This is a genomic window from Stenotrophomonas sp. 10N36, assembly GCF_056395005.1.
Genome location: NZ_JBFTIS010000010.1, coordinates 57,672 through 113,872, shown reverse-complemented (window position 1 = coordinate 113,872; position 56,201 = coordinate 57,672). Strand labels below are relative to the sequence as shown.

Annotated in this window: 52 protein-coding genes and 1 pseudogene (2 of these 53 cut by a window edge); 25 read left to right on the top strand and 28 right to left on the bottom strand. The window is 66.4% G+C overall.

From position 1 onward, the window contains the following. Together AC1DCJ_RS11835 and AC1DCJ_RS11830 are read right to left on the bottom strand one after the other, a co-directional pair. Positions 1 to 321, bottom strand: the 5' portion of a protein-coding gene (locus AC1DCJ_RS11835; protein ID WP_313245617.1) for a rhomboid family intramembrane serine protease. The gene continues 303 nt to the left of window position 1, outside the view; the window shows 321 of its 624 coding nt (coding positions 1–321); the start codon lies at positions 319 to 321; the stop codon falls past the left edge of the window. An 8-nt stretch (positions 322 to 329) separates the two neighbouring features. Further along, positions 330 to 1,892, bottom strand: coding sequence for a POT-type proton-dependent oligopeptide transporter (locus tag AC1DCJ_RS11830; RefSeq protein ID WP_137189900.1), 1,563 nt, complete (start codon positions 1,890 to 1,892; stop codon positions 330 to 332). A 173-nt stretch (positions 1,893 to 2,065) separates the two neighbouring features. Here AC1DCJ_RS11830 and AC1DCJ_RS11825 point away from each other — a divergent pair, with 173 nt between their 5' ends. Continuing rightward, entirely contained in the window at positions 2,066 to 2,917 is an 852-nt protein-coding gene (locus AC1DCJ_RS11825; protein WP_392731743.1) for an endonuclease/exonuclease/phosphatase family protein, read from the top strand. Positions 2,918 to 2,996: 79 nt separating this feature from the next. Here the strand turns inward: AC1DCJ_RS11825 and AC1DCJ_RS11820 are convergent, their stop codons facing one another. Beyond that, entirely contained in the window at positions 2,997 to 3,608 is a 612-nt protein-coding gene (locus AC1DCJ_RS11820) for a superoxide dismutase (protein ID WP_141056836.1), read from the bottom strand. A gap of 247 nt (positions 3,609 to 3,855) precedes the next feature. On the opposite strand from AC1DCJ_RS11820, the gene AC1DCJ_RS11815 reads away from it, so the two are divergent. Further along, complete coding sequence (locus AC1DCJ_RS11815) at positions 3,856 to 4,314, top strand: guanyl-specific ribonuclease (RefSeq protein WP_141056835.1); 459 nt, start codon at positions 3,856 to 3,858, stop codon at positions 4,312 to 4,314. Continuing rightward, entirely contained in the window at positions 4,311 to 4,757 is a 447-nt protein-coding gene (locus AC1DCJ_RS11810; protein ID WP_478071022.1) for a barstar family protein, read from the top strand. Before AC1DCJ_RS11815 ends, AC1DCJ_RS11810 begins: the two co-directional genes overlap by 4 nt. A gap of 109 nt (positions 4,758 to 4,866) precedes the next feature. On the opposite strand, the gene AC1DCJ_RS11805 is transcribed toward AC1DCJ_RS11810, so the two are convergent. Then, positions 4,867 to 6,615: a hypothetical protein gene (locus AC1DCJ_RS11805; protein ID WP_478071021.1), complete on the bottom strand. Its 1,749-nt coding sequence runs from the start codon at positions 6,613 to 6,615 to the stop codon at positions 4,867 to 4,869. A gap of 9 nt (positions 6,616 to 6,624) precedes the next feature. Continuing rightward, the gene (locus tag AC1DCJ_RS11800; protein WP_038687513.1) at positions 6,625 to 7,224 is read right to left on the bottom strand and encodes an NfuA family Fe-S biogenesis protein; all 600 of its coding nucleotides are present in this window, start codon (positions 7,222 to 7,224) and stop codon (positions 6,625 to 6,627) included. Between the two features lie 102 nt (positions 7,225 to 7,326). On the opposite strand from AC1DCJ_RS11800, the gene AC1DCJ_RS11795 reads away from it, so the two are divergent. From AC1DCJ_RS11795 to zupT, 3 genes are all read left to right on the top strand, one after another. Then, positions 7,327 to 7,668, top strand: a complete 342-nt coding sequence (locus AC1DCJ_RS11795; RefSeq protein WP_137189905.1) for a 4a-hydroxytetrahydrobiopterin dehydratase — start codon at positions 7,327 to 7,329, stop codon at positions 7,666 to 7,668. 4 nt (positions 7,669 to 7,672) lie between these two features. Next, entirely contained in the window at positions 7,673 to 8,089 is a 417-nt protein-coding gene (locus AC1DCJ_RS11790; RefSeq protein ID WP_038687508.1) for an energy transducer TonB, read from the top strand. A gap of 100 nt (positions 8,090 to 8,189) precedes the next feature. Next, entirely contained in the window at positions 8,190 to 8,999 is an 810-nt protein-coding gene (gene zupT, locus AC1DCJ_RS11785; RefSeq protein ID WP_038687506.1) for a zinc transporter ZupT, read from the top strand. A gap of 332 nt (positions 9,000 to 9,331) precedes the next feature. On the opposite strand, the gene AC1DCJ_RS11780 is transcribed toward zupT, so the two are convergent. After that, a complete protein-coding gene (locus tag AC1DCJ_RS11780) occupies positions 9,332 to 10,309 on the bottom strand; it encodes an RluA family pseudouridine synthase (protein WP_038687505.1) in 978 nt (325 codons plus the stop codon). 405 nt (positions 10,310 to 10,714) lie between these two features. On the opposite strand from AC1DCJ_RS11780, the gene AC1DCJ_RS11775 reads away from it, so the two are divergent. Together AC1DCJ_RS11775 and AC1DCJ_RS11770 are read left to right on the top strand one after the other, a co-directional pair. Then, entirely contained in the window at positions 10,715 to 14,365 is a 3,651-nt protein-coding gene (locus tag AC1DCJ_RS11775) for an Rne/Rng family ribonuclease (RefSeq protein ID WP_478071020.1), read from the top strand. Positions 14,366 to 14,456: 91 nt separating this feature from the next. Beyond that, positions 14,457 to 14,876 carry a hypothetical protein gene (locus AC1DCJ_RS11770; RefSeq protein WP_478071019.1) on the top strand — a complete coding sequence of 140 codons (420 nt, stop codon included), beginning with the start codon at positions 14,457 to 14,459 and terminating at the stop codon, positions 14,874 to 14,876. Positions 14,877 to 14,953: 77 nt separating this feature from the next. Here the strand turns inward: AC1DCJ_RS11770 and AC1DCJ_RS11765 are convergent, their stop codons facing one another. The 10 genes from AC1DCJ_RS11765 to AC1DCJ_RS11720 all read right to left on the bottom strand — a co-directional run bounded on the left by AC1DCJ_RS11765 (position 14,954) and on the right by AC1DCJ_RS11720 (position 28,901). Further along, positions 14,954 to 15,871 (bottom strand): endonuclease/exonuclease/phosphatase family protein, encoded by a 918-nt coding sequence (locus AC1DCJ_RS11765; protein ID WP_478071058.1) that lies wholly within the window; start codon positions 15,869 to 15,871, stop codon positions 14,954 to 14,956. A gap of 5 nt (positions 15,872 to 15,876) precedes the next feature. After that, positions 15,877 to 19,011, bottom strand: a complete 3,135-nt coding sequence (locus AC1DCJ_RS11760) for a discoidin domain-containing protein (RefSeq protein WP_478071057.1) — start codon at positions 19,009 to 19,011, stop codon at positions 15,877 to 15,879. 47 nt (positions 19,012 to 19,058) lie between these two features. Further along, positions 19,059 to 19,895 (bottom strand): carbohydrate ABC transporter permease, encoded by an 837-nt coding sequence (locus AC1DCJ_RS11755; RefSeq protein WP_038687499.1) that lies wholly within the window; start codon positions 19,893 to 19,895, stop codon positions 19,059 to 19,061. After that, entirely contained in the window at positions 19,892 to 20,773 is an 882-nt protein-coding gene (locus AC1DCJ_RS11750) for a carbohydrate ABC transporter permease (protein ID WP_038687498.1), read from the bottom strand. Before AC1DCJ_RS11750 ends, AC1DCJ_RS11755 begins: the two co-directional genes overlap by 4 nt. After that, complete coding sequence (locus AC1DCJ_RS11745; protein ID WP_241658956.1) at positions 20,770 to 22,083, bottom strand: sugar ABC transporter substrate-binding protein; 1,314 nt, start codon at positions 22,081 to 22,083, stop codon at positions 20,770 to 20,772. The genes AC1DCJ_RS11750 and AC1DCJ_RS11745 overlap by 4 nt, the downstream gene beginning before the upstream one ends. A gap of 34 nt (positions 22,084 to 22,117) precedes the next feature. Continuing rightward, complete coding sequence (locus AC1DCJ_RS11740) at positions 22,118 to 23,731, bottom strand: glucoamylase family protein (RefSeq protein WP_141059228.1); 1,614 nt, start codon at positions 23,729 to 23,731, stop codon at positions 22,118 to 22,120. A gap of 252 nt (positions 23,732 to 23,983) precedes the next feature. Further along, positions 23,984 to 27,043, bottom strand: a complete 3,060-nt coding sequence (locus AC1DCJ_RS11735; protein WP_038687494.1) for a TonB-dependent receptor domain-containing protein — start codon at positions 27,041 to 27,043, stop codon at positions 23,984 to 23,986. Between the two features lie 90 nt (positions 27,044 to 27,133). Further along, entirely contained in the window at positions 27,134 to 28,186 is a 1,053-nt protein-coding gene (locus AC1DCJ_RS11730) for a LacI family DNA-binding transcriptional regulator (protein ID WP_137189912.1), read from the bottom strand. A gap of 149 nt (positions 28,187 to 28,335) precedes the next feature. Next, positions 28,336 to 28,605, bottom strand: a complete 270-nt coding sequence (locus AC1DCJ_RS11725) for a BolA family protein (protein WP_038687490.1) — start codon at positions 28,603 to 28,605, stop codon at positions 28,336 to 28,338. Then, positions 28,602 to 28,901 carry a YciI family protein gene (locus AC1DCJ_RS11720; RefSeq protein ID WP_137190094.1) on the bottom strand — a complete coding sequence of 100 codons (300 nt, stop codon included), beginning with the start codon at positions 28,899 to 28,901 and terminating at the stop codon, positions 28,602 to 28,604. Before AC1DCJ_RS11720 ends, AC1DCJ_RS11725 begins: the two co-directional genes overlap by 4 nt. Positions 28,902 to 29,246: 345 nt before the next feature. Between AC1DCJ_RS11720 and AC1DCJ_RS11715 the strand changes: the two genes are divergently transcribed. Genes AC1DCJ_RS11715 through AC1DCJ_RS11705 form a run of 3 tightly spaced genes read left to right on the top strand, consistent with a single transcriptional unit; the run spans position 29,247 to position 32,919 of the window. Continuing rightward, positions 29,247 to 30,152, top strand: a complete 906-nt coding sequence (locus AC1DCJ_RS11715) for a segregation and condensation protein A (RefSeq protein ID WP_137189913.1) — start codon at positions 29,247 to 29,249, stop codon at positions 30,150 to 30,152. A 15-nt stretch (positions 30,153 to 30,167) separates the two neighbouring features. After that, positions 30,168 to 31,103, top strand: coding sequence for an SMC-Scp complex subunit ScpB (scpB, locus tag AC1DCJ_RS11710; RefSeq protein ID WP_038687483.1), 936 nt, complete (start codon positions 30,168 to 30,170; stop codon positions 31,101 to 31,103). Continuing rightward, positions 31,096 to 32,919 carry a pseudouridine synthase gene (locus AC1DCJ_RS11705; RefSeq protein WP_478071018.1) on the top strand — a complete coding sequence of 608 codons (1,824 nt, stop codon included), beginning with the start codon at positions 31,096 to 31,098 and terminating at the stop codon, positions 32,917 to 32,919. Before scpB ends, AC1DCJ_RS11705 begins: the two co-directional genes overlap by 8 nt. A gap of 462 nt (positions 32,920 to 33,381) precedes the next feature. Here the strand turns inward: AC1DCJ_RS11705 and AC1DCJ_RS11700 are convergent, their stop codons facing one another. From AC1DCJ_RS11700 to AC1DCJ_RS11690, 3 genes are all read right to left on the bottom strand, one after another. After that, entirely contained in the window at positions 33,382 to 33,816 is a 435-nt protein-coding gene (locus AC1DCJ_RS11700; protein ID WP_038687479.1) for a hypothetical protein, read from the bottom strand. 92 nt (positions 33,817 to 33,908) lie between these two features. After that, positions 33,909 to 34,742 (bottom strand): amidohydrolase, encoded by an 834-nt coding sequence (locus AC1DCJ_RS11695; protein ID WP_313245656.1) that lies wholly within the window; start codon positions 34,740 to 34,742, stop codon positions 33,909 to 33,911. Further along, on the bottom strand, positions 34,742 to 35,890 hold the full coding sequence (locus AC1DCJ_RS11690) for a pyridoxal phosphate-dependent aminotransferase (RefSeq protein ID WP_447594701.1): 1,149 nt from the start codon (positions 35,888 to 35,890) through the stop codon (positions 34,742 to 34,744). The genes AC1DCJ_RS11695 and AC1DCJ_RS11690 overlap by 1 nt, the downstream gene beginning before the upstream one ends. Positions 35,891 to 35,976: 86 nt before the next feature. Here AC1DCJ_RS11690 and ccmA point away from each other — a divergent pair, with 86 nt between their 5' ends. The 12 genes from ccmA to AC1DCJ_RS11630 all read left to right on the top strand — a co-directional run bounded on the left by ccmA (position 35,977) and on the right by AC1DCJ_RS11630 (position 45,427). Beyond that, a complete protein-coding gene (ccmA, locus tag AC1DCJ_RS11685; protein WP_478071017.1) occupies positions 35,977 to 36,657 on the top strand; it encodes a heme ABC exporter ATP-binding protein CcmA in 681 nt (226 codons plus the stop codon). Continuing rightward, positions 36,654 to 37,349: a heme exporter protein CcmB gene (gene ccmB, locus AC1DCJ_RS11680; RefSeq protein ID WP_038687473.1), complete on the top strand. Its 696-nt coding sequence runs from the start codon at positions 36,654 to 36,656 to the stop codon at positions 37,347 to 37,349. The genes ccmA and ccmB overlap by 4 nt, the downstream gene beginning before the upstream one ends. Before the next feature lie 96 nt (positions 37,350 to 37,445). Beyond that, positions 37,446 to 38,222 carry a heme ABC transporter permease CcmC gene (gene ccmC / locus AC1DCJ_RS11675; protein ID WP_478071016.1) on the top strand — a complete coding sequence of 259 codons (777 nt, stop codon included), beginning with the start codon at positions 37,446 to 37,448 and terminating at the stop codon, positions 38,220 to 38,222. Continuing rightward, a complete protein-coding gene (locus AC1DCJ_RS11670) occupies positions 38,219 to 38,404 on the top strand; it encodes a heme exporter protein CcmD (protein ID WP_313245665.1) in 186 nt (61 codons plus the stop codon). Before ccmC ends, AC1DCJ_RS11670 begins: the two co-directional genes overlap by 4 nt. Beyond that, positions 38,401 to 38,862 carry a cytochrome c maturation protein CcmE gene (ccmE, locus tag AC1DCJ_RS11665; protein ID WP_038687467.1) on the top strand — a complete coding sequence of 154 codons (462 nt, stop codon included), beginning with the start codon at positions 38,401 to 38,403 and terminating at the stop codon, positions 38,860 to 38,862. Before AC1DCJ_RS11670 ends, ccmE begins: the two co-directional genes overlap by 4 nt. Further along, positions 38,863 to 40,776, top strand: a complete 1,914-nt coding sequence (locus AC1DCJ_RS11660; RefSeq protein WP_478071015.1) for a heme lyase CcmF/NrfE family subunit — start codon at positions 38,863 to 38,865, stop codon at positions 40,774 to 40,776. A 55-nt stretch (positions 40,777 to 40,831) separates the two neighbouring features. Next, positions 40,832 to 41,404, top strand: a complete 573-nt coding sequence (locus AC1DCJ_RS11655) for a DsbE family thiol:disulfide interchange protein (RefSeq protein ID WP_448134856.1) — start codon at positions 40,832 to 40,834, stop codon at positions 41,402 to 41,404. Continuing rightward, positions 41,373 to 41,852, top strand: a complete 480-nt coding sequence (locus AC1DCJ_RS11650) for a cytochrome c-type biogenesis protein (protein ID WP_478071014.1) — start codon at positions 41,373 to 41,375, stop codon at positions 41,850 to 41,852. Before AC1DCJ_RS11655 ends, AC1DCJ_RS11650 begins: the two co-directional genes overlap by 32 nt. Positions 41,853 to 41,881: 29 nt before the next feature. After that, positions 41,882 to 42,865: a tetratricopeptide repeat protein gene (locus AC1DCJ_RS11645; RefSeq protein WP_478071013.1), complete on the top strand. Its 984-nt coding sequence runs from the start codon at positions 41,882 to 41,884 to the stop codon at positions 42,863 to 42,865. A 70-nt stretch (positions 42,866 to 42,935) separates the two neighbouring features. Beyond that, positions 42,936 to 44,048, top strand: coding sequence for a homoserine O-acetyltransferase MetX (metX, locus tag AC1DCJ_RS11640; protein WP_478071012.1), 1,113 nt, complete (start codon positions 42,936 to 42,938; stop codon positions 44,046 to 44,048). 8 nt (positions 44,049 to 44,056) lie between these two features. Beyond that, positions 44,057 to 44,659, top strand: coding sequence for a DUF1294 domain-containing protein (locus AC1DCJ_RS11635; RefSeq protein WP_478071011.1), 603 nt, complete (start codon positions 44,057 to 44,059; stop codon positions 44,657 to 44,659). Between the two features lie 36 nt (positions 44,660 to 44,695). Continuing rightward, a complete protein-coding gene (locus AC1DCJ_RS11630) occupies positions 44,696 to 45,427 on the top strand; it encodes a hypothetical protein (RefSeq protein WP_478071010.1) in 732 nt (243 codons plus the stop codon). 353 nt (positions 45,428 to 45,780) lie between these two features. Here the strand turns inward: AC1DCJ_RS11630 and AC1DCJ_RS11625 are convergent, their stop codons facing one another. The 3 genes from AC1DCJ_RS11625 to AC1DCJ_RS11615 all read right to left on the bottom strand — a co-directional run bounded on the left by AC1DCJ_RS11625 (position 45,781) and on the right by AC1DCJ_RS11615 (position 49,153). Further along, a complete protein-coding gene (locus tag AC1DCJ_RS11625) occupies positions 45,781 to 46,629 on the bottom strand; it encodes a S1 family peptidase (RefSeq protein WP_478071009.1) in 849 nt (282 codons plus the stop codon). A 537-nt stretch (positions 46,630 to 47,166) separates the two neighbouring features. Continuing rightward, positions 47,167 to 47,595, bottom strand: a complete 429-nt coding sequence (locus tag AC1DCJ_RS11620) for a hypothetical protein (RefSeq protein ID WP_478071008.1) — start codon at positions 47,593 to 47,595, stop codon at positions 47,167 to 47,169. Positions 47,596 to 47,821: 226 nt separating this feature from the next. After that, positions 47,822 to 49,153 (bottom strand): S41 family peptidase, encoded by a 1,332-nt coding sequence (locus AC1DCJ_RS11615; RefSeq protein ID WP_478071007.1) that lies wholly within the window; start codon positions 49,151 to 49,153, stop codon positions 47,822 to 47,824. A gap of 377 nt (positions 49,154 to 49,530) precedes the next feature. On the opposite strand from AC1DCJ_RS11615, the gene AC1DCJ_RS11610 reads away from it, so the two are divergent. Next, complete coding sequence (locus tag AC1DCJ_RS11610) at positions 49,531 to 50,421, top strand: hypothetical protein (RefSeq protein ID WP_478071006.1); 891 nt, start codon at positions 49,531 to 49,533, stop codon at positions 50,419 to 50,421. Positions 50,422 to 50,791: 370 nt separating this feature from the next. On the opposite strand, the gene AC1DCJ_RS11605 is transcribed toward AC1DCJ_RS11610, so the two are convergent. Next, on the bottom strand, positions 50,792 to 51,784 hold the full coding sequence (locus AC1DCJ_RS11605; RefSeq protein ID WP_478071005.1) for an aldo/keto reductase: 993 nt from the start codon (positions 51,782 to 51,784) through the stop codon (positions 50,792 to 50,794). A gap of 10 nt (positions 51,785 to 51,794) precedes the next feature. Beyond that, positions 51,795 to 52,391 (bottom strand): flavodoxin, encoded by a 597-nt coding sequence (locus AC1DCJ_RS11600; protein WP_478071004.1) that lies wholly within the window; start codon positions 52,389 to 52,391, stop codon positions 51,795 to 51,797. Positions 52,392 to 52,465: 74 nt separating this feature from the next. Here AC1DCJ_RS11600 and AC1DCJ_RS11595 point away from each other — a divergent pair, with 74 nt between their 5' ends. Beyond that, positions 52,466 to 53,359: a LysR family transcriptional regulator gene (locus AC1DCJ_RS11595; RefSeq protein ID WP_478071003.1), complete on the top strand. Its 894-nt coding sequence runs from the start codon at positions 52,466 to 52,468 to the stop codon at positions 53,357 to 53,359. A gap of 3 nt (positions 53,360 to 53,362) precedes the next feature. Here AC1DCJ_RS11595 and AC1DCJ_RS11590 read toward each other — a convergent pair whose 3' ends face one another. From AC1DCJ_RS11590 to AC1DCJ_RS11575, 4 genes and pseudogenes are all read right to left on the bottom strand, one after another. Then, positions 53,363 to 54,373 (bottom strand): aldo/keto reductase, encoded by a 1,011-nt coding sequence (locus AC1DCJ_RS11590; protein ID WP_478071056.1) that lies wholly within the window; start codon positions 54,371 to 54,373, stop codon positions 53,363 to 53,365. 152 nt (positions 54,374 to 54,525) lie between these two features. Further along, on the bottom strand, positions 54,526 to 55,179 hold the full coding sequence (locus AC1DCJ_RS11585; protein WP_478071055.1) for a carboxymuconolactone decarboxylase family protein: 654 nt from the start codon (positions 55,177 to 55,179) through the stop codon (positions 54,526 to 54,528). A 12-nt stretch (positions 55,180 to 55,191) separates the two neighbouring features. Beyond that, positions 55,192 to 55,680: pseudogene (locus AC1DCJ_RS11580) on the bottom strand ((R)-mandelonitrile lyase); the annotation flags it as partial. After that, positions 55,677 to 56,201 carry the 3' end of an alpha/beta hydrolase gene (locus AC1DCJ_RS11575; protein WP_478071002.1) on the bottom strand. The gene runs 534 nt beyond the window's last position, so 525 of the gene's 1,059 nt are visible here — the last part of the coding sequence; the start codon falls outside the window, past its right edge; the stop codon is at positions 55,677 to 55,679. The gene AC1DCJ_RS11575 and the pseudogene AC1DCJ_RS11580, both read right to left, overlap by 4 nt.

The following is a 56,201-nucleotide window of genomic DNA, read 5'->3' as shown; positions in this document are numbered from 1 at the left end:
CTTCTGGTTTTTCAGGTAGCTGGGCAGGATCGACACCACCAGCGCCGCCAGATAGAACGCCGGATAGGTCAGGTAGCTGCCGGTCAGGTTGATCATCAACGACTCGATCTGGCCGCCGAAGAAGAACAGCGTGATCATGTTGAACGCCAGATGCGCCAGGTCCGCATGGATGAACCCGTAGGTCACCAGGCGGTCGTACTGGCGATGGCGGTCCACCGCCGGTGGCCACAGGATCAGGCGGTCGCCGAGTTTTCGGTTCTTGAAGGCCATCCACGACACGATGACGGTGATGGCGATCAACAGCAGATTGACGGGGGTCATGTCAGGGCTCAGGCCGTACGGTAGTTGTCGACCATACGATAGCGCCTGGCATACCAACCGAAGGCCAACGCCGCCACAAACGCGAATCCGGCGAAGAAGAACATCAGGAAGGCCGCCTCGCTCAAGCCGGTACTGGCGATCTGGTGGGTGACCGTGTCATTGCGCACCGCGGCGTTGGACAGCAGCACCCACAGGTTGCCGATGGTGGTGGTGAGGTTCCAGAAGCTCATCACCACGCCCTTCATCGCCTGCGGGGCCTGGCTGTAGGCAAACTCCAGGCCGGTGGCCGAGACCAGCACTTCACCGAAGGTCAGCAGCGCATACGGCAGCATCTGCCAGAAGATGGACATGACGTTGCCGCCGTCCATCATCACCTGGATGCCGCCGACCACGATCCAGGCCAGGCCGCTGAAGGCGATACCGGCGGTCATGCGGCGCAGCGCGGTCGGCTCGAAACCGAAGCGGCGCAGTGTCGGGTACAGCACCAGGTTGTTGAACGGAATCAGGATCATCACCAGCAGCGGATTCAGCGCCTGCATCTGCGAGGCGGTGAACCACGACGGCATGGCCATCTGCTGGCCCTGCAGCACCCAGGTGGAGGCCTTCTGGTCGAACAGCGAGAAGAACGGCGTGGTCAGCGCGAAGATCACCAGCACGCGCAGCACCGAGCGCACGCCTTCCACAGCCTCGGCCGGGTGTACCGCGCGGGCGCGGTCCAGCTGGATCCAGGTGCCACCGCCGATGCCGGCCAGCAGCAGGACCAGGGCGATGCACAGGCAGATCACGATGCCCAGGCTGCCAACGAGGCCCATCGAGGCCACCGCCAGCACCGCGCCCAGGATGGCCAGGGTGAGGCCCGGGCGTCCCTTGCCCGGCACCTGCGCGGTCAGCGCGGTACGCACCACGTTGCCGAACGAATGCGGGTCCTTCGGCGGCAGCGGCACCAGCACGTAGCGCTTGCGACCCAGCCAGAACACGAAGGTGGCCACGAACATCAGGATGCCGGGAATGCCGAACGCCCACTGCGGGCCCAGGTTCTTCAGCGCCAGCGGAATCAGCAGCGAGGCGAACAGCGAGCCGAAGTTGATGATCCAGTAGAAGGCGTCGAAGACGATCTTGGCCAGATGCTTGTTGCTCTGGTCGAACTGGTCGCCCATGAAGGAGGCCACCAGCGGCTTGATGCCGCCGGCACCCAGCGCGATCAGGCCCAAGCCGACGAAGAAGCCCTGGCGGCTGTCTTCAAACACCGCCAGGCAGGCGTGGCCGGCGCAGTAGATCAGGCTGAACCACAGAATGGTGTGGTACTTGCCGAAGAACTTGTCGGCCAGCCAGCCACCGAGCAGCGGGAAGAAATACACGCCGATCATGAAGCTGTGCATGATGTCCTTGGCCTCGCCCGCACGGCCTTCGGCGGTGATCTCCTGCAGCAGCAGCGAGGTGATCAGGAACTGCACCAGGATGTTGCGCATCCCGTAGAAACTGAACCGTTCGCAGGCCTCGTTGCCAATGATGTACGGAATCTGGCGCGGCATTTTTCCCTTGCCTGCGCTGGCGGCTGCGATCGTGCTCATCCTATGGGGCTGTCCTGCGAATACGAAAGGGCGCGAGCTTACCGGAACCCCTACGCCCACGCACGCTGCGCCCCTACATGACAGCGCGCCACGGACATGGCAGGCAAACGCGCCAAATCGCGGCGGAAGTCACGAAGCGTCGACGGACAAAGCGTAAACTTATCGTTATGCGCATGATCTCCACTGCTGTCACGGGACGTTGGCCGGGCTGGTTGCTGCTCATGCTCTGGGCCGCCTCGGCGGCGCAGGTGCAGGCGCGCCAGGCCGACCCCGGCCCGCGTCTGCTCAAGGTGGCCACGCTGGAGCTGCCCACCCTGGACGAGGGCCAATGGGAGCAACGCCGCGACCAGGTATTGCAGATGCTGGAGACACTGCAGCCGGACGTGATCGCGGTCCAGCGCGTCATGCAGGCGCAGGGCCGCAACCCGGCCTGCTGGCTGGCCACCCGGCTGCGCTACAGCTGCGACTTCGTCACCGCCGACCCGCCCAGCCAGGCATTGCGCCATGGCAGCGCCATGCTGACCCGGCTACCGGTGAGCGAAGACGGCGTCACCCTCCTGCACCCCCCGGGCCAGTTCAGCGCTGCGGGCATGTTGCGGGTGAAACTGCAGGAAGAGCTGATCAACATCTATGTGGCACGGCTGCGCCCGGACCCGGACGAACCGGAGGTACGCCGCCACCAGAGCAGCGACCTGATGACCTGGATCGGCGCCACGGGCGAAGGGCTGCCCTCGCTGATCGCGGGCGATTTTTCGGCCGACACCGCCGAACTGGTGCGCAGCACCCCCGGCTTCCAGCCGGCGCGACGCAACCCCGGTGAACGGGTCGATCCCCCCTCGGTGGCCGGCAGCGCGCGCGGCCATGGGCTGGACGTGCTGTTCCAGGTCAAGCATTTCGAGGGCGTCGGCCAGCAGGCGTTGAAGCTGCCCGCTGCCGACGGCGCCGTTCCCGACAAGGGCGCGCTGCGGCTGGGGGTGATGGCTACGTTGCGGCTGCAGTCACCGGTGCCCGCCAGCGCGCCCTGATCCACCTGGCGCGGCGCCCCGAACGAAAACGGCCAGGCATTGCTGCCTGGCCGTTTTGTCATGCTACCGGCGGTATCGCTCAGGCGATCGCGGCCTGGTAACGACGCTCGACTTCGTTCCAGTCGACCACGTTGAAGAACGCGCCGATGTATTCCGGGCGACGGTTCTGGTACTTCAGGTAGTAGGCGTGTTCCCAGACGTCCAGCGCCAGGATCGGCGTGTTGCCGTCCATCAGCGGGCTGTCCTGGTTGGCGCTGCTTTCCACCACCACCTTCTTGTCGGGGGTGACGCTCAACCATGCCCAGCCGCTGCCGAAGCGGGTCAGTGCGGCCTTGGTGAAGGCTTCCTTGAACTTCTCGAAGCCACCCAGCTGCGACTCGATGGCCTTGCCCACCTCGCCCACCGGTGCACCGCCGCCGTTGGGCGACATCACGGTCCAGAACAGGCTGTGGTTGGCGTGGCCGCCACCGTTGTTGCGCACCGGACCCTGCAGGTTCTCGGGCAGCGACTTGGTCTTCTTGACCAGTTCTTCGATCGGCAGGTCGGCGAACTCGGTGCCTTCCAGCGCCGCGTTGACGTTGTTGATGTAGGTCTGGTGATGCTTGGTGTGATGGATTTCCATCGTGGCCGCGTCGATATTCGGCTCAAGTGCGTCGTAGGCGTAGGACAGCTTGGGGAGGGTATAGGCCATGTGGTTCTCCTGGTAGCTCACTCACCCGGCGAAGACCGGGCGTTGCGCTGACGATGATGGGGATGGCCGACAAGCTTACCAAGGCCCATGTAAAGGAAACTTGGTCCTGCACATGCCACTTCTACACACGGTGTTACGCAGCGGTGACGGCAACGCGCGGCGCGGCGGCGCTGTTCGGCTGCGCCTCATCGCCGGCTACGCGCTTGGCGGTACAGTAGCGACTGTCTTCCCTGGCCCGCCCTGCCCCATGCGCAAGCCCCTTCTGTTGCTGGTTGCCATTGTGCTGCTGATCGGCGGCCTGGCTGCGGTCAAGCTGATGCAGCGCCCGCCGCCGCCGCAGTTCGCCCCCTCGTTGTCACAACCGATCGAGGCCGCGCCGGCCGCTGCGGCGGCGCGCACGCCCGCGGGCGACCCGCTGCCCCCGTTCTTGCCGCCCGAGGCACGCGCCACGATCGCGCTGATCCAGCGCGGTGGCCCGTTCCCGCACCGCCAGGACGGCAGCGTGTTCGGCAACCGCGAGCAGCGCCTGCCGCCGCGTCCACGCGGCTACTACCACGAGTACACCGTCGACACCCCCGGTGCCGGCAATCGCGGTGCACGTCGCATCGTCACCGGTGGCACCCCGCCCACCGGCTGGTTCTACACCGACGACCACTACGAAACATTCCGCAGTTTTGATGTACCACCGGCCGGGAGCTGGCAATGAACCACGACGCATTCGAATTGGGCCTGCACGACATCAACAACGCCGGCGTGTACGCCATCGGCAACGGCGACGTGGGCCCGCTGTCGGCGGCGATGCGCGATGCCGGCCTGCGCGTGGTCCAGATCGACCTGGACGGCTGCCAGGACAAGCGCACGCTGCTGATGCGGCTGGCTGCGCGCCTGGACTTCCCGACCGGCTTCGGCGGCAACTGGGACGCACTGACGGACAACCTGCGCGACCTGGCCTGGCTGCCGGCCAACGGCTATGCGCTGCTTTTCAATGATGCCGATGCACTGCGCGCGCAGGCTGGCGCCGACTTCGACACGCTGCTGGAGGTGCTCGACGAAGCCAGCCGCTTCTGGAGCGATAGCAACGTGCCGTTCTGGGCGTTCGTGGCCCTGCAGGATGCAGACGTGGAACTGGACGCGGACGCCGCGCCGTAACCCGCATCCGGGTAGAGCCACGCCATGCGTGGCTGTGACGCGCGCCATGACGCCTGGCCCGAGGGGCAGCCACCCATGGGGTGGCTCTACCCGCCGATGAGGCGAGGCCTCATCGGCTGCCGTTGTCGTCCTGCAGCTCTTTCTTGAACGGAATATCCGGCGGCGGGCGCGCCACGGCCGGCTGGTCCTGCATGTTTGGATCGCTCAGGCCGCAGCCGCCGCCGAACTGGAGGATGGACACCACGCACGAGATCGACGAGCTGGTGCCCGGGATCGGGATCTCCACCGTCTTGATGCCCTTGCGTACCCACTCGGCCAGCAACGATTCGTTGGGCGCCCAGTATTTCTCGAACGAGGTCGGGGTGTAGTCGTACGGCGGCCGCTTGAGCCACGTGCCGGACTGGGCGATGCGCTCCTTGGTCCAGCCGTCCTTGTCGCCACCGGGCGCGCCCCGCTCGGCCGCGCCTTTTCCGTCCTGGCCGGCCACGCGCACGCCGCCGTCCGCATTGAACAGGCTGCCGCCACTGGCGCCGGTCGCGCTCACCGCGCGGCCGTTGAGGTCACGGTCCTGCGGGTGGTTGGCGGCCGCCCAGTCGTCGCCGCGACGCGACGCGGCCCAGTTGCCCGGATCCGCAGCGGGCTTGGCCGGCGACGGACTCGGCGTGGCCGGGGCGGTGCTGGTGGCGCTGTTGGTGCTGGGCGCAGGGGTGGAACGCGGCGCGGTCGCCGTGGATGCGCTGGCCGGGGCGGTGGTGGGGGTCGGCGGCGCCGGGCGCGGCGTGGCATTGGGCACGGCCCGTTCGCGCACGGCCACCTGCGCCGGCGATGGTGCCGGGACGCTCAGGTCGCGCTGCGGCACGCGCGCCACCGTCACCGGGGGCGTGAGCAACGGCTGCACCTGGCGCTCGCGCACCTGTACCTCACGCTGCGGCAGCGGCACATCCACGCGCGGGCCGGGCACCACCACAGGCGGGGCCGGTGCCTCGACCACGCTGACCTCACGCTCGCGCACCGTCAGCTCGGGGGTGCGCAGCTGCGGTTCGGTCGGGCGCGGCATCGCCACGTTGGCACGCGCCGACGGGGCCTCCACGGTGGCAACCGTGCGCTCACGCACCGCGATGTCCTGCGGATCGCGGGGTACCACGCGCACCTCGGTGCGCACCGCGCTGGGCGGTGGCACCACGAAATCGGTGGTGGCCTGCGCCACGTCAGTGGCCTGCAGCGGCTGTTCCGGGGTGGGCGTGGCCGGGCTCGGCGGCGCCGGCTGCGGCTCGCTGGCCGGCGGCGGGTTGGCACGCGGCTGGGGCGCGGACGCCGTGGCCGCCGCCGTGGATTCAGCCTGTGCCGGCGCACGCGACTGCGCGGTGTCGGGCGTCGCCTCGGCCGGCGCAGCGGCCGCCGCCTGGCCACCGTCGTCCTGCTGTGGCGTGCCACGCCCCACCAGCGACACCTGCACGCGGCCACTTTCGCCGCCCTGCTCGGGCACCACCGGCGGCCGGATCAGCGCCACCCACAGCAGCAGCGCGGCAAACAGCGCGTGCAGCAGAAGGCTGATCGTAGCCGAGCTCCAGCGCATCCAGCGCTGGTCGCGCGGCGCCGGTTCCCAGCCTTGCCACAGCAGGCGCCGCAGCGACTGCACGAACCCCAGCTGCGGCAGCCGCCCGGTGGACACCGGCAACGGGCGCCCGATCAGGGTGGCAATGACCTCGCTGGAACGAAACGGGCGCGGCAACGGACGCAACGCGCGCAGCCACAGGCCCCACCCGTAGGGAAGGCCCGTGGTTTTTTCAAGGATGCGGTTGTCCGGCTGGCGTGCCAGCAGCCAATCGAGGATGTCGTCGGCCCGGCGCAGTGGCACGCAGCGCGATCAGGCGGCCGTGCCGCGCGGGATGTACGGCGCGTCGCCACTGTCGTGGTCGGTCGCGTCGCGTACCGCGGTGATCCCGGGCACCCGGCCCATCAGGGTTTTTTCGATGCCCTGCTTGAGGGTCACATCGGCCATGCCGCAGCCCTGGCAGCCGCCACCGAAGCGCAGCAGCACCACGCCGTCGGCGGACACTTCCTGCACGGCGACCTTGCCGCCGTGGGAGGCCAGCTGCGGGTTCACTTCGTTCTCCACCACCCAGCGCACGCGTTCGACCAGCGAGTTCGCCTCGCCCGGGGCTTCGCCCTTGATCTTCGGCGCCTTGATGGTCAGCTGCTGGCTGCCGGTGGCGTTGCTGACGATGTCGATCTCCGCCCCGTCCAGCCAGCCCACGCTGGGCGCGTCCACGAACAGGGTGAAGCCATCGCAGTCCACCGCCCATTCGTCGCCGAGCAGTTGGGCAGGCTCGGCAAACTCCAGCCGGGCATCGGCGCGGGGGGTGCCCGCATCGACGGCGCTCAGGCGCACGCCCATGCCGGGCACGGCCTCACGCTCGATCAGCTTGCGGAAATAGGTTTGGGCGGTGTCGGATATCTGGATCATCGGGCTATTCTAGCGGCTTACATGTTATGCGCTCATTCGGTTTATACATTGGCCGGCGCATCGTTCAGTCATCTTGCTAGAACACTGGGAGTGGAGGATTTCATGGCCGACCTGATTCCGCTGGCGCGGGCGCACTGCGTGCCGCGCAAGGGCAGCGACCACAAGCTGGGCGAGGCCCGGGTGGCCGAACTGCTGGCCCAGGTGCCCGGCTGGGAGCTGGCCGAACACGGCCTGGCGCTCACCCGCACCTTCCGCTTCGACAACTACCACGGAACCATGGCGTTCGTGAACGCCCTGGCCTGGGTAGCCCACCGCGAAGACCACCACCCCGACCTGGGCGTGCATTACGACCGGGCCGTGGTGCGCTTTTCCACCCACGACGTGGGTGGCCTGAGCGAAAACGACTTCATCTGCGCAGCGAAGGCTTCGGCCCTGACGGAGTGACCCCATGAAACTGCAGTCCCTCGTGTTGTCCAGCATCGCCCTTGCCGCCCTCGCCGGCTGCAACAAGCCGGCCGAGCCTGCCACCCCGGTGGCCGCGCCGACCGAAGTGGCCGCCGTGAAGACCCCGCCGCCGCAGTATCCGATCGAACTGGCCTGCCAGGGCATCGGCGGCACCAGCACCTTCAAGGTGGTGATCGCCGCCAACGGCAAGCCCGGTGAAGTGGCGCTGGTGAGCGGCAGCGGCAACGCCCAGCTCGACGCGCAGGCCAAGACGGCGGTGGAAGGCTGGGAGTTCAAGGCGGCCACCCGCGCCGGCCAGACGGTGTCCACCACCATCCAGGTACCGGTGAGCTTCAACCCCCCGCAGCCCAAGCCGGACGAGTGCTTCGCGGTGGAAGAGCGGCTTCGCCGCGGCGGTTGAGTCGGCCCTGATCCGAGGTCAGCCAGCGCCAGCCTCCCCTTACCGCGCCCGGGTGAACCCCACCGGGGCGCGTTGCACTTCTCCAAGGACGCTGTAGCGCATGCTCGAAATCTCCGCTGAAAATGTCTGGGTCGCACTGGGTGTGACCCTGGCCGCCGGCCTGGCCACGGGCCTGGGCAGCCTGATGGTGCTGTTCTCGCGACGGCCCAACCCCCGGCTGCTGGCCTTCGGTCTGGCCTTTGCCGGCGGTGCGATGGTGTTCGTGTCGCTTACCGAGATCCTGAACAAGGCGATCGATTCGTTCACCCAGGCCTACGATGCCCGGCTGGGCTTCGCCTACGGCACGGCCGCGTTCCTGGCCGGGGTGCTGCTGATCGTGGTGATCGACCACCTGATCCCGAACCCGCACGAAAGCCTGGACAAGCAGGACCCGGTGTTCCGCGACAACAACAAGGCCTACATCAAGCGGGTTGGCCTGCTGACCGCGATCGCGATCACCGCGCACAACTTCCCCGAGGGCCTTGCCACGTTCTTTGCCACGCTGGAAAGCCCGTCGGTGGGCATGCCGCTGGCGTTCGCCATCGCCATCCACAACATTCCCGAAGGCATTGCCATCGCGGTACCGGTGTATTTCGCCACCCAGAACAAGTGGTACGCCTTCGGCGCCAGCCTGCTGTCGGGCCTGGCCGAGCCGGTCGGCGCCGCCATCGGCTACTTCGCGCTGTCGGGCATGCTCAACCACGCCACCTTCGGCTGGGTGTTCGGCCTGATCTCCGGGGTGATGGTGTTCCTGGCCCTGGACGAACTGCTGCCCGCAGCCAAACGCTACGCCAAGGGCCACGAAACCGTGTACGGCCTGGTGGCCGGCATGGGCAGCCTGGCGATCAGCCTGGTGTTGTTCAAGTGGTGAAGCCGGCGGCAGGGCCGTAATCGCCCATGTTGCCGTATCCACCAACGGTGGATACCTACCGCCACGGTGCGTGGGCATGTCTGTATCCACCAACGGTGGATACCTACCGCGGCGGTGCGCGGGCATGTCTGTATCCACCAACGGTGGATACCTACCGCCACGGTGCGCGGGCATGCCTGTATCCACCAACGGTGGATACCTACCGCCACGGTGCGCGGGCATGTCTGTATCCACCAACGGTGGATACCTACCGCGGCGGTGCGCGGGCATGAACCGGTAGGCCATGACCGTTGGTCATGGCCCCCGGAGCACCTGCCGGGAGGTGCGCTGGTTTACTTCAACCGGTTCAACACCTCGGTCAGCTCATCGGCCAGCGGCGCGTTGAGCAGGTACGGGGTCTTGCCGGCGTCCAGGGCGAACTCCAGCGAGGCGGCGTGCAGGAACAGGCGTTTGAGCCCGATCTGGTCACGAAGCCGCTTGTTGACGTCCGGATCGCCGTACTTGTCGTCACCGGCCACCGGGTGGCCCAGATGCTGGGCATGCACGCGGATCTGGTGGGTGCGGCCGGTTTCGATGCGGACCTCGCAGTACGAATGCCCGCCCTTGCGCTCCAGCACCTTGAAGTGGCTGATCGACTCCTTGCCGATCGGGTTGACCTGCACGTGGCGCTCCCCGCCCTGGCGCAGCCCCACATGCAACGGCGCATCCACCGTCATGGTGCCATCGGGCATGCGCCCGACCAGCAGGGTCAGGTAGTGCTTGCGGATGCCCGAACCGTGGTCTTCGCGCAGCAGCGCCTGCAGCTCGCTCAGCGCTGAACGCTTCTTGGCCACGATCAGCAGGCCCGACGTGTCGCGGTCCAAGCGGTGCACCAGTTCCAGGGTCTTGCCCGGGCGCAGCGCACGCAGTGTCTCGATCGCGCCGAAGCTGATCCCGCTGCCGCCGTGGCTGGCCACGCCGGACGGCTTGTTCAGCGCCAGCAGCCGATCGTCTTCGAACACGATGGCATCTTCCAAGCGCTTCATGAACGCGGCGGGCGGACCGGCCTTGTCGCCTTCCTCGGTGAGACGGACCGGCGGCACCCGGACCTCGTCGCCCGGCTCCAGCTTGCGCTCGGCCTTGGCACGACCGCCGTTGACCCGGACCTGCCCACTGCGCACCAGCTTGTAGATCAGGCTGCGTGGCGCACCCTTGAGCTGGCCGAGCAGGAAGTTGTCCAGGCGCTGCCCGGCGCGGTCGGCCGGGACGGTGATGATACGTACGCTGGTCATGGCTTCAGCGGCTTTGGGGGTGGGCTCGGTAACGGTCATTGGCCTTTTATTCTGTTACACTCGGCATGCGAGATAAGGGATTGATTTCGTTGGAAGTTGCTCTGGGCCAGAAGCCCGACTTCCCGCGATTCCGGCACAGTGCGCAGCCACCGCCCCCGGGGCGGCCATGTTAGCGGCTCACCGGCGGTCCCGGCCATCGCCGGATGCCTGACAAGCGTCTGTGCTGAAAAACATGTCCCTGTGGCGCTCCAGCCTGGCTGACAGCTGCCTCCGGCCCGTAACACCCAAACCAAAACAAATGAAGCGCTCCCGCGGGCTGCCGTGGTGTTGTAGCGCTGGAAACCCAAGCCGCCCTCCCCGCGCCTGCGCGATGGGCGTCGAAGCGTGACCAGAAGCGAAACCCCATGGTGTTCCGCGCGGTAGCAGCGCGCGAGGAACCCAACAATGAAGCGAATGCTGATCAATGCCACGCAGGCTGAAGAGCTGCGGGTAGCCATCGTGGATGGCCAGACGCTGTACGACATCGACATCGAACAGCCGTCCAAGGAACAGAAGAAGTCGAACATTTACAAGGGTCGCATCACGCGCCTTGAACCGTCGCTGGAAGCAGCCTTCGTCGAATACGGCGGTGAACGCCACGGCTTCCTGCCGCTGAAGGAAATCTCGCGCGATTACTTCGCCGCGGGCGTGGACCACAACAAGGCCGGCATCCGCGAACTGCTGCGTGAAGGCCAGGAAGTGGTTGTCCAGGTCGACAAGGAAGAGCGTGGCAACAAGGGCGCCGCCCTGACCACGTTCATCTCCCTGGCCGGCCGCTACATGGTCCTGATGCCGAACTCGCCCACCGCCGGCGGCGTGTCGCGTCGCATCGAGGGTGAAGACCGCGCCGCGCTGAAGGAAGCGCTGGACAAGCTGGACATCCCCGACGACATGGGCGTGATCATCCGCACCGCCGGCGTCGGCCGCGATGCCGAAGAACTGCAGTGGGATCTGGATTACCTGCTGCAGGTGTGGAAGTCGATCGCCGAAGCGGCGCTGACCAAGCCGGCCTCCTTCCTGATCTACCAGGAGTCGCGCCTGATCGTGCGCGCCCTGCGTGACTACCTGCGCGCCGACGTCGGCGAGATCCTGGTGGACACCCAGGAACTGTACGAGACCGCCCGCGAGTTCATGCAGCAGGTGATGCCGCAGACCCTGCGCAAGCTCAAGCACTACACCGACGACATCCCGCTGTTCAACCGCTTCCAGATCGAATCGCAGATCGAAGGCGCGTATGAGCGCAACGTGCGCCTGCCGTCCGGCGGCTCGATCGTGGTCGACCAGACCGAAGCGCTGACCGCCATCGACGTCAACTCCTCGCGCGCCACCAAGGGCAGCGACATCGAGGACACCGCGTTCCAGACCAACCTGGAAGCGGCCGAAGAAGTGGCCCGCCAGCTGCGCCTGCGCGACCTGGGCGGCCTGGTGGTCATCGATTTCATCGACATGGCCTCCAACAAGCACCAGCGCGAAGTTGAAAACCGCCTGCAGAACGCGCTCAAGTACGACCGTGCGCGCGTGCAGCTGGGCCGCATCTCGCGCTTTGGCCTGATGGAAATGAGCCGCCAGCGCCTGCGCCCGAGCCTGGGCGAATCCAGCCAGATCGTCTGCCCGCGTTGCGACGGCCATGGCCGCATGCGCAGCGTCGAGTCGCTGTCGCTGTCGATCATCCGCGTGGCTGAAGAGCATGCGATGAAGGAAAACACCGGGCAGGTGCTGGTCCAGGCCCCGGTCGAGATCGCCAACTACCTGCTCAATGAAAAGCGCAGCGCCCTGCGCGAGATCGAACAGCGCCATGACGCGCCGATCGTGATCGTCGCCGACGAACAGCTGCACACCCCGCATTACGAAGTGACCCGCCTGCGCGACAACGAGCTGGGCGAAGAAAGCGGCAAGCCGAGCTACCAGCGCGGCACCCCGCGCAAGCTGCCGGTGCACGCCCTGACCAAGGCCCAGCTGAACATCCCGGTGGCCCCGGTGGTGACCCAGGTCAAGCACAGCCAACCGGCGCCGATCCGCGAAGCCCCGGAACCGGAAGCCGCGCCCGCACCGGTCGCTGCCCCGGCCCCGGTGGCCGCACCGGCCGCCACCGGCGTGGTGGGCTGGCTCAAGCGCATCTTCGGTGGCGAACCGGCCCCGGCCGCTGCCCCGCCGGCGAACGCACGCCAGGCCCAGGACGGCAACCGCAACAACCGCAACAAGGATCGCAACAAGGACCGCACTGGCGGCCGCCGCGATGAACGCGGTGGCGAGCGCAACGGCAATGGCGGCGCACAGGCGCAGGGCCAGGGTCGTGGCAAGGACCGCGGTGAACGTGGCGAGCGTGGCGAACGCGGTGGCAAGAACGAGCGTCGCGACGAGCGCCGCCAGGACGTGGCCGCACCGGTGGCCGGCAATGCCGCGCAGGTGCAGGCACCGGGCCAGGCCAAGCCGCGCAACGAACAGCAGCCCAAGCAGCCGCGCAATGAGCAGCAGCCGAAGCTGAAGCAGAAGCAGAACCCGCAGCAGCCCAGGCAGCAGGGCGATGCCGACAAGGCCGTGGCCAGCGACAAGCCGGCACGCCAGCCGCAGGCCGATGCGCCGAAGCCGGGCAACACGACCGCACCGGTCGCCGATGCCGCACTGGTGACCGCCGCTGCCGTGGGCGTGGCCGACGCCGCCGCCCCGTACGCCGCCGCGCAGGACAGCGCGCAGACCGCGGCCGCCGTGGACGAGGCACAGGTCGCCACCGGCGAGAACGGTGAACAGACCGACGCCCCGGGCACCGGCGATGACGCCAATGGCGAAGGCGGCTCGCGCCGTCGTCGCGGCCGTCGCGGTGGCCGTCGTCGTCGTCGTGGCAATGGCGAGCAGGCTGCCGGCAGCGATGGTCTGAACGATGACGCCGGTCTGGATGATGACGGCGACAGCGACGACCAGGATGGCGACCAGGACGGTGGCGACACCGCCCAGGCCCCGCGTCCGGCGGCCGGCAATGGCCAGCCGCAGCCGGAGTTCGAGTTCGACGACGAAACCGCTGCTGCGCCCGCCGCGGCACCGGTCCAGGCACCGCGCCCGGCACCCGCTGCTGCTCCGGTGGCCGCAGTTGCCGCCGCCGCACCGGTGGCCGCGGTCAGCAGCCCGGTCGTGACCGCCGGTCACAGCGAGGCCGCCCCGGTGGCCCCGCAGGCCCCGGCCGAGACGCCCGCCCCGTCCTACACCGACCGCGTGCCGTTCGTGGAATCGCCGATGCCGGCACCGCCGATGGTCGGCGCTGCCAAGCCGGTGCAGGCTGCGCCGGTGGTCGACGCGCCGAAGGTTGCCGACGCTGCCCCGGTTGTTGAAGCACCGAAGGCGGTTGAGGCCGCTCCGGTTGCCGCAGCACCGAAGGTGATTGAAGCTGCCCCGGTGGTTGAAGCCCCGAAGCCTGCTGAGGCCGCTCCGGTCGCCGCCGCACCGAAGCCGGTTGAAGCTGCCCCGGTGGTTGAAGCCCCGAAGGCTGCTGAAGCCGCTCCGGTTGCTGCCGCGCCGAAGGCTGTCGAAGCTGCCCCGGTTGTTGAAGCGCCGAAGGCTGTTGAAGCCGCCCCGGTTGTTGAAGCGCCGAAGGCTGTTGAAGCCGCCCCGGTCGTTGAAGCACCGAAGCCGGTTGAGGCTGCCCCGGTGGCCGCAGCACCGAAGGCTGTTGAAGCTGCGCCGGTCGTCCAAGCACCGAAGGCGGTCGAAGCCGCCCCGATTGTCGACGCGCCGAAGCCGGTGGAAACCGCCCCCGTCGCCGTGACCGCCGATGCGGGCCAGGCCGGTCGCCCCGTGCAGTCGAGCATGCTCGATGCCGTCGACCCGACCCAGCCGGCACCGGAGAAGGCCGCACCGGCACCGGTCGCCCGCACCGAGGCCGCCCCGGCCGCCCCGGTCGTGCATAACGGCCAGCTGTTCGGCAATGCAGGCAGCGACACCCCCGCCAGCACCGACGCTGCCGCACAGGCTGCCCAGGCCGAAGCCCGCGATGACATCCCCACCGATGTCGCGCAGGCCGAAGAAGCCGGCAAGCCGGATCAGGACAAGCACGACAAGGCCTGATCCCGCGCCAGTGGGAACGTAGTAAACAGACAGCGGCCTTCGGGCCGCTGTCTGCGTTTGGGCCGCCCGTGGGCTGTGGCATGCTCGGCGCATGAATCGACGCCTTCGCCTCACGCCGTGCACCGCGATGCTGGTGCTGCTGTCGGCCTGCCAGCCCGCCCCTGTGCCCCTCAGTGACGCGGCCATCGCGTTGCGCGATGCCGCGCCGGAAGACCTGTTCGTGGGCCGGCTGCAGAACGTGGACGTCGAACTGCTGGTGCAGCACTGCAAGGTCTTCCAGGTGACGCGCGGACCCGAACAGGCGGTCGCCCTCACCGAAGTGCTGGCACCGCCGCCCTACCCGTTTTTCACCGACTGCCAGCGGCAATCATTGCGCCACGAAGACGGCGCGGTGGTTGCGGTGCTGGGGCGCATGGCGTTCGGCGCGGGCGGGTGCTGCGCCACCGGCGGCACCTGGCGCACGCGCGACGGCCAGACGTGGGAGAAGATCAGCGAGCACACCATCCCGTAACGCAGGCGCAGGTACCCACCGTTGGTGGGTACACACATGCAGCGAAGGGGCAGCCACGCATGGCGTCCATCTCGCACTCAGGGCGTGGTGGCGGCCGGGCTGCCCGGGCTGGGCGCGAACTGCAGGCGCGTCCAAACACCGTAGTGGTCCGACGCCCAGCGCCCTTCGGCGTAAGGCTGGTCGAACAGGATCCGCGCCTCGCGCGCGAGCAGGCGGTCCTGCTGGAAGAAGATGTGGTCGATGCGCGACGGCGCTTCGTAGTAGTGCCGGTTGAGCGTGCTCACCTGGGCCAGCTCATTGTTGACGTGCACGCTGCCGAAGCTGTCGCCGTAGTGGTTGCGCAGTTCGCTCAGATCGCCCGCATCCACCAGCGCATTGAAGTCACCGGCGATCACCACCGGCGCCGTGCCCGAGGTGGTCGCAATGAATTTCAACAGGTCGGCCACCTGCTCGCCGCGGATGCGGCTGCCGCTGTCATCGGAACGCTCGTTCAGATGCGTGGCATAGACGTTGACCGGCTGACCGTCGACATCGATGCGCAGGTGCGCCACCGTGCGGTAGTCGCCCAGCGGTGCCAGCAGGTGGTCATTGCGCGCCAGCACCGGGCGCCGGGTCAGCAGCGCATTGCCATACCGCTTGAAGCGGCCGGGCGGGTCGGTGGAGACGAACTGGTAGTCGTAGCCGAGCTTGCGCGCCAGCCACGCGGCCTGGTTGCGCACGTGCGGTTTCTGGATCACTTCCTGCAGGGCAATCGCATCGGGGCGCAGCGCCTGCAGTTCGCGCAGGATCACCTTGCGCCGCGCAGGCCAGTCTTCGCGGTCGTGGTGCAGGTTGAAGGTGACCATGCTCATGCCCGGCGCAGCGCTCGTCGACGGCGCGGGTGCCGGGGTGACGACGGCGACGGGTTCGGCAGCCAGGGCGACGCCGGCCAGCAAGGCCGCCGATGCCAGCAGCCCGGCCATGCCACGGCGAAGCCACGCGCGATAACGATGCATGTCCATCACTGTGCCTTCCGCTCGGCGCGGCGCACCGACGACGGCACGTCGATCTCGACCCGCGCCGGCACCTGGGTGATGCGCAGCTCGCCGTTCACCCACTGCGCCGGTTCGCCGTTGACGCTGGTGTTACCCGGTTCGCCAGTGTAGGGCCACGGCAGGACCACCCCGCCCTGCGGCGGCACCAGGCCGGCCGACAGGTCCAGCACCAGCTGCTTGTCGCTGCGGCTGAGCGCGTAGCTCAGCTGGCCGTTCGGGGTGCGCAGGCCCTTGATCGCCACGCCCTTCCCTTCCAGCCATCGCGTCGGCACGCCGGCGGCCAGCACCAGGCTGTCGTCGACGTCACGGCTGTAGGCAAACATGTCCAGCGCCGAGCGCACGAAGTCCGAGGCAACCCAGGCATGCGGCAGGTCACCGACGAAGAACGGCTTGCGCGGCGTGTGCGAGACCACTTCGGCCCATTGGTTCCAGGCCTGCGGGGCACGGTCCTTGAAGAAGAACTCGGTGGCCTGCCAGGCGCGGTCGCGCCAGCCCAGGCGCACGAACGCGGCCACGTTGCGCCACTCGTACGGGGTGTAGTCCTTCCACTCGCGCTTGCCGTCGCGGCGTTCCTCGAACTGCGTCCAGTAACGCTCGAACGTGTTGTCCAGGTACGGCTGCGGCAGACGGCCCTGCTCGCCGCCCGGGGCCAGCGCGATGGTGGTGGAAGTAGCGTCGAAGTCGCCCAGCTCGGCCGCGCCGGGCAGGTAGTCGATCTTGTGCAGGGCCACGGCGGCCAGCAGCGAGGCCTGCAGGTCGTCACGGAACTGGTCGCGCGATTCGCTGATCTGCATGGCGTCCACCTTGCCCAGCGTGCTGGCGATGGTGGCCGCGTCCTTGTAGCCGCGCAGCGCCCAGAAGTTGTCCCAGTACGAATGCATCGGCTTGGCCGAATAGCCTTCGTGGCTGATCGAGACCGGCATCATCCCGTAGAAGGCCGGGTTGCGCGCGCGGTTCTCTTCGGTGCGCTCGCTCAGGCGCAGCTGTTCCATATAGGAGTAGGCGCCCTGCACGTGCGGCCACATCACCTCCAGGAAGGTGCTGTCGCCGGTGTAGCGCCAGTACTCGGCGATGTTGAAGATCAACTCGCCGTGGCTGTCGTTTTCCGGCACCGGATCGCTGCCGCGCGGATCGACGCAGCACGGCACCTTGCCGTTGTCGAACTGGTGCGGGGCATACCAGGTGACGTACTCGCGCACCGCGTCGCTGCGGCCCATGCGCAGCAGGCCTTCGGAAATCATCGCGCCGTCGCGGATCCAGCTGCGCGAGTACGAGCGCGTGCCCGGCTGGATGCTCGGGCCGATCCGCGAGATCAGCATGTGTGCCAGCGCGGTGCGCAGGGTGTCGGCCAGCGGCTTGCCGGCGGCGGGCACCTGCAGGGTCACCTGGTCCAGCTTGGTCCGCCACATCGAGGCCACGACCTGCTGGGCCTTGGCCGCATCGAAGTCCTTGGGCATCGTCCAGCTGCCGGTCTGCGGCAGCACGATGGCCACCTCGCGGCTCTGGCCCGGCTCCAGCCGCCAGCGGTACAGCAGCGCACCGCTGGCCAGCCCGGTCGGGTCGCGCACTTCGGTGGTGCCCGGCAGCTTGCCGCTGGCCAGGTGGACCACGTCCAGCTTGCCATCGAAGGTGGTGGCAAACGTGCTGTCCGGGGCCTGCGCCGGGTACAGGCGCGGGCTGCCGTTGACCTCCACGTCGGTGGCGTCCACCGACAGGTTGTCAATCCGGCTGACGCCGCCGACGGTGTTGAGGAACTGCGTGGGCGGGTTCACCTGCCACGGCCGCACAGCCAGCGCCAGGGTGTAGTCGTGGGCCACCTTGTCGGGGTTGCGCAGCGTGTAGCGCCCCACCAGCTGCGCCTTGTCCGGGGTGCCCTGCACGAACCCGGTGACCTTCAACGCGGCCTTGTCGTGGCGCCAGTCGACGCTGGCGATGGGCAGGTAATCGTCCTGCAGCGACTGGCTGCTGGCCACGTCGGCCCAGCTCAGCAGCTGCTTGCCGTCCACCTGCACGAACGGCTCCACGCTGAAGCTGGCCTTGGCCACTTCCAGCGCACCGTCCTCGCCGATCAACGCCTGTTCGCGGCCGCCGTCCAGGCCCAGCAGGGTCCAGTACGGCTGCTCGCCACTGAACCCGCGCGGCACCGAACCCCGCGGCAGGTCGGCGCCTACCGAACGCACGAAGTCGTTGGGGGTGGCCGCAAAATCGAGCGGCTTCAGGCTGATGTCACGGATGCCGTAGCGCCAGCTCGGACCGCCCTTGAGGTCGAAGCGCAGGTAACGCGCTTCGGTATCGGGCAGTGCCAGCCAGTCGCGGTCGCCGCCGCCGCCCACCACTTCGCGTACTTCCTTCCAGCTGCGTCCGTCCTGCGAGGTACGCACCACGTAGCGCGTGGCCTCCAGGCCCGGCAGCCACTGGATCACCGCACCGCCGAACTCGCGCACCTTGTGCAGGTCCAGGCTGATGGTCTGGTCGGCCACGCCGCCGCTGATCCATACCGTGTCCGGCTTGCCATCGGCAATGCGGCTCTGCAGTGCGGTGGCGGTATCGGCAATCACCGAGGGGGTCAGTGCCGAGGTATCCATCGGCGGCAGGCCCTGCAGGGTGAGGCGGTCAAAACAGACCGTGCCCTTGCCGCCGACCTTGCTGTAAATGGTGAACTCGACCGCGGCGCTGCGCGCCAGCGCGGGGTCCTTGCCCGGGCCCCAGGCCTTGTCGATCTGGCGCGCGCGGTACTGCACCGTGCTCCACGCCTTGGGGAAGGTGTAGCCGGGCCGGTTGACCCACCACACGTTGTCGCCGCTGGCGTCGATCAGCTTGAACTGCAGGTCGTTGGCCGGCGAGTCGCCGCGCAGCTGCAGGCCGAACTGGTAGTTGGCCGGGTACTCGATGCCCAGCTCGCGGCGGATGCCCACGTAACCGGACACATCGTGGAAGTCGTAGTCCACGCACAGCGCGCGCCCGCCGCCACTGCCGACCACGCTGCGCAGCGAGCCGCTGACCTGGTCGGACACGACCAGCTTCCAGGGCGTCATGTCGTCGAAACTGTCCAGCACCTTCGGTGCCGGCAACGGGGCCGGCGCGGCGGCCGGGGCCGCCAGCGACCACAACAGCCCAAGACCCAGACCCACCGCGACGACGGCATGTTTCACCCTTTGACACTCCCCAGCAGCAGACCTTGGATGTAGTAACGCTGCAATGCCAGGAACAGCAGCAGCACCGGAACCACCGTGACCACCGCGCCGGCCATCATCATTTCCACGTCCATGATGTGCTCGCGCGACAGGGTGGCCAGGGCGACCGGCAGAGTGTAGTGCTCCTGGTCGGTCAACACGATCAACGGCCACATGAAATCGTTCCAGGCGCCCATGAAGGTGAAGATCGACAGGGTGACCAGCACCGGCTTGAGCATCGGCAGCACGATCTGGAAGAAGATCCGCATCTCCCCTGCCCCGTCGATGCGCGCCGCTTCCAGCAGCTCATCGGGAATCGAGCGCGCGTACTGGCGCACCAGGAAGATGCCGAACACGCTGGCCAGCGCCGGCACGATCACCCCGCCGAAGCTGTTGACCAGGCCCAGCTGCTTCATCAGCAGGAACAGCGGCAGCATGGCCACCTGCGCTGGGATCACCAGCGCGGCCAGCAGTACCTGGAAGATGCGCTCGCGGCCGGCGAAACGCAGCTTGGCGAACGCATAGCCGGCCATGGTGTTGAGCAGCAGCGACCCCAGCGTGATCGCCAGCGACACGCCCAGGCTGTTGACGAAGTTGTTGCCCATGCCGGTGCGCGCGAACAGCTCGTGGTAGTTCGCGGTGGTCACCGAGGACGGCAGCAGCGGCGGCGGGAAATGCGCCGCCTCGCCGGTGGGCATGAACGACACCGACAGCATCCACAGCAGCGGCGCCAGGCTGACCAGCGCCAATACCGTCAAGCCACCGTTGACCCACCATGCATGCCAGCGCGACTGGCCGATTTCACGACTCATACCAACTGCCTCTTGCGGCCGAAACGCAGCATGACGCTGGTTACCGCCAGGATGATCAGGAACAGCAGGAACGCCACCGCGGAGGCGCGGCCCAGGTTCCACCACTTGAAGCCTTCTTCGAACATGAAGTACAGCACGCTGACGGTGCTCTGCAGTGGGTCGCCACGGGTCATCACGTAGGGTTCGGCGAACAGCTGGAAGTAGCCGGACACGGTAATCACGCCCACCACCAGCAGCACCGGGCCGAGCATGGGCAGGGTGATGTGCAGGAACTGCTTCCAGCGCGAGGCGCCGTCGATGCGCGCGGCCTCGTACAGGTCATGCGGGATCGCCTGCAGGCCGGCCAGGAAGATCACCATGTTGTAGCCGAAGTTCTTCCACACCGCGAACAGCATGATGGTCGGCATGGCCCAGTTGGGATCGCCCAGCCAGTCGATCGGATTGATCCCGATGTGGCCCAGCCCGTAGTTCACCAGGCCGTAGCTGGTGTGGAACAGGTAACGCCAGATCACCGCCACCGCCACCAGGGTGGTCACCACCGGGGCGAACAACGCGGTACGGAACAGCGCCTTGAAACGCGCCGCCGGGGCGTTGAGCAGGATCGCCGCACCCAGCGATACGCCGATCGACATCGGCACGCCCACGATCACAAAGTACGTGGTGTTCCACAGCGACTTCCAGAACATCGGGGTCTGCAGCAGGTCGATGTAGTTGCCCAGCCCGACAAAGCGCAGGTTGCCGCCGTCGGCCAGGGCGTACAGGTCGAAATCGGTGATGCTCAGGGCCAGCGCCGAGAACACCGGCAGGCCGAAGAACACGCCGATCACCAGGATGGCCGGGCCGGCGAACAGCCAGCCGGCAAGCGAACGTTGCTTCATTGCGCCGCTCCCGTGGCCACCGCACTGGAATGCACGCCCGAACCGGCGGCCTTCTCCTGCGCATCGCGCTCATGCATCCAACGGCGCTTGGCGAGGACCTTGTCCACGCGCTTGTCCAGTTCCTTCACTGCTACATCCTGATCAAGGCCACCACGCACCACCTGTTCGGTGATGATCCGCATTTCCTGCACGATACGTTCCCACTCCAGCACCTTGGGCGTGGGCTTGACGCGTTCCAGCTGGTCGCGGAACGGCTGCGCCAGCGGGTCGTTGGCCAGCGAGGGATATTCCCAGGTGCTGCGCCGCGGCGGCAGGTCGCCGATGATGGAATGGAAGCGCTCCTGGATCGCCGGGCGCGACAGGAACTCGATCAGCTTCCACGACGCTTCCTTCTGCTGCGAGGAGCGGAAGATCACCAGGCTGGTACCGCCGGCGATACCGGCGCCCGGGCCGTCCGGGCCCGGCAGTGCGGCGGTGCCCCACTTGCCTTCCAGTTCCTTGGGCTGCAGCTTCTTGAACTCACGGATGTTCCACGGGCCGGACAGGTAGAACACGTTGAAGCCGCGGAAGAACTCATCCCACACGTTGGAGATCTGGGTTTCGGACATGCGCGGCGCCCAGCCCTGGGCGAACATGTTTTCGTAGAATCCCAGGGTCTTGCGGAAGCCGGGGCTGCTGAAGTTGCCGCGGGTATCGGCATCGCGCAGCAGCGGGTCGGGCTGCTGCAACGCGAAGGACAGCTGCTGCTCGAATTCGTTGATCGGCATCAGCACCGCATAGCGCTTGGGGCCCTGCATCTTCTTGATGGCGGCCATCATCTCGTTCCACTCCGCCCAGGTACGCGGGGGGTGGTCGTAGCCGGCCTGGGCCAGCAGGTCCTTGCGGTAGTACAGCAGGCGCGTGTCCACGTACCACGGCACACCCACCAGCTCGTCATGCACCACGTTGGTGTCCCAGATGCCCTGGAAGTAGTCGGCCGGGTCCACCACCTTGGACTGCGCCACGTACGGCTGCAGCGGCACCAGGGTGTTCAGTTCGGCGAACTCGGGGATCCAGGTGTTGCCCAGCTGGCACACATCTGGCAGGCCGTCGGCGGCGAACGCAGTCAGCAGCTTTTCGTGCGCGGCCGTCCACGGAATGTTCTGCACATCGACGTGGATGCCCGGGTTTTCCGCCTCGAACTCCTTGATCAGGCCGGTGACCACTTCGGCCTCGCGGCCCATCGCCCAGAAACGTACCGTCACCCCTTCCGGCTCTTTCCGGCAGGCACTCAACAACAGGCTGCCAACCAGCAGCAACACCAGGCTCAACCCCCGCTTCGGGCGCGACATCGATTGCACTGCTCTACTTCCCCTGCTGCTGGTTGCGGTTGGTGGTGGCATTGTTCTTCTGTTCCTGGGCGGCCGCCGCACGCGATTCGGCAATGCCGACCGAGCGCGCCGACGCGGCCTTCTCGTCTTTCTGCAGCTCCATCGGCTGCTGTTCCCCTTCCGGGGTGAGCCATCCGCCACTGAAACCGGCGCGCTCCAGACCCTTGCGGATGTGCACGTTCTTCTTCATCACGTCCCAGACGAAATCGTTCCGGTAGTTGGCGATCATCGTCAGGATCGGCCCCTGGTCGATGCCGATGTAATCGCTGGCCACCCAGCCGCGATCGGGCACCAGCCGACCGGTCTTGATCGGGATGTCGTAGTTGAAGCTGGGGTTGAACGAATCCAGGAACCCGTAGCTGGAATAGATGTAGTCGCCGTAGCGCTTGTGCATCTCTTCGGTGGCCGGGATCACTTCTTCCGGGGCGAACACCACCGAGGCGATGGCTGCGGTCGGAGCGATTGTGCCGTCATCGAAGTTCTCGCGCAGGCCGGCGCCGCGCGAGGAGTAATGGCGGAACTGGCGCTGTTCGCCGCGGTATTCCTGGGTGGTGTTCTGCGGGCCATCGCTGGCAGTCAGGCCCCACACGTTCTCGCCATAGTCCTTCCAGTTCATCGGGTTGGCGATGGCGTACTCGCGCTGGGCCAGCGCGGCCGAGCGGCTGTTGAGGAAGTAGGTGCTGCCACGCTCGCGCATGTAGGCATCCTGGATGTCGCGGAAGTCCACCCACACATGCGTGTACTGGTGCCCGAACAGCGGGCCGAAGGACAGGTATTCCTGGCCCTGGTACACGCCCCAGTCGTTGTCGTAGGTGCGCGTCCAGACCGTCCACGCGTCCGGGCTGACCGGGTGGGTCGGCGAGCCGAGCGCGAGGATGTAGACCATCATCGCCTCGTTGTAGCCCATCCAGTCGTGGTCGATGAAGCCGCTTTCGGGGAACCAGCCCATCGAGATCAGCGGCGCACGCTGCTGCAGCCACGCCCAGTCCACGCGCTTGTAGAGCGTGTCGGCAATCTCGCGGATCTCTTTTTCGCGGGCGTCGTCACCGCTGTAGTACGACTGCGCGAACAGCACGCCCATCATCAGCAGCGCGGTATCCACGCTGGACAGTTCCACCCAGCTGTCGTAACGACGGCCCTGCTGCATGTCCAGGAAGTGGTAGTAGAAGCCCTTGTAGCCACCCTTGCCGGTGCGCTGCGGGCCCATCGGCAGGTCGCGGAAGAACTTCAGCGTGAGCAGGGTGCGGTCCACGGCCTGGGTACGGCTGACCCAGCCGTTCTCCACGCCGATCGGATAGGCGGTGAGCGCGTAGCCCACCGAGGCGATGCTGGCAAACGGGCGCGACGGGTAGCGGTCGGGGCTGAGGCCGTTGACCTCGTTGGTGGTATCCCAGAAGAACTGGAAGGTGCGGCGTTCGATGTCGTCGAACAGCGGCGGCAGCTCCGGCTTCATCGGGCGCGGCGGCACGTCGGCTTCAACCAGGATCACCGGCGGCTTCGGCTTTGCCGGTTTGTCCGGCGCCTGCTGCTGGCAACCGGCCATGGCCACGGACAGCAACGCCAGCGACACCACCCGAGATGCATTCATCGATCACCACCTTTTGCGCATGTTCGTGCTGGAGAGCATAGCCTCAACCAAGCTGAAATCGTTTACAGATCACGATCCAAAAAAATCCGCCGGGGCGGACCGTATGCGTACCGACCAACGGTCGGTACCTACCGCACACGCGCTTGCCCATCCGTGGACGGCAAGCGCCTGTACAGTCCCGCCGGCGGACCCAAGCCAACCGGCGGTGCTGCCCCGACACCGCCCAGAGGGCGGTGCCGGGTAACGCTGTCATCAGAAGCGGAAGCCGACTTCCGCCTTGACCTGGCGCGGCGTACCGATGATGTCGCCGGTCTCGTTGTAGCTGGCCTGCAGCTTGCCGTTGGTCTTGACGTAGTTGTAGTTGGAGAAGTTGTCGAAGTTGAACACGTTGATGATGTCGATGCGCGCGTACAGCTCGGTCTCGCCCGGCATCTTGAACGTCTTCGTCGCCTGCAGATCGACCGAACGGTAGCCGAAGATCTTGCCACCCAGCAGGAACTTGCCATTGGCGTTGGGCACCGCGGCCTGCGGGGTCGGCAGGTCGTAGCCACTGGCCTGCGGCACGCCGTACCAGTCATTGACGGCAGTCGGGGTGGCCAGGGTGACCTTGCCGCCGAAGGTGATGCCCCAGAAGCCCGCGTACGAACCGGTGACCACCAGGCGGTGGCGCGGCGCGCCGTTGGAACGGATGGTCGGGTAGTCGCCGATCAGGCCGCGGTCGAACGCGTACTTCTCATTGATGTCGCGGTTGTGGCGCGCGGTGGTCCAGGTGTAGGCGATCGAGGAACCCCAGCCGCTTTCCTGGGTGAACGGCTTCTGCGCCGACAGCAGGACCTGGGTAGCGCGGGTCTTGATGCCCTGCTGACCGATGATCAGGCTGCCGAAGCCCGGCACGTTGCAGCTCCAGGCCTGGCTCAGGCCCGGGTCGGTGCCACCGCACAGGCGCGGGTCATCGAAGAACTGGCCGGTCGGGTAACGGTTGCCCAGGGTGAAGGCAAAGCCGTCGTAGCTCAGCGTGCGGGCGATGGTGGCGTCGGTCAGCCAGTCACCGACCTGGTTGCTCATGCCCAGGCTGAACTGGTCGGAGTACGGCACCTTCAGGTTGTTGTTGAGCAGATCCACTTCCAGGCCGGCATTGCTGGTCGAACCGACCAGGGACTGCAGGTTGCCGATACCGTTGAGCAGGTTCGGGTTCCAGTCATAGCAGGCAGCCTGGCCGTTGAGGCAGCTGCCGGTGGCCGGGTTGCGGAAGTAGATGGTCGGCTGCGGCAGGGCCAGCTTGGTGGTTTCCAGCTGCAGGTTGTCGAACAGGTCGCGGTCATACGAACGACCGGCACCACCGTGGATCACGTGCTGCTCGTCGGCGTTGATGTCATACGAGAAGCCCAGGCGCGGCTGCCAGGCATCCTTGAACGCCTTGCGGTTGTGGCCGTTGCTGATGTAGTTGCTGATGTCCAGCCCGCCCAGCGCCAGCGTATCGGCGAAGGTCTGGCCAGCGGCAGCGCGCGGGTCCTGCGAGTAGATCGCATCGACCACGGCCTGCGGGGTCACGAAGTCCAGGTAGGCCGGGGTCTTTTCGTAGTCCCAGCGCAGGCCGATGTTCAGCTGCAGGTGGTCGTTGACCTGCCAGTCGTCCTGGATGAACAGGCCGATCTGCTTGGACTTCGAACGCACTTCGCCGGACACGCCCGTTACGCCGTTCACCGGCTTGACGAACTGCGCCTTGTACGGGATGTCGGACGGGAAGTCCGCATCGCCCAGCGAGTAGGTGAACTGCGGATTGATCTGCGCCGCATCGGAGGCGTACAGGTCGATCTGCTTGTACTTGGCGCCCATCTTGATGGTGTGGTCGCCCATCCACTGGATGCCATCCAGGGTCAGGTTGTCTTCAATCGCCCAGCCCTTCTGGCCCTTCACCTGCGAATCCAGTGCCGAGGCGCCACCGATCTTCACCAGGGTGCGGTCTTCGGTGCCGTCCGGCGCGGTGTAGGTGAAGCCGTTGCCCAAGGTCAGCGGGGTCGGGTTGTTGAAGGAATCTTCGTGGGTGAGCATCAGCTCGTTGTAGTAACGCTCACCGCTGTGGTTCCAGCGCAGCGCGTAACGACGGTCGGTGTTGACCACTTCACGGCCGGCTTCCGGCGCGGTCTGGCCACTGAACTGCTGCTGGGTCTCGTCGCGGTCCTGGAAGCTCAGTTCGATGCGATCGTTGTCGGTCGGCTCGAAGTCGATCTTGGCGAAGATCAGGTCCTGCTCGAACGGCTGGCTGGCCGGGCCGAGGCCGGCGGCGGCGTCTGCCGGCAGCAGGCCGACGCGGTTGGTGACCGAGCCTTCCGGCGCGATGGTGACCGGGAGGTCGAAGCGCTTGGCTTCGTAGGTCACGAAGAAGTGGGCCTTGTCCTGGATGATCGGGCCACCCAATGCAAACCCGTATTCCTTCTCGGCCGATGCTTCCTTGGTCTGGCCGTACTGACGCTCGGCCGGGGTCTTGGCGCGCATGTCTTCGTTGGTGTAACGGTAGAAGGTTTCACCCTTGAACTCGTTGGTACCGGACTTGGTCGCCGCGGTCACGGCCGCGCTCGACACCTGGCCGTACTCGGCCTTGTAGTTGCCGCTGATGACCTTGTATTCGCCGATGGCCAGCTGCGGGAACGGGTTGCCGGCGCTGCCGGACTGGCCGGCCACGCCGCCGCCCTTGACGTAGCTCTTCTGGCCCACGCCGTCGATATAGACGTTGGTGCCGTCGGCATTGGTGGCACCGCCGCGCAGCGAGGTGTTGCCCTTGGCATCACGGGTGAAGATCATGCCCGGCACCGCGTCGGCGAACTCCAGGAAGTTGCGCGACACCTGCGGGGTGGTCTGGATCTGCTGCAGGCTGACGGTCTTGCCCACTTCGGAGGTACGCACTTCCTGCAGCAGGGTCGGTGCAATGACGTTGACGGTGTCCAGGTTGGTGGCGTTGGCAGTGCCGCCGTTGGCCGGCGCGCCGCTGAAGTTCAGCGTCGCGGTCGAAGCCACGGTCACCGTCACCTTCTGCGTCTGGCCGTTGGCCACCACGTCATAGGTGCCCGGGTCCAGGCCCATCAGCGAGTAGCTGCCGTCGGCGCGGGTGGTGGCACGGCGAACGGTGCCACTGGCCAGGTTGGTGGCGGTCACTTCGGTGCCGGCCTCGGCCTGGGCAACCTGGCCGCGAAGCGAGGAGGTGGCCGACTGCGCCATCAGGGACGGTGCAGCGCCCAGCATCAGGCAGGTAACCAGTGCACTGGTCAGCAGACTGCGCGCCGGTGCTCGGTTGCGGTGATTGGAATACGTCATGTAAATCTCCGGGTGGTGGTGGCCGTCTTTGCGGCCCCTGTCGTTTTTTTTAAAGCGTGGTTTGAATGCATCACGACCAACGGTCGTGATTTACAGCAAAGGCGTCACGACCAACGGTCGTGACCTACACGAATCACGCACGATCAGACGCGGCACAAGCGTCTGCTTGTCACCGGCCACTTCCGTGTTGTTGCCGTCCATCAACTGCAACAGACGCGTCATCGCCTTATCGCCGAGGTCGGCGATACTCACCTGCATCGTCGTCAACGACGGGTGAACGAAACGCGCCAGCGGAATGTCATCGAAGCCCGCCAGGGCGACATCGGCTGGAACCCGCACGCCTGCCTGCGCGAACGCATACAGGCACCCCAGCGCCATCATGTCGTTGGCGGCGAACACCGCATCGGGCAGCGCGCCGGCTGCCAGCAACTCCTGTCCAGCGCGATGGCCGGAGGCTTCGTCAAAGTCACCGGGCAACTCGATGCCCACCGCGTCGGTACCGAACGCGGCCAGCGCGTCGCGGAAACCGCGCAGGCGCTCACGCGCATCGAAGTTGAGGTCCGGGCCGGAAATGAACGCGATGCGGCGGTGGCCGACACCGAGCAGATGGCGGGTCATGGCCATCGCGCCGGCATGGTCATCGATGCTGAGCACCGGATGATCCTGCTCGGGCAGGTAGGTATTGATCAGGACCGTGGGCAGCGCCTGCGGCAGGTTGTCGGTGAGGAAGCCGGGGCTTTCCGCATACGGCGACAACACCAGCAGACCGTCCACTCGACCGCGCATGGCACGCAGGGCCGCGCCCTGCTGCTCCTGGTCACCGTGGTAGCTGGACACCAGCAGGTGCTGGCGGCGCTCACGGGCGACCCCGTCGATGCCGCGCATCAACTCGGAGAAGAATTCACCGTACAGGTCCGGCAGCACCACACCGATGGTGTTGGTGCGCCGGCTGCTTAGGCTCCGCGCGGCGGCATGGGGGGTGTAGCGCAGACGCGCAGCGACCTCCAGCACCAGCTTGCGGACCGGTTCGGCGACATTTTCATGTCCATTGAGCGCACGCGACACCGTGGCCACGGAGACCCGGGCTTCGCGGGCTACATCTTTGATTGTGATGGCTGCCTTGTTCACTTCGCCGCCCTCCACGGCTTAGAGATCTGGGGCTTGGCGCGGAATGTAAGCGTTTTCAATCCTGAATGTAAACACTACGTTAGGCAAATGTCGTCCGCCGGTAACATGAAAGTGTCTTCAGGGGCCCTGTCCTGGACTGGCCAGGACAAGGCAGGACAAGGCTTTCAGCCGTTTTTGGCTGGTGCTTCAGCGCGGATGGACAGCGCGTGGATATCGGTGTCCATCAGGGTGCCCAGGGCGGCATAGACGGCCCGGTGGCGCGCAAGTGGCAGCTTGCCTTCGAAGGCGGCGCTGACAATGTGCACATTGAAGTGGCCGCGCCCATCGCGCGCGCCCTCATGGCCGGCATGGCGGTGGCTGTCGTCCTCCACCTCCAGCAACTGCGGGTCCAGGGCCTGCTGCAGGGCCGCCCGGATCTGCTCGACCCGGGTCACGGCAGGACCTTGCGGAACGGGCGCACCTGCACGCGTGTATAGACGCCGGCGTCCACGTAGGGGTCGGCGTCGGCCCAGGCCTGGGCCTGCTCCAGCGCGTCGAACTGGGCGATCACCACGCTGCCACTGAACCCGGCCGGGCCCGGGTCTTCGCTGTCGATCGCCGGGCACGGCCCGGCCAGCAGCAGCCGGCCTTCATCGCGCAGGGCGGTCAAACGGGCCAGATGCGCGCCGCGCACTGCCATCCGGGCCGCCAGTACGTCGGCACCGTCATAGCCTTCAATCACATACCACACAGGCAACTCCCAAGGCTCAGCTAAACGAACGGGACGATTCTAGCCCGGCTCGCTGGACACTGCCGGGCTGAACCCGTACTCTTGGCTCCATTGCACGTGGCTGGACGCAGCAGCCCCGCCGGTAGACGGCTTCACCGCCGCCCGACGATCGACCCGCTGCCCCACACCAGTACACGTAGACGACCTCCCCGTAGTTCTGTCGCTGCCCGTCGCGGCGCGCCTTGCTGTTTGAAGTGTGGAACCGCGCCGACCCAGGCGTGTCATGGCTTGCCATCCTGCCGCCGGGCGTTCCGGAACGGCTGAGGGTGCGGCGACCGGTCCGTTGCAATACTGACATCACTCTTGATGACCTCCGAACTCGCGCTCGACGCGAACCCGCAAACCCGGCCGACCGCCCCACAGCAGCAGGAAATGCCGCTGGCCGTGGTGCATGGTCAACCGGTCCTGCAGATTCCGCAGGATCTGTACATTCCGCCGGACGCGCTGGAAGTCATCCTGGATGCCTTCGAAGGCCCGCTGGACCTGCTGCTGTACCTGATCCGCCGGCAGAACCTGGACATCCTGGACATCCCGGTGGCCGAGATCACCCGCCAGTACGTCGAGTACATCAACGTCATGCAGGAGCTGCGCTTCGAACTGGCGGCCGAGTACCTGGTGATGGCGGCGATCCTGGCCGAAGTGAAGTCGCGGATGCTGCTGCCGCGACCGCCCAGCATCGAGGGCGAGGAAGCCGACCCGCGCGCCGAGCTGGTGCGCCGGCTGCAGGAGTACGAACGTTTCAAGCAGGCTGCCGAAGATATCGACGCCCTGCCCCGGCAGGACCGCGACACCACCCCGGTACATGCCTTCGTGCCCGACCGCGCCGCAGTGAAGCTGCCGCCGCCGGTGGACCTGAAGGAAATGCTGATGGCGCTGCACGACGTGCTCAAGCGCGCCGAGCTGTTCACCGGCCACGCGATCAAGCGCGAGGCCCTGAGCGTGCGCCAGCGCATGGGCGACGTGCTGGGGCGGCTGGAAGACGGCCGGTTCTACCGGTTTGAATCGCTGTTCACCGCCGAAGAAGGCAAGCTGGGCGTACTGGTGACGTTCCTGGCCTTGCTGGAACTGGCCAAGGAACAGCTGCTGGACATCGTCCAGGAAGCACCGCTGGCGCCGATCTATGTCAAATCCCTGGCTGCCGGCAACACCAACGAACCGCTGCAGTTCAATAGCGAGTTCGACGACGCCGACGCCGCCAACGCATCCGACTGAGCACCCGACCCACGCATGGATCAATCGCTGATCAACCGTATTGTCGAAGGGGCGCTGCTGGCCTCCAGCCAGCCGCTGACCCTGGCGCAGCTGCAGGGCCTGTTCCCGGAAGAGGAACCGGCGCCGCCGGGCAGCATCGAGCGCGCACTGGAACTGCTGCGCGACGGCTGCGCCCAGCGCGGCGTGGAACTGGTGGAGGTGGCCTCCGGCTTCCGCTTCCAGGTCACCAATGAAGTGCACGGCTACATCACCCGGCTGTGGACCGAACGCAAGACCCGCTACACCCGCGCCACCCTGGAAACCCTGGCGTTGATCGCCTACCGCCAGCCGATCACCCGCGGCGAAATTGAGCAGGTGCGTGGCGTGGCGGTCAGCAGCAACATCATCCAGGCGCTGGAAGAACGCGAGTGGATCCGCGTGATCGGCCACCGCGACGTACCCGGCAAGCCGGCCCTGTTCGGCACCACCAAGGGCTTCCTGGACTACTTCGGGCTCAAGCGCCTGGACGAACTGCCGCCGCTGTCCGAGCTGCGCGACCTGGGCGAACTGGAGCCGCAGCTGCCGCTGGACCGCGATGGCCAGCCGGCCGGTCGCCTGGCCGCCGGCGCCGCCACCCCCGACGCCGAGCTGGACGGGGACGCGGCAAACGACGACACCCCGCCACTGGCAGGTGACGACGAATCGCAGGACAATTCACCCGATGGCGGGCACGCGCCCACCACCGATACCGTTGCAGACACCGAATCCAAAGCGCCGTTGCCGCCCCGCGACGACGACGCTGGAATGACCGCCCCTGATGGCGAACCCGATACCGCGCCGGGCGAGCGCGCGGCGCCCCAGAACGAAACCGAAAACAACGCCGTCGCGAAGACGACCGTGGCTGTTGACGAAGCCGATCCCGAACCAGAGGCCGACGCACCCGTTGCCGGCCGGAGCCAAGTAAATGAGTGACACCCCCCGCAAGCCGTCTTTGAACAAGCTTTCGCTCAAGCGCGAAACCGCCACCGACCAGCCCAAGCTGGAAGAACGCCTGCACAAGGTGCTGGCCCAGGCCGGCCTCGGTTCGCGCCGCGCGCTGGAACAGCGCATCGCCGATGGCCTGGTCAAGGTCAACGGTGAAGTCGCGCAGACCGGCCAGTCGATCAAGAGCGGCGACAAGGTCGAGCTGGACGGCCGCGGCTTCGTAGCCACGGCGCTGACCGAAACCTCGCGCGTGCTGGCCTACAACAAGCCGGAAGGCGAAGTAACCACCCGCGAAGATCCCGAAGGTCGCCCGACCGTGTTCGAAGCGCTGCCTGCCCTCAAGGGCGCGCGCTGGATCGCGATCGGCCGCTTGGACATCAACACCACCGGCCTGCTGCTGGCGACCACCGACGGTGAGCTGGCCAACGCGATGATGCACCCCTCCTACGAGGTCGAACGCGAGTACGTGGTGCGCGTGCGCGCCCCGGAAGGCGAAGAGAAGGTGCCCGACAACATCGTCGACCGCCTCGCCCGTGGCGTGGCGCTGGAAGACGGCCCGGCCAAGTTCGACGAGATCGAACGCATCGGCGGCACCGATTCGCACGACTGGTTCCGCGTGGTCGTCAAGGAAGGCCGCAACCGCGAAGTGCGCCGCCTGTGGGAATCCCAGGGCTGCCAGGTCAGCCGCCTGAAGCGTACCCGCTACGGCAAGGTCAGCCTGCCGCGCGAACTGCTGCGTGGCCAGTCGGTCGAACTGCCGGCCAAGCAGGTTGAAGCGCTGCGCGCCGAACTGAAGCTGGAAGAAGGTGCGCCGTCGGCGCTGACCCTGCAGCCGGTGATCGGCCAGCGTCGCGCCGCCAAGACCACCGTGCGCGTGTCGCGCGAGGGTGGCCGTGGCAATGCCTATGTCAACGGCCACAACTCGGCCGACGAAGGCCGCGAACTGCGTCGTTTCGACAACGTGCGCGAAGAGCGCGGCCGTGGTCGCGGCGGCAAGGGCGGCGGCTTCAAGGGTGGCCTGACGGTCAGCGGTGAAGCGGCGGCCAAGCAGTCGCAGCGTCCGTTCAAGGCGCGCCCGGACAAGGGCAACCGCGCGCTGCCCGAAGGCAACCCGGCCGCGTTCCGCAGCTGGTACGTGCCGGACGGTGTCAGCACCGGCCCGAGCAACCACCGCAATGCCGGTCCGGGCGCAGCCCGTGGCCCGGGTGCGCGTGGTCCGGGTGCCGGCGCAGGCGCCGGTGGCCAGGGCCGTCCGTACGGCAAGCCGAAGGGTCCGGGCGGCGCAGGCGGCCCGGGTCGCGGCAGCTACGGCGGGGGCGCTGAAGGCCGTGGCGGCTACGCCGGCGGTGGCGGTGGTTACGGCGGCGAGAACCGCGGTGGCGAAAGCCGTGGCGGCTACGGTGGCCAGGGCCGTCCGGCCGGTGCCGGTGGTAACCGCGGTGGCCAGAGCGGCCAGGGTCCGTCGCGTCATCCGTACGGCCATCCGGGCAATGCCCCGAGCTTCCCGTCCGACCACGCCAATCCGGGCAGCAGCCCGTACGGCAGCGCGCGTCCGGCGGGTAACCGCGGTCCGGGTGGTCCGGGTGGCAATCGTGGTCCGGGCGGTCCCGGTGCGCGTGGTCCCGGCGCCAATGCGCGCGGCCCCGGTGGTCCGGGCGGCAATCGCGGTCCGGGTGGCCCGGGTGGCAACCGTGGCCCGGGCGGTCCCGGTGGCCGTGGTCCCGGCGGCCCGGGCGGTCGGCCCGGCGGCAGCCGCGGTCCGGGCGGCGGCGGTCACCGTGGTGGCGGCCCGCGTGGCGGCTGATCACTGATACCCTGAGATCAAAAAACCCCGGCTTCGGCCGGGGTTTTTTTTTGTTCTTCTCCCATCTGAGGGAAGCGTCTAGTTGCAATGGCCGTCGCAGAGTGAGCACGACGGGACGCGGGTCGCCGGATGTGCAGACGCCGCGACTGGCGTCTCCGATCAGGGCGGTCGCGAGCGTGAGGGCCCCGTAGCAGCCGGTAGGCCCCTGGCGCAAATGTCCCCCGGCCGCTGGGCGGCCTCCTCCTTTATTTTGCCCAGGAGCCTACCGGCTGCTACGGGGCTCGGCTCGCGGTACAAGTTGGGGAAGCCACGCTTTTTCCTGGCTGTCGGTGGGCCGGGCGCTGCGCCTGAAAAGCGTCAAGGCACGTTTCTGCCTGCCCCGCAGATGGGCGAAGAACCTTTTTTATGGCCTGGCTGCGCGTTGTGCCGGCTGCGGCAGCCACCCATGGGGTGGCTCTACCGTCAGCGGCGCTCGATGGTGAACTTGCCCAGGCCCACGCCCAGGTCCCAGCCCTTGCCGGTACCGGCCAGCGCCAGCGACACATCGCCCTTGGTCATGACCTGCGCATTGCTGGATTTGTCGGCGCCCGCATGGGCTTCCACCGAGGCGTAGGAGCCGATCAGGTCGTTGACCGAATAGGCGCCGGAGAACTTGCCCTTGCCATCGACGATCTTGGACTTGCCCACGGTCAGCCCGCCCCCCTTGACGGTGATCTTCACCGGGATGCGCGCGCCGTTGTCGCAGCTGATGGTGCCGGTGCCCGATGCGGTCTTGTACAGCACCGACCAGCCGGCCAGGTTGTAGTGCAGCTCGCAGTCGATGTTGCCGGCTGCCTGGGCGGCCGAGGCCGTCGACAGGCCGGCCAGCGCGATCAAAACCAGGGAAAACTTCTTCATGCGATCCGCTCGTGCTCAGTTGGTGACGAGGCGAATCTAGCAGTGGCCGCGTGTGACCCGGATGAGGCCACGCGCCGCCGTCAGGCCATCGTTCAGCCAGCGTCGACCGGGCCGTCCAGGGTGAACGCATCGGCATCGAGCATCGCCGGGAAGCGTGCGCGGTGCGCGGCCAGTGCCGCCGCCGAAATGGTGGTGGTGACCACCTGCTCGACCTCGCGCACTTCCACCTGCGGCTGGCCGAGGAAGTCGATCACCGCGCTGTCGCCGGCATAGTGCAGGTCGTTGCCATCCACGCCCACCCGGTTGACCGCGGCCACGAAGCACAGGTTTTCGATCGCGCGTGCCCGCAGCAAGGTGCGCCACGGATACGCGCGTGCCGACGGCCAGTTGGCCACGAAGATCTGCAGGTCGAAGTCCAGCTCGCCCGGGCGCTCCACATCGAAGCGGTTGCGGCAGAACACCGGGAAACGCAGGTCGTAGCAGACCTGCGGATTGATCCGCCAGCCCTTCCATTCCACGCTCAGGCGCTCGTTGCCGGCCGCGTAGCGCAGGTGCTCGTTGCCGTAACGGAACAGATGGCGCTTGTCGTAATGCTGCAGCTCGCCGTCGGGCGTGGCCCACAGCAAACGGTTGTACACGCCCTGCCCCACCCGCAGCTGCACGCTACCGGTGACCGCCGCGCCCAGCCGCACGGCCTGCTCGCGGATCCAGGCCACGGTCGGGCCGTCCATGCCTTCGGCCTTGTCGATGGCCTCGTTGGAGAAGCCACTGGTGAAGGTTTCCGGCAGGATCACCAGGTCGGTCTGCCCGGCCAGCGGGGCCAGCAGCGCACCGTAGTACGCGCGGTTGCCCGCAGGGTCGTGCCAGCGGGTATCGCCCTGGACCAGGGAGACGCGCAGGTCACCACGTTCGACGGGGGCGCCCATCACAGCACCTGCAGGCGTTCGATCGCCGCATCCAGCGTGGCGTCGTTCTTGGCAAAGCACAGCCGCACCAGGCGCTGCCCGGCCGGCGCGGTTTCATAGAACGGCGACAGCGGGATGGCGGCCACGCCCTTTTCGATGGTCAGCCACTTCACGAATTCGTGGTCGGGCAGATCGCTGATGGCCGAGTAATCCACCAGCTGGAAGTAACCGCCCGGCACCGGCAGCGGGGTCAGGCGGGTGGTCAGCAGCTGGTCGCGGAAGCGGTCGCGCTTGGCCTGGTAGAACGCGCCCAGTTCCAGGTGGTGTTCGGGCTCGTCACGGATCATCGCGGCAAAGCCGTACTGGGCCGGGCCGAAGCTGGTGAAGGTGTTGTACTGGTGGACCTTGCGGAACTCGGCGCTCATCGCCGGCGGTGCGATCGCATAGCCGATCTTCCAGCCGGTGCAGTGGTAGGTCTTGCCGAAGCTGGAGATCACGAACGCGCGTTCGCGCAGTTCCGGGTAGCGCAGCGCCGATTCGTGGCGGCGGCCGTCGTAGATGATGTGCTCGTACACCTCATCGGAAATCAGGTAAATGCTGGTGCCGCGCAGCACATCGGCCAGCGCCTGCATGTCGTCGGCACTCAGCATCGCACCGGACGGATTGTGCGGGGTGTTGACCATCAGCAGGCGGGTGCGCGGGGTGATCGCCGCACGCACGCGGTCCCAATCCACCGCGAAGGTCTGCGGGTCCAGCGGCACGTGCACCGCGCGCGCGCCGGCCAGGTCGATGGCCGGCTCGTAGCAGTCGTAGGCCGGGTCCAGCACGATCACTTCCTCGCCCGGGCGCACCACGGCGTGGATGGCGTTGAAGATCGCCTCGGTGGCGCCGCTGGTGACGGTAATTTCCGTGTCCGGGTCCACCTGCGCGCCGTACAGATCCAGCGATTTCTGCGCGATGGCCTGGCGCAGCGGCGCCACCCCGGTCATCGGCGGGTACTGGTTCAAGCCGCCCTGCATGGCCTTGATGGTTTCATCCACCAGGCGCTGCGGCGCGGAGAAATCCGGAAACCCCTGCCCCAGGTTCACGGCGCCATGCTCGGCAGCCAGCTGGGACATCACGGTGAAAATGGTGGTGCCCACCTTGGGCAGCTTGGTTTGCGGTTGCATCGGCCGGAAAGAAGAAAAGGGGGAAAGGCCAGTGTACGCAAAACCCCCGATACAATGACCGCCCCTTCCGCCGCAAAGACCGCCCCTTGAACGCTCCTCCGTTGCTGGCCGCCCAAGGCCTTGCCTTCAGTCGCAACGATGAGCCGGTATTCGGCCCGCTCGATTTCCACATCGACGCCGGTGAAGCGCTGCTGGTGCAGGGCGACAACGGGTCCGGCAAGACCACCCTGCTGCGGGTGCTGGCCGGCCTGCTGCGCGCCGATGCCGGGCAGGTGCAGATCGACGGGCGGGCCGCCGGGCACAAGGAGCGCGCGCGGTTCGTGGCCTACCTGAGTCACCTGCCGGCGCTGAAGGCCGATCTGGACACGCTGGAGAACCTGCATTTCCTGTGCGGCCTGCACGGCCGGCGCACGCGCCAGATGCCGGGCAACGCGCTGGCCATCGTCGGCCTGGCCGGCTATGAAGACACCCTGGTGCGCCAGCTCTCGGCCGGGCAGAAGCGACGCCTGGCGCTGGCCCGGATCTGGCTGTCGCCGGCCCCGCTGTGGCTGCTCGACGAACCCTACGCCAACCTCGACCTGGACGGCATCAACCTGGTGAACCGGATGATTTCCGCGCACCTGCGCAGCGGCGGTGCCGCCCTGGTGACCACCCACGGTGCGTATGCCGCACCGCCGGTTCAGACGCGGCTGCTGCGGCTGTCGCCTGCGGGGGAGATTTCAGCGCCCACCGGGCAGAACCCGGCACCACACGGGGGTGCCGCATGATCGCGCCGGGTACCGAACCGGGCCTGTGGCAGACCGCGCGGGCGCTGGCCCGGCGCGACCTGCGCCTGCTGTGGCGGCGCCGCGGCGATGCCCTGCAACCGCTGATGTTCGCGGTGCTGGTGGTGGTGTTGTTCGCCCTGGCGCTGGGCCGCGAGCCGCAGCTGATGGCGCAGGTAGGCGCGGCGGTGCTGTGGCTGGCGGTGCTGCTGGCCGGCCAGCTGGCGCTGGATTCCATGTTCCGCAGCGACGCCGAGGACGGCTCGCTGGAGCAGTGGCTGCTGGCCCCGGTGCCGCTGGCCTGGCTGGTGCTGGTGCGGGTGCTGCTGCATTGGGCCACCACCGCCCTGCCGCTGATCGTGGTCAGCCCGTTGCTGGCGGAAATGCTGCATCTGCCGCATGACCAACTGCCCATCCTGCTGGCATCGTTGCTGCTGGGAACACCGTTGCTCAGCCTGATCGGCGGCGTGGTTGCCGCGCTGACCGTGGGCATCCGGCGCTCTGGTATTCTCGTGGCGTTGCTGGCCTTGCCGCTGTACGTACCGGTGCTGGTGTTCGGTGCAGGCAGTGTCGGGGCCGCCGCACGCGGTCAGGATCCGGTGGGGGCGCTGCTGTTGCTGGGCGCCGGGCTGGTGGTGGCGCTGGTGCTTGCACCGCTGGCCACCGCCGCGGCCATCCGGATATCGTTGAATTGAGCAGTCGTCCACCGCCACACCGTTTACAGCGTCACCGTTCAACACGCCGCTCCACGTCCGTTGAATCGTCGCCCTAGGTTGGATAGCTACCGCTGCATGCACACTCTCGTCCGCTGGTTCCACCACGTCGCATCGCCGCCCATCTTCGACCGCTTCGCCGCGCGCTGGTCGCGTGTGTTCTACGTGGCCGCCCTGCCGGTGCTGCTGATCGGGCTGTGGCAGGGCCTGTTCGTCGTCCCGCCGGAGCAGAGCCAGGGCGACGCCTTCCGCATCATCTACATCCACGTGCCCAGCGCGTGGATGAGCCTGTTCGTGTTCGCCCTGATGGCGCTGTATTCGGCCATCGCGCTGGTCTGGCGGATCAAGGTCTGCGAGATCCTGGCCATGGCCTGCGCGCCGATGGGCGCAGGTTTCACCCTGATCACCCTGCTCACCGGCAGCATCTGGGGCAAGTCCACCTGGGGCACCTGGTGGGACTGGGACCCGCGCATGACCAGCGAACTGATCCTGCTGTTCCTGTACCTGGGCGTGATCGGGCTCTACTACGCCATCGAAGACCGCCGCAGCGCCGCGCGCGCGGCCGGGCTGCTGGCCATCGTCGGGGTGGCACTGCTGCCGGTGATCCGCTATTCGGTGGACTGGTGGGGCGGCCTGCACCAGCGCCAGTCGATCAACGTGTTCGGTGACAACGCCGTCCGCGCCGAGCTGATCGCGCCGCTGTGGTGGATGGTGGTGGGCACCAAGCTGTGGTTCGCCGGCTCGCTGCTGGCCAAGGCGCGTGCCGACAACCTGCTGCGCGAGGCCGGCAAGGCCTGGGTGGCCGAACGCATCGGCGGCGGTGCCGCCAGCGCTACCGGGGAGATGCCGCGATGACCCACCTGCCCTTCATCATTGCCGCCTTCGCGGTGTTCGTGCTGGTGCTGTGCTGCGATGCGTTCGGGTCCTGGCTGCGCCTGCGCCTGGCGCGCTGGCAGGCCCGCCACCGCCAGCAGCGGCTGCAGGCCCGCGCCAAACCGCAGGCCGGCACCCCGCTGGCCACGGAGCTCATCCGATGACCCCGGTGCAGCGCCGCCGCATGGTGTGGGTGTTGCTGCTGTTGCTGGCCTCCGGCCTGGCCACCACGCTGGTAGCCTTCGCCCTGCAGCGCAATATCGCCTACCTGTACACGCCGGCCGAAGTGCTGCGCGGTGACGTGGATCCGCAGTCGCGGTTCCGCCTGGGCGGGATGGTGGTGAAAGGTTCGTTCCAGCGCGCCAGCGGTTCGCTGGAAGCACACTTCGTGGTCACCGATGGCGATGCCACGCTGCCGGTGAGCACCTCGCGGATCCTGCCGGACATGTTCCGCGAAGGCACCGCAGTGGTGGCCAGCGGCCGCCTGCAGGACGGCCGCTTCATCGCCGATGAAGTGCTGGCCAAGCACGACGAAAACTACATTCCCAAGGAAGTGGCCGACAAGATGGGCCAGGCGCATACCAAGCACGATGTACCGGTGACCGCACCGGAGGTGCGCTGAGTGCTGCCCGAACTGGGGCAGATCCTGCTGGTGACTGCGCTGCTGGTAGCGGTGCTGCAGGCGGTGCTGCCGCTGTGGGGCGCCCAGCGTGGCTACGCGGCGTGGATGGCCGTGGCCCGCCCGGCCGCGTACGCGCAGCTGGTGCTGCTGCTGGGCGCGTTCGGCGTGCTCACCGCGGCCTTCGTCACCCAGGATTTTTCGGTGCGCTATGTGGCCGAAAACTCCAACTCGCTGCTGCCGCTGGCCTACCGTTACTCCGCGGTGTGGGGCGCCCATGAGGGCTCGCTGCTGCTGTGGGCGCTGGTGCTGGCACTGTGGAATGCCGCCGTAGCGCGGTGGTCGCGACAATTGCCGATGCAGGTGCTGGCCCGCGTGCTGGGCGTGCTGGGCATCATCAGCATCGGCTTCCTGGCCTTCCTGATCTTCACTTCCAACCCGTTCGCGCGGCTCCTGCCAGCGCCCCTGGAAGGACACGACCTCAACCCGCTGCTGCAGGACCCGGGGCTGATCATCCATCCGCCGATGCTGTACCTGGGTTACGTCGGCTTCGCGGTGCCGTTCGCCTTCGCCATCGCCGCGCTGCTGGAAGGGCGCGTGGATGCGCGCTGGCTGCGCTGGACCCGGCCGTGGACCAACGTGGCGTGGGGCTTCCTCACCCTGGGTATCGCGCTGGGCAGCTGGTGGGCGTACTACGAACTGGGCTGGGGCGGCTGGTGGTTCTGGGACCCGGTGGAAAACGCCAGCTTCCTGCCGTGGCTGGCCGGCGCGGCCTTGATCCACTCGCAGGCGGTCACGGAAAAGCGCGGCAGCTTCGCCAGCTGGACGTTGCTGCTGGCCATTGCCGCCTTCGCGCTGTCGTTGCTGGGCACCTTCCTGGTCCGCTCGGGCGTGCTCACCAGCGTGCATTCGTTTGCCGCCGATCCCTCGCGCGGCACCTTCATCCTGATTTTCCTGGCCCTAGTCATTGGCGGCGCATTGCTGCTGTACGCGCTCCGCGCCGGTGCGCTGGGCAACGACGACCCGCGCCGCGGCTTCATGGCCACCTCGCGCGAAACCCTGCTGCTGGCCAACAACCTGCTGCTGGCCGCGGCGTGCGCGATGGTGCTGCTGGGCACGCTGTACCCGCTGCTGGCCGATGCGATGGGGCTCGGCAAGGTGTCGGTCGGCCCGCCCTACTTCGGCACCCTGTTCCTGCTGCTGATGGCGCCGCTGGTGGCGCTGCTGCCGTTCGGCCCGCTGGTGAACTGGCAACGCGACCAGGCCTCACGCGCACTGGCGATGCTGGCGCCGTGGGCGGTGCTGGCGCTGCTGCTCGGCGCCATTGCCTACTTCATGGCACCGCAGGGCGCGCTGAAAACCGCGGCCGGTGTGACCGCCGCTGCCTGGGTCGCCTTCGGTACCGCGCGCTTTGTGTGGAGCCGGCTGCGTGGCAATGGCCGCTTCACCGCCGAAATGGTCGGCATGCTGCTGGCCCATGGCGGCGTGGCGGTGTTCCTGGCCGGGGCCCTGCTGGTGGAAGCGCTGAACGTGCAGCGCGAGGTGGCGCTGTCGCCGGGCCAATCGCTGCAGGTGTCCGGGTACGAAGTGCGCTTCGAGGGCGTGGACCACCAGCAGGGCCCCAACTACACCGCCGACCGCGGCCACATGCGCATTCTGCGCGATGACCGCGAACTGGCCCTGCTGCACCCGGAAAAACGCGCCTACGCCAGTGGCGGCCAGATGATGACGGAGGCCGGCATCCATGCACGCATCGGCGGCGATGTGTACGTGGCGCTGGGCGAGCCGCTGGGCAACAATGCCTGGGCGGTGCGCGTGCACATCAAACCGTTCGTCCGCTGGATCTGGCTGGGCGCACTGCTGATGGCCCTGGGCGCTTTCGTCACCGCCGCTGACCGCCGTTTCCGCCGTCCCTGAGTCCTGGAGTTACCCCGTGTCCGATCCGCGTCCCGTTTCCCGCCCCCTGCCGCCCGTGGCCATCGTCATCGGCGTGCTGTTCTTCTTCGGGCTGCTGGGGCTGATGATCTACGGGGTGATGAAATCCGGCGCGCCCGACCGCGACGTGCTGCCGTCGGCCTTGATCGGCAAGCCCGCCCCGGCCTTCACCCTGCCGGTGCTGCACGACCCCACCATCAAGGTCAGCAGCAATGAACTGCGCGGCGCGCCGTACGTGCTGAATGTGTGGGGCAGCTGGTGCGCGGCCTGCCGCGAAGAACACCCGGTGCTGACCCGCTTCGCCGAAACCAAGCGCGTGCGCGTGATCGGCTACAACTGGAAAGATGAACCGGCCGACGCCCTGCGCTGGCTGGAACAGCTGGGCAACCCGTTCGTGCTGGTGCTGGCCGACATCGAAGGCCGCACCGCAATCGACTGGGGCGTCACCGCCGCGCCGGAGACCTTCCTGGTGGATGCCAGTGGCGTGGTGCGCTGGAAGTACAGCGGCGCGCTCACCCAGCGGGTGGTGGACACCCAGCTGATTCCCGAACTGGACAAGGTGGAGCGGAGCCATGCCAATGCCCAGACAACGCTGCCCGCAGCGCCGTAAGCTGCCCGCGCTGCTGCTCGGCGGCCTGCTGGCCGCTGCGGCACTGCTGCCGGCAACGGCCAGCGCGCAGGCGGTGTCCGACCCGACGCCGCTGCACTACCGCGACGCCGCCGAAGAGGCACGCTTCCATGCACTGGCTGCCGAACTGCGCTGCGTGCAGTGCCAGAACCAGTCGCTGGCCGATTCCAACGCGCAGATCGCACACGACCTGCGCCGTGAAGTGCTCACCCTGATGCAGCAGGGCCACGACGACGCGCAGATCAAGCAGTTCCTGGTCGACCGCTACGGCGCGTTCGTGCTGTACCGCCCACCGATGGACGCCCGCAACAGCCTGTTGTGGTTCGGCCCGGCCGTGCTGCTGCTGGGCGGCGCGGGCGTGCTGGTGTGGGTGGTGCGCCGACGCAGCCGCCAGCTGCAGCCGATGGACAAGAGCGAGGAGCGCTGGTGAGCGGATCGTGGTTACCAACACTTGCCGCCATGGCCGCCACTGTCGTCGGCCTGGTGGTGCTGTGGCCGCTGCGCGCCACAGGCCGGCGCGCGCCCTTCCTCGTGATGGTGGTGGCCGTGGGCGTGGCCGGTTCGGCGCTGTATTACCTGGTGGGTACGCCAGAGGCCGCCACGCCGACCGCGCGCACGGGCGAACCGGCCACCCTGCGCGATGGCGTGGTGGAACTGCAGCGCGCACTGGAACGCGACCCGCAGCGCGCAGACGGCTGGGCCCTGCTCGGTCGCTCGCAACAGGCCCTGGGCAACCTGCCCGAGGCCAACCGCGCCTTCACCCGTGCCGTGCAGCTGGCCCCCGATGAGCCCGAGCTGCTGGTGGAGGCCGCACAGACCCGCGCACAGGCCGACCCGGCCAAGCAGTTCGACGATACCGGGCTGCAGTGGCTGCGCCATGCCCAGCGGCTGGCGCCGGGCAGCGAACGCGCCGGCTGGCTGATCGGCATCGCGCTGCGCCAGCGCGGCCAGGATGCCGAGGCGGCCGCCACTTGGGAGGCGCTACTGCCGCGTCTGGACCCGGGGGCAGCCACCGCGCTGCGCGAACAGATTGCCATTGCCCGCGAGAAGGCCGGGCTACCCGCCGCAGCGACGCCGCCCGCGGCGACCACTGCTGCAACCGCACTCACCGTTACGGTCGCGCTGGATCCCGCGTTCGCCGTCCGCGCGCGCCTGCGTGACGATGCCAGTATCTTCGTGATTGCCCGCGTCCCCGGCGGCCCGCCCATGCCGGTGGCCGTGGAAAAACACCGGCTGGCCGACCTGCCGCTACGGGTCACGCTGGACGACGCCGACAGCCCGATGCCGACCCAGCCGTTGTCGGCGCTCAAGGAGGTGGAGGTGTTCGCGCGCCTGTCCGCCTCCGGCCAGGCCAACCGGCAGGAGGGCGACATCGATTCGCCGTCGGTCCGCGTGCCGCTGCCGCATGCCGAGCCAGTGCCGCTGCTGATCGGCGGACCATGAGCCGGGCCGGCGCGATGCTGCGTGCCGCCCATGGCACGGCACGTTGACCGGACCCGGCTAAAATGCGCGCATGACTGAATTCATCCCGCCCGGTACGCGTTACCACGCCCTGCCCTCGCCCTTTCCGTTCAAGCGCGGTGGCCAGCTGCTGGACGCGCACGTGGCCTATGAAACCTGGGGCACCCTGGACGCGCAGGCCAGCAACGCGGTGCTGATCGTCACTGGTCTGTCGCCCGATGCGCACGCTGCCGCCAACGCCGACAACCCGGCCTCCGGCTGGTGGGAAGGCATGCTCGGCCCGGGCAAGGCGATCGACACCGACCGCTGGTTCGTGATCTGCGTGAACTCGCTGGGCAGCTGCAAGGGCTCCACCGGCCCGGCCACGATCAACCCGGCCACCGGCGCACTGTACCGGCTGCAGTTCCCGGAGCTGTCCATCGAAGACGGCGCCCGCGCGGCAGTCGAGGTGGTGCGTGCGCTGGGCGTGGCGCAGCTGGCCTGCGTGATCGGCAACTCGATGGGCGGCATGACCGCACTGGCGCTGCTGTTGCTGCACCCGGGCATCGCGCGCAGCCACATCAATATTTCCGGCAGCGCGCAGGCGTTGCCGTTCTCCATCGCGATTCGCTCGCTGCAGCGCGAAGCCATCCGGCTGGATCCGAAGTGGGACGCCGGCCAGTACACCGAAGACAGCTATCCCGAATCGGGCATGCGCATGGCGCGCAAGCTGGGCGTGATCACCTACCGCTCCGCGCTGGAATGGGACGGCCGGTTCGGCCGCGTGCGGCTGGATTCGGACCAGGCCGACGACGACCCGTTCGGCCTGGAGTTCCAGGTAGAAAGCTACTTGGAAGGCCACGCGCGCCGCTTCGTGCGCTTCTTCGACCCCAACTGCTACCTGTACCTGAGCCGCTCGATGGACTGGTTCGACCTGGCCGAGTACGCCGACGGCGACGTGCTGGCCGGGCTGGCGAAGATCCAGGTGGACAAGGCGCTGGCGATCGGCGCCAACACCGACATCCTGTTCCCGGTGCAGCAGCAACAGCAGATCGCCGACGGCCTGCGGGCCGGTGGCGCCGACGCGCGCTTCATCGGGCTGGATTCGCCGCAGGGACATGATGCGTTCCTGGTGGATTTCGCGCGGTTCGGGCCGGCCGTGGGCGAGTTCCTTTCCGCACTCTAAGGACAGACATGCGACTGCAGGGAAAGCTCAGCGAATGGGACGACGCGCGCGGCTTCGGCTTCGTGCAGCCCAATGGTGGGGGCGACCGTTGCTTCGTGCATATCCGTGCGTTTGCGGCGCGTGACCGGCGGCCGGCACTTGGCGACGTGATTGCCTATGCGGTTGAACGCGATGCGCAGGGGCGCCGGAACGCCGTGCAGGTGCTCTTTGCGCTGCAGCGGGGCGGCGCGCGCAACACGCCTGCGGCCGAGCGGAAGGGCCGCGACGTTTTCCCTCGCAAGACTATCGCACTGCTGTTCCTCGCCGGACTAGCTGGGCTGACCGCGTGGATGCACTGGCCGATGTGGCTGCCAGCGGCGTATCTGGGCGCGAGCGCCGTGACCTTCCTGTTCTACTGGTTCGACAAGAGCGCTGCGCAGCACGACCAGCAACGCACGCCCGAAAAAACCCTGCAACTGCTTGCGTTGTTCGGCGGTTGGCCCGGCGCCTTGTTCGCGCAGTCGGTGCTGCGCCACAAGAATCGCAAAGCCGCGTTCCAGCAGGTGTTCAGGGTGGTGGCGGTGATCAATCTGGGCGCCTTGGCCTGGTTGCTGCACCAGATCCCCCGGTAGAGCCAGGCAACGTGTGGTTCAGCGAGGTGAGAAACAATGGCTGCTAATTCAAAATGGGTCGTGGCAGGAGCTGCGGCGGTCGTATTGGTCGGGGCATCTTTCTGGTACTTGGGCTCATCGCACCAGGAAGAAGTGCATGATCAAACCTCAGCATCATCGCCGTCCGATGGGCAATCTCCGCCCAGCTTGGGGAGTGCAACCAAAACCGGTGTAGCCCAAGCACCTAGCGATCTCGGCAACCTGCCTGAGAATGCTCTTCTGCAGCACTACTCTTGCAAGGGAGACTCATCGACGTGCGCCAACGACCCGCTTGTCGCCTCTACGGCAGAAGAGGCAGTTTGGCTTGAGGCGCGCGGGTACCCGACGCCTGACCAAGTCCAGAACGCCCGCAGCTTCAGCGCGGAGCAACTGAAGGCCGCTGCCGAGAAGAGCGGGGCAGCCGTTGACGCAAGTTTGTATGCTCAAGGTCTATTGCGCGAACAACGGCACCGTGAGGCGCTGGGTGTTGCACTTGATGGCGCCAAGCAAGGAAACCTCTATGGTCTCTATCTCGCTTCAGACATCTACTTGAGCTCCGATGCCCTAAAGAACTTGCCGCTCTCTATGGCGTATTTGCGACTTGCATATCTTGCTGGTGACTCGAAGGCTGGTCCGACGTTTGCAGCAAGATTCCCCAATGTGGCTGCGCCGGAGCTAGCTAGTGCGGACAAGCGTGCAGCTGAGCTCAAGAGTGAGTTGATTTCGCTGGGGAATTGGCCGCGACCATAATCCCGGAAGCTAAACCTGGCCATGCACTCAGAGATACCGGCGTAACTTCGTTGGACGGCGACGGCATCTATCTGATCAACATGGGAAACTGCCAGCAAATAAAGCGCTTGATCGACAGGGGGATCATCCACGTTGCCAGCGATAATGAAAGCTACGGCGAACCCGTACCCATCCCAGAGGGAACCGTGATTGGGGGAAACGTCCTTCTCCGCAATCGGATTGAACGATTTAACTAGTCCGCCGGTACCCAACAAAGAGCCCTGCCAATGCAGGGCTTTTTCGTGCCAGTCATCATCAGCCGGCGGCCGCCTTTGGCCAGAACCGACCTCGCGATGGACTTGGCGCGACACTCTCTAGTGGTCAGGGCGCTGGATGGCCTCGATGCACGCACTGCCATCCGCAGCGCACATCACGCTATCGAGCCAAGTGGCATACCGCGAAATGCGAACGTTGTAGACCATCTGTCCATAGAAGCCCGCTTCCAAGGCGTGCTCCGGAACCGCGGTGATCCACGATCCCAGCCCAATGAGTTGCCACGCATCCTGCTTACGAACAACGAGGGGGCCGCCGCTGTCCCCGCTTCCCAACACCCCCTCAAGCGGCAGGCCTTGTGCAGGCGGATCGAATCGATACCAGACATAGCGATCGTTGGCGCCCGTGATGGAGTTGTAGGCCCGCCTCAGCACGCCACGATGCGGGGCGCTGGCGCTTTGCCCGTCAACGCCGTTGCCGGTTGCCCCTTTGCCCACAAACATGGCGACTTTGGTAACTTCATCGTTGCCTCGGTAAAGAGCTACCGGTGCAACGTGCTCCACCGGCGTATCCAACTCAATCAACGCTATGTCATCCGACCCGGCAAGAAACGCGTGAATCCTGGATGGATCGCCCGTCTTCAACGCTTCCTGACCCAACACGTCGGGCATGCGCTTGAAGCCAGGGTGGACGATCACCCTGGCAACCTTGTATCCCTCGCCGTTGATCATCACCTCGGCGTCCATGCCTTCCATCGGAGCGGCGTGTGCGGCGGTGACGACCCACTTCGGCGCAATGAGAACGCCGTGTCCCTCGCCGGGCATATCTGCCAGCGCCGGAAACTCCGATCGGTCTATCCGGTACTTCAAATCGTCAACATCGCTACGGATGACAATGGCGTTCGCTGCAAACGGCAGGATGGAGAGAGCAAGTAGAAGCCGGAACTTCATATGTGGGAACGTCCTGTTAGGCAGTGGTTTGAGGTTCACCCGCGGCGTTCGTGCGCGCCTCGCACCAGTATGGCCGAGCAGTCTCAATGCTGGGCAAGATCTCCGACAAGACGACGTCAGGTGCGACGAACGCCGGGAAATGAGGCTTGAATCCGGGAGGATCCATACCCGCGCTGCCCATCCCACGCCTCACTGGGACAAATCACCGGTCCGAGCGGCGTTTCCGCTCAGGCTCACGTTTGGGCAAGCATCACTTAGGCTGGCTTGGCGACGGGCGTCCACTTCCGACCAGAAGCGGACGTTGGCCTGCTAGCTGTCGGACGGCGGCTTAGCCGCCCCATCAGGTTCTCGAAGCCCGGCTCGGACTTCCTCCGCGACCCGCTTGGCCGATTCTGGCCAACCCAGCTCCATGGCCCCCACGCAGCCCCAGCAATCTCCGCCGCAATCGGCAGAGAGCAGATCGGCAGAGACGTCAAGCCTTCTACCGCAGATGTTGCACCGGGCGCTGACGTTCGACACATTCCTCATCTGGAGTGTTTAGGCACCGTAGAAGTAGCCTTGGCGGGCCCGGGACCAGACCTCAATCGCCTGCTGTGAATGATCTGGGAAACACTCGGCAAGGTAGTCTGCGGCGGCGTCGAGATCCTTTTGTCGCAGGTACTCGATAGTCTGCTCCACACCGGCCCCCACCATGTTCTCGACGTCGAAGCCACATCCAATATCCATGTTCAGATTTTTGGCGATCCACATGAGTTCGACGTCGGCCGGATCTCCTACATGGAAAAGCAGATATGCGCACCAGTAGACGTTCTCGAAGTACTCCTGATCCTCGTCTCTTTCTCGATAGGCAATTTCTTCGCGAAAGATTTTTCGCAAGAGCAGCTGATGCTGTTTCGCGTCCTCTGGACTGATGCTCCGGAGTACATTTTCCCGCATGGAAGGGGATCGGATATCCAGGTCTGTCATTAGATCCAGCCGAGCAGTAGATGGGTAAGGGGAAGCTGCCGACAAAGTGGCGGATAGTCAGCACTCGCATTTGCAGCTCGATCTTAGGGATCGCCATTTCCGTGTGCAAGGGAACCGGAATTCGATGTCGGCTTTCGGCCAGAAGTGAACACCAGAAAAACCCTCAGTTCGGGGGCCACCGATTTCCGGGCCGGCCAGAATGGGGAAATCAGCGACACTTCAACCTTTACGGCATGGAGCGAAGCCAGGCCGCAGCAGATTCGATGGCATCCTGATCACTGGACACAATGCTCTCCGGCGTTATGCCTTCTGGATATGCCTCGCCATCACGATCAAGCATCGCCGCGGTCGTCAACCGAAGGACACCGCCGTCAGGAAGCGGAAAGGCACGGTTGGACGTCGCAAGCCCTGCGGTGGTCTTCCCGAAGAAACGGGTTGCGGGCCGGGCCCTGAAGGCCACGGCTACCGCCTCTCCGGAGCTTGCCGTTTTCGGGCCCACCAGAACAGCCACTGGGCTATCGGAAAGATCCACCTCACATGCAGGGGTAGCCCGCGATCGCCAGCGGGTCGTGACACCGTGCCGATCGCGAAATGCACCTGCATCGCGCGTTCCCAATAAGGAATGCAGCCCATTAAGCATCGGCCACATATTGCCGCCTATATCCTGACGAAGATCGAGGATCCAACCCTTGGATGAGGTCGGCGCCAGCGTGCCGATGTGCTCGCAGAGTTCCGTGGTGAAGGCCGCAGCAGCACGGGCATCCGTGCCGCGCAGGCCCGGCACCAGCACGTAGCCAATATCCTGCATCGCCCTGACTTCGATGGGCCGGGATGGAATCGCGTCCTGGCGGTACGCCGTCGCGGCTTTGGGCGTTTGAAGGTAGCTGTGGCGGTCTGCCAACGCATCCAGTACCTTGCGTATCCTGGCGTACGCCTCCGGCGCGGGAAGGTCCTTCAAATCAGGCGTCAGCAGTGCAACTTCTTCGGCTGACCAGCTTACGTTGTGCGCGTTCAGTGCATTGGCGCGAATCAGGGGAAGTGCATGGGCCACCATGTCATGGGCGGAAACTGCGCTCGACTTCGCAGGCTGCGACGTCAACGTGAGGTGCTCGACATCCAGATGCCCGGCACTAGTCAGTGTCACGCCGAACTTGATGCTGGTCGTGGCGGCAGGGATGTAAAGCTGGAGCTCGCGCGCGATTGCGCCATCGCCGGCGCGCACAGGCTGGCGTCCCGAACTGGCAAAGGCCAACTTTCCTTTGGGGCCGTCCGCGCGAAGCCAGATCGCGGCTGCACCGGCGCCATCATTGACCCGCAGACTGCCGGCCAGGCGCACTTCCTTTCCTTGGAACGAGTCTGCTTCCAGTGAGGTGATCGCACCGATGAACGCGCTTTCGCCCATCGACCCGGCGGACAAGGTAACGGCCGCACCGCCGGTATCCAGAACATCACCCGAACCACTGGTAATGGAGTGGGTACTGGTACCTTTCCACACGGTCGGTGATTGTGCTCCAGGACTGAAGAGCGCCAACAGGAGAAGGGCCGCTGTGCGGTGCATGTTCAACATCCATGTTTACGTTGAAATGAGATCCTAGTCCAAGGGCATTGCACTCACAAGGTGATCTGAAGGCGCGATTCGCGTCGGCGAAAAGGTGGTGATCAATGTCACCACCGCAGAGCAGCGCGAGGGACCGATTTGGAACTGCCGTTCAACTCGCGCTGGGGAGTGAAGCTCATCCGATGCGAGCTCGCTGAAGATATCGACTCGAACGCGCCCGCATATCTGTACGCAGCGCACACTTCAGTCCACGCCAGAAAAATCCTATCCCATCAAGCGGCGTTCCAGACGTACCATGGTGGCTGTCCATTGCAGCAGTCGGCGCTTCTTCCCAGGCGAAGAGATGCTGTGATCGAGAACGAAATGGATTTCTGGAGATGCTGATGTTAAGGGATGTTTTGCTGGGCGCTGTGGTGTTGATGGGTCTTGGGCTTGCCTCTGGGGAAGCCAGCGCTGTCGCGGTGCGCTGCGACACTTGCCGGGATGATGGGCACTTCCGCGCAGAAGCACTCAGGTTGGGGACGGGCACCCACTTGGTCTACAACGTTCATACCAATTCGATCCAGCAGTACTACATCCAAGGCAACACCTCCGGCGGTGGCGGCGACGTGCCACGCGCCGTGAAAGCGAGCTCTTCCCTGAGTGTGTTTCGCCAAACGCCACCCGCCGCCGCAGTTCAGGAGGTTGACCGCGCGCATCGAGTCATCGTGGAAGGCGGCGGAACGCTTCGGCCAACGTATGTTATCAGCGTCGAGATGCTTGGCCTTAATCCCAGCGCCCGTGAGAAGACGGCGTATGACTACGTCAAGGACGCGAACCTGCGCGCCATGGTTGAGTCGGCGGCTGGCAATGTGAATGTGATCTCGCAAGTCGTTGGCGCCAACGTCATGACGGCTGTAACTGATCTACTCCAATTGGCCTCTAACTATACTGGGCTTGGCGATCAAGCCAGGCTCATGTTCAAGATCGTTTTCAAGGACGGCTCTTACGTCACTGTGATCGTCAATCTTGAGTATCAGAACGGCCAGACCGAAGTAGGTAGCGAGCGTACCGCCGCAGGGCAGAAGATCCCGACTGACATCCAGGAGGTTCAAGGCGAATGGACCGACTATGGTGGCGAAAACCTTGGACGCATGGCAACTCACATGGAATCTCTGGGTGCCAATATGGTCGGCACCGGTCCTACGAACAGCGGCTTTGTGCGGGCCATTTCCTGCACAGGCGGTCCTGCCACCAAGATGTGCTTGGTTGAATACATGATCCGGTAGGCCTACCTGGGTTTTGTCGCTTTGGTTTCGTTGTCCGCGACAGATACCGGGTGTTCTTCAATATTTGAGCTTCACAAAGCCGCCTACGGGCGGCTTTTCTTTGGGTGTCTCATTGACTTCACGATGAGCGCCAAATTTAACTTTCCGAATTGAGGAATGCGATAGGGCCATGCGAGAGGCCATTTCTGGCAGCCCATGACCCATTCGGATGCATCCAGGAGTGCACTGGGTAGAGAGGCCTACCACGCAGACATCCCATCATTCTCGCCGAGGCATGAAAGTAGCGCTTCGATCGACTCCGGGGCCAGATCAAACCCGATCCGATAACTTCCGTTCGGATGCACTTCTATGATCTCCACGTGCTCATCGCTCACTTGCCGGTCATCTTCAAGGCAGCTTCCGGCAAGCGCGCACCGCTGATACTGATCCGGGCCACATCCTGATCGATACGCGCCAGGTCGGCCGCATCGAGCACCAGATCCACCGCACCCAGATTCTCATCCAGCCGATGAAGCTTGGTCGTGCCGGGGATCGGTGAGATCCACGATCGCTGGGCCATCAGCCAGGCCAGGGCCACCTGGGCAGGCGTGGCACCCTTCTCTGCCGCCATCGCCTTCACCACGTCAACCAAGGCCATGTTGGCCCGGCGTGCTTCAGCGGAGAAGCGCGGCACCGCATTACGAAAGTCCGTTGCATCAAACTGCGTGTTCTCGTCGATCTTTCCGGTCAGGAACCCCGCGCCCAGTGGGCTGAAGGGTACGAAGCCAATGCTCAGTTCTTCAAGCAACGGAAGAAGCGCCGTCTCCGGTTCACGCCAGAACAGCGAGTACTCGCTCTGCACAGCCGTGAGCGGCTGTACCGCATGTGCCCTGCGGATTGTCTGCACACCCGCTTCGGACAGGCCGAAATGCGCAACCTTGCCCTCTGCAATGAGCGCCTTCACCGTGTCGGCAACATCCTCGATCGGCACCGCCGGGTCAACGCGATGCTGGTAAAGAAGGTCGATGCGCTCGGTACGAAGCCTCTTCAGACTGGCCTCTACGGCAGCGCGGATGTGTGCGGGCTGGCTGTTGGTACCTGTGCCGCGGGCACCGGTTACGGGGTCGATGTCAAAGCCGAACTTGGTGGCGATCACCACCTGGTCACGAACGGGCGCCAGTGCCTCGCCCACCAGTTCTTCGTTGGCAAAGGGGCCGTAGGCTTCGGCGGTGTCGAAGTGGGTGATCCCACGCTCCACCGCCGTGCGGATCAGCGCAATCATGTCCTGCTTGTCTGCGGCCGGGCCATACGCCGCGCTCATGCCCATGCAGCCCAGGCCGAGGGCGGAAACTTCAAGGCCTTGTCCAAGGGTACGGGTCTTCATGGTCGACTCCTCAGCGTGCAGTGTGCGGAGCGGCCAACCAGGCGTTGACGCTCTCCATGGTTCTACGTTCCTGGTCGGCCTGCATCACGAATGCATCGAGAATGCGGGCGTTGGGTGCGTGGCTGGCGACCACGCGCAGGCTGCTGCCCACGCCGAAGCCGCCGTGGGTGATGAACGGCACGATCGTCTTGCCCCTCATGTCGTGCTGCGACAACAGCGATCGAATGATCGGCGGCGCAGTCTCGCCCCAGATGGGGAAGCCCAGGTAGACGGTGTCATAGCGATCCATGCCGGCAATGCGGGTGCGCAGTGCCGGCTCTACCCCATCGTCGCGCTCCTGCCGCGCCTGGGCCACCGTTTCCAGGTAGTCGGCCGGGTAGTCCACGGCAGGCTGTATCTCGAACAGGTCGCTGGGCATGCTGCGATGAATGAGGCCGGCAACGACCCGGGTGTTGCCCGAGCGTGAGAAGCAGGCAACCAGTGTCCGTGCGTCTGATCGACCCGCAGCGGCGCCCTCCGGCCGCTCCGCAGCGGAGCATCCCAGCGGCAGCGACGCCAGCGCGGCAACGACTGCCCGGCGACCATGATTGGGGGTTGGAATCGTCATGGCGCCAATCTACGCCCCCCAAACACATTCTTGCAGAGGCATAATCGGATATCGCTTATATCCGGTGCGCATCAATGAGCGTAGAGAATTACGACCAGTTGGCCATGTTCGTCCTGGTGGCGCGGGAGCGCAGTTTTACCCGGGCTGCCGCCCAGCTGGGCATGTCCCAGCCTGCCCTGAGCAGATCAATGCGTCAGCTGGAAGAGCGCCTGGGTGTGCGCCTGCTTGCCCGGACCACGCGCAGCGTTTCACCCACCGAGGCCGGAGAGCAGCTGCTGCGGGTGATTTCACCGCGCTTCGAGGAAATCGACACGGAGCTCGCCCAGCTCAACGCTTACCGCGACAAGCCGGCCGGTCGCCTCCGCATCACGGCGGGTGAGCATGCCGCGCTCACCGTGATGCAGCCGGTACTGGGCAAACTGCTGCCGGCCAATCCCGACCTGAACATTGAGGTGATCGTCGACTACGGACTGACCGACATCGTGGCCGAGGGCTTCGACGCCGGTATCCGCATGGGTGAGCAGGTGGCCAAGGATATGATCGCCGTGCGCGTGGGGCCGGACCTGCGCATGGCAGTGGTCGCATCGCCGGCCTATTTCCAGCACCATCCGAAGCCGAAATCACCGCACGACCTCACCCAGCACAATTGCATCACCATCCGCCTGCCGACCCACGGTGGCATTTTCGCGTGGGAGTTCGAAAAGAAGGGCCAGGAGCTGAAGGTGCGGGTGGAAGGCCAGCTGGTGTTCAACAACATCGCCCTGCGCCTGGGCGCCGCACTGGAGGGACTGGGGCTTGCCTACATGCCCGAGGATCTGGTGCGCGCCCATGTGCAGGCAGGCACCCTGGTTCACGTGCTGCAAGACTGGTGCCCCTCCTTCGCCGGCTACCACCTGTACTACCCCAGTCGCAGGCAGTCATCGCCGGCGTTCACCGTGCTGCGTGATGCATTGCGCTATCGGGAGTGAGCGTTAGCGCAAAGGCGCCTCCACGTCGCTGTAAGCCTGCACCGCTGGCGGAAGGCGCTCGCCCTGCACTGCCACCGCGGCAACTGCGGCATTGAGCTCCCGCAGCTCACCTGCGCTTAAGATCACCTCACCTGCGCCAACGTTGTCCAGCAGATGGGCCATCTGCGTAGTACCGGGAATCGGCACGATCCAAGGCTGCTGCGCCATCAGCCAGGCCAGTGCAATCCGCGCAGGCGTGGCCTGCTTTCGCGCGGCCCAGTCCCTGAGCAGGCGCACCAAGGCCAGGTTGTGTTCGATGTTCGGCGGGGTGAAGCGCGTTTCGATGCCGCGAATGTCGCCCTCGGCAAACCGTGTCCTGGCGTCGATCGCACCGGTCAGGAAGCCTACGCCCAGTGGGCTCCACGGCACGAATCCGATGCCAAGCTCGGCGCACGTAGCAAGCACCTCCTGTTCCGGCCCACGCCAGAGCATCGAGTACTCGCTCTGCACAGCCGTCACCGGCAGCGCAGCGTGCGCGCGGCGAAGCGTCTTCAGGCCCATCTCGCACAGGCCCCAATGCAGCACCTTGCCCTCGGTCATCAGGTCCTGGATCGCACCGGCCACGTCTTCGATCGGCACCTGCGGGTCCACGCGATGCTGGTACAGCAGGTCGATGCGGTCGGTACGCAGCCGCGTGAGCATGCCCTCTACCGCCCGCTTGATATGCGCGGGCCTGCTGATCAGGCCCGGGCCACGCGCGCCGGTTTCCAGGTCGATGTTCCAGCCGAACTTGGTGGCGATCACCACGTCGTTGCGGAACGAGGAAACGCCCTCCCCCAGGATCCGTTCCACTTCATGCGGACCATAGGCCTCGGCCGCATCGTAGAACGTCATCCCGCGATCGAACGCGGCACGGATGATGCGGTGCATCTCGGTGCGTGAGGGGATGGTGGTCTGGTAGGTGCGGCTCATGTTCTGCACGCCCAGCCCGATGCTGGAAACCTGCAGCTTGCCGAGCATGCGGCGGCCGCCCATCCGCGGCGCGGCAGCTGCGGGGGAGGCGTTTGCCGACGTGGCCAGCGCGCCGGCCAGCGGCAGCGCCGCCAGCGTAGCGGCCCCCTTCAGAAGCGAGCGGCGTTGGGCGTTGGTGGGCAGGGTGTTCATTGGGGTCTCCATGTGGGGCGCTGTCAGGGCCCGGGTGCCGGGGTCTGTTCCAGTGCCTGCACTGCGCGGGCGGATGCGGCTGCGTAGCCGCTGTGGGCCAGCAGTTGGGCCAGGTGCTGCAACTGTGCGCGGCTGAGGCCCACGCGCTGGCTGGCCGCCATGTGCGAGCGCAACTGAGCCTCCACGCCGGGCATCACTGCCAGCGCGCCCACCGTGGCCAGTTCACGGCTCTGCCAGTCCAGGGTGTCGCGCTCGAAGATGTCGCCGAACAGGTGCGTCTGCAGGTACTGATTGATGATGGGGGCGAAGTCCATGAGCGGCCCGGTCACCGGGGCGCCGGAGATCCGGGTCTGGTTGGCGGTGCCCACCGCGCGCAGCGCTTCGCCCACGGGAACGTTCCTGGTGGGCGGCTGCCCGGGTGCAGTGGCGATGCCCTGCGCTTCACGTACGCGCACCACCTCCATCAGCTCGCCCAGGGCATTGAGGCTCTTCGGGAACCCCGCATAGGCATACAGCTGCACGAGCACTTCTTTGGTCTCACTCAGGGTCAGCCCTGCATCCAGTCCCCGGCGCAACGCGGCAGTGAGCTGCGGCATGTCGCTGCTGGCGGCGGCGGCCGCAATCAGCGGGATCGCCTGCTGCCTGGGCGAAAGCGGCCCGGCAACGGGAGCGTCGATGCCTGCTGACGCCTCGCGATACTGGTCATCACTGACCTGCTCCAGCCACGCCACCGACGTGCCGTCTGCTACCCCGGTCACTGCAAGGTGGGTCATTGCGCTGTGGGGCGCGGCGCCGTGCCAATGCTTGACCCCGGCAGGACACACCACCACATCCCCGGCGTGTATCTGCTGCACCGGCTTACCCCATTCCTGCGTCAGCCCAACGCCGGAGGTAACCACCAGTCGCTGACCGGCGGGGTGCGTGTGCCAGGCCGAGCGCGCACCCGGTTCGAAGCTGACGTATGCGGAAGAGACGTGCACCTGCTCGTCCGCCGGGAACAGAGGATCTACCCGCACCTTGCCGACGAAGGTCGCTGCCGGACCGGCAACGGACGACTGCGTTCCCGCTCGGGTGATCTGCTGCGTGGGTGTTTCGACGGCGCCAGCGAACGGTGCCGCCACACTCAATGCCGCGCCCAGCAGCGCCCTCTGCGCGGTTGATTTACGAGGCGCGCTCATGGCGCAAGCGTCCGGCCGTAGAACGTGGTCAGCGAGGCGACGGCGGCATCCACGTATTTCGACACCCAGTAGGTTTCGATATGCGTAGCACCGTCCAGCAGCACCAGTTGTTTGTCGGTGGTGCCGGTCGCCTTGGCGAAAGCGTCCTGGGTCATGTACAGGCTGTCAGCCTTGCTACCGGCAATCATCAGCAGCGGCTGGTTGATGAGCTCGATCTGGTCGGTGGCGTCCCAACGCATCAGGTCCAGCAGGCTGCTGGTCGTATAGCGGAAGGTGGCGTTGGGATGGGCGTGCGTCTTCCAGTAGTACGCATAACCTTGCCGATACAGATCGAAGGGAAGCGTGGCGATCTGCGCGTCGGTGAGGTTGGCGTCGCCCGAGTACAGCACTTCGCCGCCGGCCGCTTCCTGTGCCCGCGCATTGGCAGCCTGCTGCAGGCGCTGCTGGATCGTGTCCAGCTGCGAGTCGGCATAGCCGTTGCGGCGCACCCGGCCGGAGTTGAACATGCTGATCGTGGCTAC

Excerpts from the sequence above, each read along its gene's own strand:
- AC1DCJ_RS11830 (WP_137189900.1), bottom strand. The coding sequence starts at position 1,892 with ATGAGCACGATCGCAGCCGCCAGCGCAGGCAAGGGAAAAATGCCGCGC.
- AC1DCJ_RS11790 (WP_038687508.1), top strand. The coding sequence starts at position 7,673 with ATGAAACTGCAGTCCCTCGTGTTGTCCAGCATCGCCCTTGCCGCCCTC.
- AC1DCJ_RS11630 (WP_478071010.1), top strand. The coding sequence starts at position 44,696 with ATGGCTGCTAATTCAAAATGGGTCGTGGCAGGAGCTGCGGCGGTCGTA.
- AC1DCJ_RS11695 (WP_313245656.1), bottom strand. The coding sequence starts at position 34,742 with ATGGGCGCCCCCGTCGAACGTGGTGACCTGCGCGTCTCCCTGGTCCAG.
- AC1DCJ_RS11795 (WP_137189905.1), top strand. The coding sequence starts at position 7,327 with ATGGCCGACCTGATTCCGCTGGCGCGGGCGCACTGCGTGCCGCGCAAG.
- AC1DCJ_RS11615 (WP_478071007.1), bottom strand. The coding sequence starts at position 49,153 with ATGCACCGCACAGCGGCCCTTCTCCTGTTGGCGCTCTTCAGTCCTGGA.
- AC1DCJ_RS11705 (WP_478071018.1), top strand. The coding sequence starts at position 31,096 with ATGAGTGACACCCCCCGCAAGCCGTCTTTGAACAAGCTTTCGCTCAAG.
- metX (WP_478071012.1), top strand. The coding sequence starts at position 42,936 with ATGACTGAATTCATCCCGCCCGGTACGCGTTACCACGCCCTGCCCTCG.
- AC1DCJ_RS11820 (WP_141056836.1), bottom strand. The coding sequence starts at position 3,608 with ATGGCCTATACCCTCCCCAAGCTGTCCTACGCCTACGACGCACTTGAG.
- AC1DCJ_RS11740 (WP_141059228.1), bottom strand. The coding sequence starts at position 23,731 with ATGAATGCATCTCGGGTGGTGTCGCTGGCGTTGCTGTCCGTGGCCATG.
- AC1DCJ_RS11810 (WP_478071022.1), top strand. The coding sequence starts at position 4,311 with ATGAACCACGACGCATTCGAATTGGGCCTGCACGACATCAACAACGCC.
- AC1DCJ_RS11610 (WP_478071006.1), top strand. The coding sequence starts at position 49,531 with ATGCTGATGTTAAGGGATGTTTTGCTGGGCGCTGTGGTGTTGATGGGT.
- AC1DCJ_RS11750 (WP_038687498.1), bottom strand. The coding sequence starts at position 20,773 with ATGAAGCAACGTTCGCTTGCCGGCTGGCTGTTCGCCGGCCCGGCCATC.
- AC1DCJ_RS11645 (WP_478071013.1), top strand. The coding sequence starts at position 41,882 with ATGGCCGCCACTGTCGTCGGCCTGGTGGTGCTGTGGCCGCTGCGCGCC.
- AC1DCJ_RS11815 (WP_141056835.1), top strand. The coding sequence starts at position 3,856 with ATGCGCAAGCCCCTTCTGTTGCTGGTTGCCATTGTGCTGCTGATCGGC.
- AC1DCJ_RS11620 (WP_478071008.1), bottom strand. The coding sequence starts at position 47,595 with ATGACAGACCTGGATATCCGATCCCCTTCCATGCGGGAAAATGTACTC.
- AC1DCJ_RS11780 (WP_038687505.1), bottom strand. The coding sequence starts at position 10,309 with ATGACCGTTACCGAGCCCACCCCCAAAGCCGCTGAAGCCATGACCAGC.
- AC1DCJ_RS11715 (WP_137189913.1), top strand. The coding sequence starts at position 29,247 with ATGACCTCCGAACTCGCGCTCGACGCGAACCCGCAAACCCGGCCGACC.
- AC1DCJ_RS11775 (WP_478071020.1), top strand. The coding sequence starts at position 10,715 with ATGAAGCGAATGCTGATCAATGCCACGCAGGCTGAAGAGCTGCGGGTA.
- zupT (WP_038687506.1), top strand. The coding sequence starts at position 8,190 with ATGCTCGAAATCTCCGCTGAAAATGTCTGGGTCGCACTGGGTGTGACC.
- AC1DCJ_RS11605 (WP_478071005.1), bottom strand. The coding sequence starts at position 51,784 with ATGAAGACCCGTACCCTTGGACAAGGCCTTGAAGTTTCCGCCCTCGGC.
- AC1DCJ_RS11735 (WP_038687494.1), bottom strand. The coding sequence starts at position 27,043 with ATGACGTATTCCAATCACCGCAACCGAGCACCGGCGCGCAGTCTGCTG.
- ccmB (WP_038687473.1), top strand. The coding sequence starts at position 36,654 with ATGATCGCGCCGGGTACCGAACCGGGCCTGTGGCAGACCGCGCGGGCG.
- AC1DCJ_RS11690 (WP_447594701.1), bottom strand. The coding sequence starts at position 35,890 with ATGCAACCGCAAACCAAGCTGCCCAAGGTGGGCACCACCATTTTCACC.
- AC1DCJ_RS11800 (WP_038687513.1), bottom strand. The coding sequence starts at position 7,224 with ATGATCCAGATATCCGACACCGCCCAAACCTATTTCCGCAAGCTGATC.
- ccmE (WP_038687467.1), top strand. The coding sequence starts at position 38,401 with ATGACCCCGGTGCAGCGCCGCCGCATGGTGTGGGTGTTGCTGCTGTTG.
- AC1DCJ_RS11635 (WP_478071011.1), top strand. The coding sequence starts at position 44,057 with ATGCGACTGCAGGGAAAGCTCAGCGAATGGGACGACGCGCGCGGCTTC.
- AC1DCJ_RS11755 (WP_038687499.1), bottom strand. The coding sequence starts at position 19,895 with ATGAGTCGTGAAATCGGCCAGTCGCGCTGGCATGCATGGTGGGTCAAC.
- AC1DCJ_RS11625 (WP_478071009.1), bottom strand. The coding sequence starts at position 46,629 with ATGAAGTTCCGGCTTCTACTTGCTCTCTCCATCCTGCCGTTTGCAGCG.
- AC1DCJ_RS11650 (WP_478071014.1), top strand. The coding sequence starts at position 41,373 with ATGCCCAGACAACGCTGCCCGCAGCGCCGTAAGCTGCCCGCGCTGCTG.
- AC1DCJ_RS11590 (WP_478071056.1), bottom strand. The coding sequence starts at position 54,373 with ATGGGCGGCCGCCGCATGCTCGGCAAGCTGCAGGTTTCCAGCATCGGG.
- AC1DCJ_RS11700 (WP_038687479.1), bottom strand. The coding sequence starts at position 33,816 with ATGAAGAAGTTTTCCCTGGTTTTGATCGCGCTGGCCGGCCTGTCGACG.
- AC1DCJ_RS11670 (WP_313245665.1), top strand. The coding sequence starts at position 38,219 with ATGACCCACCTGCCCTTCATCATTGCCGCCTTCGCGGTGTTCGTGCTG.
- AC1DCJ_RS11600 (WP_478071004.1), bottom strand. The coding sequence starts at position 52,391 with ATGACGATTCCAACCCCCAATCATGGTCGCCGGGCAGTCGTTGCCGCG.
- scpB (WP_038687483.1), top strand. The coding sequence starts at position 30,168 with ATGGATCAATCGCTGATCAACCGTATTGTCGAAGGGGCGCTGCTGGCC.
- AC1DCJ_RS11825 (WP_392731743.1), top strand. The coding sequence starts at position 2,066 with ATGATCTCCACTGCTGTCACGGGACGTTGGCCGGGCTGGTTGCTGCTC.
- AC1DCJ_RS11765 (WP_478071058.1), bottom strand. The coding sequence starts at position 15,871 with ATGCATCGTTATCGCGCGTGGCTTCGCCGTGGCATGGCCGGGCTGCTG.
- ccmC (WP_478071016.1), top strand. The coding sequence starts at position 37,446 with ATGCACACTCTCGTCCGCTGGTTCCACCACGTCGCATCGCCGCCCATC.
- AC1DCJ_RS11770 (WP_478071019.1), top strand. The coding sequence starts at position 14,457 with ATGAATCGACGCCTTCGCCTCACGCCGTGCACCGCGATGCTGGTGCTG.
- AC1DCJ_RS11595 (WP_478071003.1), top strand. The coding sequence starts at position 52,466 with ATGAGCGTAGAGAATTACGACCAGTTGGCCATGTTCGTCCTGGTGGCG.